Consider the following 57,671-nt stretch of genomic DNA (forward strand, 5'->3'; position numbering starts at 1 on the left):
CATCGAGCGGAATGAAACTCGCACCCGCGTCTTCAAACCACCGCGCGAGCGTTGGTTCAGTGAGTCGCTCGCGCGTACCCGATATCACACACTGAAGGTGATGATTGAGATTGGCGATCTCCACTTCCGGCGATGATGCATTGTCTTGAATTTCGGCGAGGTGATGGTCCAGTATTTCCCGGACACGTTGCTCATCGATGCCGAGCACCGCGACCATCGCGCCGTCCGGCGCGTCGCTCATCAGGGCCGCCCGCTTCTCGACGATCGCGAGGCCGGTCTCGAAGTCGAATGCGCCGGCCGCGAACAGCGCGGCGAATTCGCCGAGACTGTGCCCAACGGCGACGTCGGGCGAGCGCTCGCCGCTGTCGATTCGGTTCAGGTACGAGAGGCAACTGACGACGTACAGCGCCGGCTGCGTGAAACGTGTTTGACCAAGTTCGCGGCGTGGATCGTCGAGGCACAACTCGGCGATGTCATAGCCGAGCAGGGCACTTGCGCATGCCGTGAGCGCCGGATATGCACCGAATAATTCGCGCCCCATCCCGCGGCGCTGAGAACCTTGCCCTGGGAACAGAAAGACTTTTCTCATGATATGACTCACTCGATGCATGCGTCTTGTGGAAAGAGCGCGCCGACGCGCTCGGACGGTCAGACCGTCACTTCGAGATGCTGCCTCAACCGCTCGTTGAACCAGTCCGCATGCGTCATCGGCAAGTAGTGTCCGGCTTCGTCCAGCAACTCGAACGCGGCGCCGTCGAAGCGCTCCCACAGGCGCCTCGACGCCTCCGGCGGAATCACGCGATCGCGCCCCCCCGCGAGTACCAGCACCGGAAACCTCGGCGCGGCGAGATCCTTCTTCACCGTGGTAGCGCTGGCGCAACGCAGGTAGGCATCGAGGATGCTCGCGTCATAACAAGCCTTGATCGCGAAGTGGTCGCCCTCAAAATGGCGATATACCTCGGGCGCGACCTGCGTCGAGACCTCATGCACCAACTCGCGCATCGCGCGGTCGAGGCCGCCGTTGCCGGGCGCGTCGAGCCCATTCACCAGCGTCATCGACGCTACCCGCTCCGGATCGACGGCTGTCATGCATTCCGCAACGAGCCCCCCCATCGACCAGCCGACGAGATGAACGGGCAAGCCGATGCCGAGTCGATCAAGCGCCGTCCAGATCAACCGGGCGACGTCTGCCAGTGTCCCCGCCGCGGACAACAGCGCGGCGGTGCCGCTGCTCGCCGCGTGGCCTGGGTAATGGCACACGATGATCGAGTAGTCGGCTGCGAATTCGCGCACCTGATGCAGCCAGGCGGTACCCAGGCAGCCCATGGGCGCCAGCAGCAGGAGCGGCGGCTTGCCCGGCGAGACATTGTGCAGAACGTCGAGGATGACATCGTCGTCCAGTTCGAGTAGCGCACGCTCGAAGCCATCGATTTCACCAAACGCCATCCGGTAGTAGCGCGCGAACGGATCGCCGGAAGCCGCGGCCGCGACTCCATCCGCAGCCTCCGCGCGCCGTTCACGATCGCGCAAGGCGGTGCGCAGCGCGTCGACATTGGGGTACCGGTAAGCATCGCCGACACTCAACGTGGCGCCGAGCAACTCGCCCACGTGGCGAATGCGTTGCATGAGCGCCTCTGCATCGGCGGGCGAATTCCCGTCAATGGACGCGTGGCGTTCCGGTCCGCCGATGAGCAGGCGACGTATGCGTACGTCGACCGCGAGATCGCCCGCCGCACGAGCCGGCGTCTGAGCCGCGGCAACGGCGCAGTCCGTGCCGGCTTCGTGTAGCGCCACCGCGCTCGGGAACGGATACGGCGGCAGGTCGGTCAGTGCACCCGGGCGCGTACGGTAGGCTGCTCGCCAATCGATTGAGACGCCATCGAGCCAGAGACGCAGCACGTGCATCCGTTTCCCTTTCTCAAGCCATTGCCGTACCAGCGCCTGCATATCCTCGTCGTCGGAGAAGTCAGGGCGGAGCGGATCGACGTGCGCCACGCGGAATTCGGCGAGCGCCGCACACCCCTCCGTTGGATCATCGCTGAACAGCCGCAACTGTCGTTGCAACGCGTCGGATGTCGTCGCCACTACGCCAAAGCGCCACGGTAGCGCGTCGCGTCCCGCCTGCAAGGTGTACGCCATGTCGTGCAGCACCTGCCCTCGCGCATCGGCCATGATGTCGTCCGCCGACGCGCACCGCGCGAGATGGGACGCGAGCGCGCGAGCCTGCGCACGCAGCGCGGTTTCGCTGTGCGCGGACAGCAGGAACAGGCGGGCCGAATCCGGCGGCGACATCCCATCGGGGCGATGGGCCGGGACCGCCACATGTTCCAACAACACGGCATGCGCGTTCGCGCCAGTCGCGCCGAAACTGCTGACGCCCGCGCAGCGAGGCTGGGCATTGTGTGTCGCGGGCCATGGCCGCGCCGCCTCGCCGACCGCTTCCAAGCCGCTGCCTTCGAGATCGACGAGGCGCGTGTCCAGCCATGGCGGATGGCCAGCGATTGTTTGATGCCGCAGCATCAGCGCTGTCTTGATCACGCCGGCCATGCCACCCGCCGCGCCGAGTGCGCCAAGCCGTCCGCCGATCGCGCCGAGCATGCAACGCGGCGCCTCCCGTGGCACGGCTTGCCGTCCCCGCAGTTCGGTGAACGCGTCGCGCAGCGCTTCGCACTCGATCGTGTCGGCCACCGCCGTGCCGGCGCCATGCAATTCGATATGGCCTATCCCAGCCGCGCCGACGCCCGCCTGACGATACGCCGCGATCAGCAATTCGCGCTGTGCCTCGACGCTCGGCGCGGCCAAGGACAGCGTACGTCCGCCATGGTTCTCGGCGACCGCGGCGACCACGGCATGAATCCGGTCGCCATCGCGCAGCGCGTCGTCGAGACGCTTCAGCAGGACCATGCCGATCCCACCGTCCATGTTGTCCGATGCGCGAGCCTCCCCGCCGCACGTTGGCGCGATCACATTCACGCCGCCGACGACCACGAGCCCGCAGCGCCGCTGCCTCAGGCGTTCGGCACCGCGCGCAAGCGCGGCCAACGAGCTCGAGCAGCCCGTATCGATAGCTTGACTCGGGCCATGAAAATCAAATTCGAACGAGATTCGGTTCGAGAATGCATGCGATGCGGGCAACGCAACGGGCAGATCGCTCTCCGCCGTCGCGCGCGACGAGACGCCCAGGTAGACCTCGGTATCGCTACCGCGCAGCGTAGCCGGCGCCATTCCCGCGTCCTCGAACAGGTGCCAGACGGTTTCGAGCACCGACACGAGCCCCCGGCCGGACGCCCCCTCCTCGACGTCGGCGCCGAACCATGCTGGCGGGACCCGATCGGCCTGTGTCGCCGCATCCGCGCCGTTCTTATCCGTATCGGCCCGATTCGAAGCAGCCGCCTCGAGGCCACTCGCCTCCTCGTGCGGCGTGATCAGGCGCCGCCTGAATGCATCGAGCGTTTTCGCCCGTGGAAGACGAATCGCCATGCCGACGATCGCGATCGCGTCGGTTCCGGCCGGCCCTCGCGGCAATGAAGCGCTTACCGGCGAGATCGCGCCTGGCCCCGGCTCGTCCCGCCGTGTCACGCGACCGTCGTCTCGCAGACCGGCCGCGAGGTTCGGATAGGTGCGCAGCAAGCCATTCGCCAGTGCGCGGACTGTGCCATGCTCGAAAAATACGGTAGGCATCGTGTCGATCGCGAAACGATCGTTCAAACGGCTTGAAAGCGCCGTGAAGCTGAACGAGTCGAGACCGAACGTCGCAAGATCGTCATCGAGTCCGATCTCGTCCGGATCAATTTTCTGCAATTCGCCGACCCATTCGCGCAGACATTGTTGCAGTGCCAGCGTCGCGTCATCGGTCAAAGCGGTCGGGCTCGCGGCCGGACCCGCCGCTGCTTCGCGCGGCGCGACCATCGTGAGCCGGGTGATTTGCATCACGGGTCGATGCTCGAGATCGGCGATGCGGATGTCGTAGACACGCGTGCGCGCACTGGTGCCCGGTGAGGCTGCACGGATCTCGACCCGCACCTGGCGGGGAAAGGCCCGGTACAGCAAGCATTCGTCGATCCCGTAGGGGATGGCGAGTCCTGCCGCCTCACGGTCGCGTCCGCACAAGTCGACTATCGCGAACAGTAGGCCGAACGCGGTCGAGCGCGCGCCGCCGGCCGAGTCGTCGTTTCCATCTTCACAGGCTAGCGTCAGCCAAGTCGTGTCGGCGCTGCTCTCGCAACCGATGATCCGGATTCCACCCGGCAGGCCCAAGACGTTGCCCGATTCGCGGACGAGCGAGCCAGCGAAGCGCTGGGCGACGTCCGCCTTGCTGAGCGGCGCGCCGGCACGGCGTGCGCGATCGGGCAACGGGTCGGCGTCGGGAACGTCGGCGGTCCAGGTGAGATCGCATTGCGCATAGGGGGCCACGCCTCCTTGCATGCCGTTGCCGCTTTCCAGCGTAGCCGTCCAACAGCCATCGCGGTGGGCGACGCGTAGCGCTGCATCGCGCCCCGGCGTACCGACGAATACCGGCTTCTGCCAGGTGGCCCGGCTGATGCGCAGTGCCGCGGCAGCCTCGTCGCGAGGCAGCGTGTCGGCGATGACCCGCGCCAGATCGAGCAGCGCGACCGCCGGTAACAGGGCTTGCCCATCGATCCGATGATGGCGCAGATAAAGGTCATTCGGTTCGAAACGACAGGAGTAGACGCGCACACCGTCCTCGTCGCGCCAAACGGCAGGCTCGGGCAACGGCACCGGTATCGTGCCGGCCGCATCACGACGCGTCGCGGGGACGGCGCAAGCCGCGACTTCCGACTTCACGCGTCGCGCGCTGTACCCCTCCAGGCGCGCGCAGACATGACCGTCGGCGTCCAACAGATCGACATCGAGCTTCACGACCGGGTTGCCGGCCATGCCCGCGCGCCGTCGCAGCCTGACCCAGCGCACGTGTTCCGACAGACCGGACGTGCGATGGCAACGCAGTCGCTCCAGCGCAAACGGCAGCAACGGCGACAGCCGGCCGTCGAGGTAACCATCATGGTTCGCGTCGAGCGCTGCAGGATCAAAGCCGATCGAGGCCTGCAAAGCGCTGTCGAGCAGGCCGGGAGCGAGCAGGTAGCCCGTGCCGTGCGTGTCCGGTTCGTACGGACGCATGCGCGCCAGCACTTCGTCGCCGTCGTAGAACAGCGCGTCGATGCACCGGTGGCTCGGACCATATTCGAAGCCCAATTCGGCAAAGCGCCGATACAGCCGTGCCCCGTCGATCCGTGTACCGCGCGAGTACACGGCCAGTTGCTCAACTGCGACGACGGGTGGAACCGGCATCGTGTCGCGCTGCTCCGGCACGACGATGGCTTGGGCATAGGGTTGCGCGTCGTTGCTGCGGACATCGCCGACGGTCAAGCGAAACACATCGCGGCCGTCTATGCCGGCACGACGAGCCGGCGTCATAGCCGGCTCCATCGTCACCGCAATGTCGGCCGTACCGTCGGACGGGACAAGCGGACGGGTCCAAACGAGGTGTTCGAGCCGGAATCCGGCCGAACACCGTTCGGATTCCGGCATCGCGAGTGTCGCCGCCGCGATGAACATTTCGCAATACGCCGCACCCGGGAGCATCGCGGCGCTCCGCACACGATGGTCGCGAAAGAACGGCTCGTCGCCGGAAAAGGTGCTGAGAAAACGCAGCGCGCGATCGGCCGGGATCAGGCGATGCAACAACGGATGCAGGACGGCTGCAGGCCGGGCACGCGCAGCGGATGGCACGCCGGCGAGAGCCGGGGCTGCGCCTGGCGCCGTCGAGCCGCCCTGCGGAGCCGCTCCGTCGCCGTCTTTGCGGGACGCCACCCAGTACCGGGTCGCGGCGAATGGATAGACAGGCAGACTGATCCGGGCGGGCCGCGTGTCGCCATAGCAGGCGGTCCAATTGATCGGCGCGCCGCTGATCCAGCGCGCGGCGATGCGCAAGGGATCGTCTGCTGCCTCGTCGCTGGCCGGGCTGGGCTCGACGCGGCTCGCGGGCGTGACGACACCGGTCAGCAGATGCGCGTCGCCGTGTCCGTCCGCGAGCCACGCGTCGAGCCGTGCGAGCGCCGTGCGCAGCCCGTCGACCTTGAAAGTATCGCCGATCCACAAGGCGAGGCGATGATTGAGCGGCTGCCGGCCGGTCTGCAGCGTGAATGCGATCGACTCGACTCCGGGCTCACGCTGACCATGCAGCCGGTATCCGCCGTCGCGCAGGTAGGCGACGAGGCGCGCGACGCTCTGCCGCAATTGCGCGGCCGTGCGCGCTGACACCACCCAAAGCCGCGCGACGGCCGGCCACCTCGCCTCGACAGCCGGCGCTCGCAGATATTCACGTACCAGCAGATGCCCGTTCACGCCGCCGTAGCCGAAATTGTGTACCGCGGCAACGCGCGGCACTCGGCATCCATCGACCCACTTCGGACGCCATTCGGCATGCGCGGTCAGCAGCCGGCCCGCGAACGGCTCGTCGTGCGGCCAGTTGATCTGGCGATGATGGAGAATCGGCAGCAGCCGGTCGTGGCTCATGCAGAGCAGCACCTTGATCAGTGCGGTCACGCCCGACGCCGCGCCGAGGTGAGCGATATGCCCCTTCACGCTGCCGATGGGTAGCGGCTCGCCGCCCGCCCGGTCGCCGTACAGCGCGTGGTAGGTCTCCAGCTCCATGCGGTCGGTGGACGCGTCGCCGCTGCCCTGCGCCTCCAGATAGTCAACGTCGGCGGGCGACGCGCCGGCCTGGTGAAGGACGCCCCGGATCAACGCTTCGTGCGACGGCGCGTGGGGCGCGGTCAGAAATCGGCCATGGCCGCCGTGCGTCACGTCGACCGCGCGAATCACCCCATGCACGGGATCCCCATCGCGCAACGCAAGACGCAGCGGCTTCAGCAGCACCAGCCCGAGCCCCTCGCCGAACAGATGACCGGATGCATCGCGGTCGAACGGTTTGATGCGGTCGCAGGCGGTCAACATTCCCATTTTGCGGTTCAGCACGAACAGCCCCGGGCTCAACAAGATGTTCACGCCGCCCGCGAGCGCCATCTCGGATGCTCCGCTGCGCAGGCTCGCGACCGCCGCGTGGATCGCCGTCATCGAACTCGAGCACGCGGTATTCAAGGTCATACTGGGGCCGGTGAGGCCGAAGAAGTATGAGACGCGGTTGGTCAGCATCGCGTGGGCGTTGCCGGTGTTGATGTAGGGATCGATGTCGACGTCCGCGTCGGCGATCAACGACAGGTAGTCGTGCTTCTCCGCGCCGAAGAATAGTCCGATCCTTCGACCGCGGACCGAGTCGGGCGCGATTGCCGCATTTTCGAACGCCTCCCATGCGCATTCGAGCAACAGTCGTTGCTGCGGGTCCATCAACTCCGCCTCGCGCGGTGAAATGCTGAAGTGCGCGGCGTCGAAACGGTCGATCGCGGTCAGGAACGCCGCGTAATGACAATCGGTCTTGCCCGGCGCGCCGGCCGCATAGTCCTGCCACCGCCAGCGGTCCGCCGGAATCTCCGTCACAGCATGGCGATCCTCGACGAGGTTGCGCCAGAAATCGGGCAGATCGCTCGCGCCCGGAAAGCGCCCCGCCATGCCGATGATCGCGATTTCCTCGGTCGCGTCCGGTACGGGGCCGGGATTCGTCAGCGCCGACACCGCCACGCGGCGCGCCGGCGCCCGCTCGTGCGCCGGCTCGGTGGCGCGTACGCGCGCGGCGAGATGCGCAGCCAACTCCGCGAGCGTCGCGCAGGACAGAAATAGATCCGCCGCGAGCGGTCCGGTCCGGAAATCACGCGCAATCAATACCGCGAACTCGTTGAGGCTGATCGAATCGAAGCCGAATGTCGACCATGACGTCTCGGCGTCGATGTCAGTCGCCGGCAATTTCAGGATCGTCGAGGCCAGCGCGCGTAACCTGTCGAGCAATGGGTCGCCCTGGGACGGCGCCACTTCGTCCGGTCGCGCGGCTCGCGCGATGTCGGGATCCGAGGATGTGTCCGCCAGCCGAACGCGTAGCCAGTCGTTCAATTCGCGCAGCGTGGGATGATCGAGGAACACGCCGACTTCGAGTTCCAGCCCCGGATAGCGACGGCCGATGGTGCTTGCCAGCTCCGTCAACAGGATCGAGTCGAAGCCATACTCGCTGAACGGCGTGTCGGCATCGATCGCCTCCGGCGCCATCTTCAGCGTCCGCGCAACCAGTTCGCGCAATCCCGAGGCCGGATCGTCCGCCTCGGCGCGAGCGACGGGCCTTTCCGGCGGCTGCGTCGCCAGGAACGCGCGGTCGATCCTGGCACGCTCGCCCGGCAGCACGGCGACCTGCGGTGCCGGACGCGCGAGGAGGGCCAGCAGGCTGTCGACACCCTCGACCGTGCCGAGGGACGTGAGGCCGCTGTCGGCCGCGATCCGTTCGAGGCGGCCCGGATCGGCGCGCATGCCGCCCTCGCGCCAGTAGGGCCAGTTGATGCTGAGGTAGCAACAGCCGCCCGATGCATCGCTGGCCGCCTGCCGCAGCCGGCAGTATTCGTCCATGAAACCGTTGCCGCTGGCGTAGTCGGCCTGGCCCACGCTGCCGGCCAGCGACGCGACCGAGGAAAAGCAAACGAAGTAGCGCACACCGAGGCCGATCGCGTGGCGATCGAGCCACTGCGTGCCGAGCACCTTCGGCGCGAGCACCGCGCGGATCGCGCGCAACGACTTCGCACGCAGCGGCGCGTCGTCACTACCGCCCGCCGCGTGGAAGACCGCGGCGAGCGGCGTGGCCGCTCCGAGCTCCGCCATCAGCGTGCGCACCTGATCCGGGTCGCTCACGTCGGCGCTCACATAACGCACGGTCGGATGCCGCGCGAGCCAGTCGCGCTGTCGGTCATCCAGCGCGTGAGCCGCGCGGCGGCCGCACAGCACGACGCGCAGCGCGAAATCGGTCGTCAGCCGCTCCGCGATCGCGAGACCGAGTCCGCCCGCCCCTCCCGTGATCAAAACCGTCTCGCCGCACGCCAACGGTCCGACTGTCGGGGCGACGGCGCCATGCGCGTGGGCGACCAGCACGCGCTCACAGCGCCGGCCGTCGATCCATGCAATGTCTCGATGGCGCGCGGGCATCAGTTCGGACAGCTCGCGTGCGACCAACTCGGGTGTCACGCGGGCCGCGTCTGAGTCGGACAGCCAGACACCGCCGCTCGCAAAGCGGGGACTTTCGAGCACGACACTCTTGGCAAGCCCATGCCATGCGGCGGCGATCGGCAGCGCATGACGCAGTGGCGTCAGATGCAGCAGATGGCAGCGCTCGATACGCCGGGCGAGCAGGTTCCTCAGCAACGCGAATGCCCAGAGCAAGCGCGTCAGATAACGATGCGGCTCGTCAGCCTCCCCCACGGTGCCATCCTGCGCGAGATCGTCGATCAGCAGCACTGCCACGCGGGCGTTCTCGGCCACAGCATCGGGCACGGGATCCTCGTGCGCGGCCTCCGGCGGCTGCGCGCCGGTGTCGATCCATAAGATCCGCGCCGGCGAAAAGGCCGCGGTCAGTCCCTCTCGCCAGTCGGCCGCGAGACTGGCCTCGCCGACCACAAGTACCGCGTCAAACGTCGGCGCCACCTGCCGCTCCTCGCGATACGATCGCGCCTGCCAATCCGGCGTCGCGAAGCGCGGCAGACGCGCCCCGTCGAGACGGTCCCCTGGCACGGCCGCGGCACGGGCGCCACTTCCGCGCAACGCGTCGCGCAGACTCGCGAGCAACGCGATCCCATCCCGCTCGTCCAGCGTGTCGCTGCGCAGTCGATCGAACCAGTTCTCGAAGTTCTCGGTCATATCAGTCGTCCTGTTTCGTCAAGGCGTGCAACACGCCTTCCATGTCCAGTTCCCCGGCCCTCAGTCGAGCCAGCAGCGTCTGGTAGTCGTTCCACGCCGGGCTGCCCGGGTGCGGCGCGCGCTCCGATCGCGCCGCAGGTTCTCTCCGGGCCTGCGCCACATCGTCATCGCGCAGGATGTATTGCCGCCTCCAGTCGAGCGTGATCGCATCGGCCGCGTGCCGGCCGGCGTTGCGGTAATCGTTGTCATCGATCTCGCCGCGCGCGAGCAAGTCGCGCAACGTCGCATCGCCGAGCCCGGCGAGCAGACGGTAGCGGACCACGTCGAGCGCCGCGTCTGCTTTGCCACTCGTCAGGTTGCGGCGGTTCAGCGCCTGCAGGCGCGCGGGCGCGTCGGGATCCGAATGCTCGCCGCGCAGCCGGTAGATCGGCGGGAACGGAGGCAGATTCAAAAGCTGCCAGAACGCCCGGAATTCGCGCGCCGGATCGGGCAGCAAGCCGAGCCGCAGCCCAAACACCACGTTGGCGATCGGTCCGTTGATCGCGGCGTGGCGCGGGTCGAGGCGGTAGTCGAGTTCGCTGGCGGCCAGTTCCGAACGGCCCGACATCACGCGCGCATACCAACGCGCCACCATTTCTGGAAAGAAGAACGTGCCGGAATACGCGACCGGCAGCGGGCACGATGTCGAGACGAGACTCGGTCGTTCGCGGTGGAAGATCCCCATCGCGAAGTCGGCGCGCATTGATACACCCGGCAGGTAATCGAACCGTTCGTCGATCTGGTAGCCGGTGCAGAACACGACGGCGTCGACCTCGATGCGGCGCCCGCTCCGGAACCGGCAGCCGTGCGTGTCGAACGCCTCGATCTCGTCGATCACCGCCTCGACACGACCGCTCGCGACGAGCGCAACGATGCCGTCGTTGATCTGCACGACCGGCTGCCGACGGAAGTCGTCGGCGTCGGGCAGCAGGCCGCTTTCCTGGTACCGTCGGAAATACTCGGGCATCGAATGGCGCACGCGCTCCATGATCTGAGCCGGATCGACGTTGGCGAGCAGGTTCGCAGGCGACTGGAAATCGTTCGGCACGAAACCCGTCATGCGCGGCATGATGAATTTCGGCCGGCGCATGACCCAGAACACCTGGCTCGCGCTCTGCGTGGCCTCCTCGGCGATGTCCATGCCGCTGATCCCGTTGCCGACGACGAGCACGCGCTTACCCTTAAGGCAAGCCTCGTCGACATATTCGGCCGAATGCAGGATCGTGCCGCGGAATGTATCGAGGCCGGCGAACTCAGGGCGCCACGGCTTCCAGTAGAGCCCCTGGCACAGCGCAACGCCGTCGTAGACATCGGTCCGCGATGCGCCGTCGCACACCGTGGTGACGTGCCATTGATCTCCGTGCGGTTCGATCCGGCTGACCTCGGTGCGATAACGGATACGCGCCGTTACACCGAAGCGCTCGGCGTAATCGCGTAGATAGCGATGAATGTCGGCGACGCCGTGGAAGTGCGCGTCGATCGGCGCTCCATCGAAATCGGAGAACGCGCTCGTGTACTTCGACGTCTGAAAGCGCGTCTTGCGGTAGGCTCCCGCGCGCTTGTTCTCGGCACGCAACAGCCAGACGCCACCGAGATCGGCCTGCCTTTCGAATACGTCCGGCCGATGTCCCTCCTCGAGCAGCGATTTCGCCATCACCAGCCCCGCGGGACCAGCGCCGACCACGGCGATTCGCTTGCCCGAGCCGCGTGCGATCGATGTCGCCTGCGATTCTGATGCGGCCGGGCGCGGCGCGCCGGCCGCAAGCGGTGCGCCGCCGACCCAGTAACGCGACGTCACGAACACGTAGCCCGGCAACGCGATCCGGCGTGGCGACAGTCCATCGAATGCGCGCGTCTCGCCACCCGCCTCGCCACCCACGACCCAGAGCGCCGCCGCCGCGCGCGGATCGCCGTCGGCCAGCGCCTGAGCGACGCGCGCCGAGTGTTCGGCCGAGTGAGATGTCGGCGCCGTGCCGTCGTGGACGCCTGCCTGATCATCGGGGCCGCTCGCGAGCCAGCCATCCAGCCGCTCGATCAGGCCGTCAAGCGACGACGCGACAATCGCGAGACGATGCCGGAATGTGGCGCGCCCGGTATGAAGCGTGTAGGCAACGTCGATCAGGCGGGGAGCCGAACCGGCGGCGTCTTGCGCCGCAAGCGCGTCGCGCAGTCGCTTCGCGGCGGCCCGTAGCGACTCGGGCCGCCGGGCCGACAAGACGACGAGATGCTCGCGTGCGGATTGGTCGCCGATCGCAGGCGGCGCAACCGCATGCGCTTCTTCGACGACCAGGTGGGCGTTGGTCCCGCTGAAGCCGAACGAGCTGACGCAAGCCATCCGGGGTTCCCCGTCGGCTGCGGACCAGGCCTGCGCGACGCGCGGCACATGGAACGGCGAACGCGCGAAGTCGATATGCTCGTTGACCGTGTCGCAATGGAGCGTCGGCGGGATCGTTCTGTGCCGCAGACTCAGAACCACCTTGAGGAGTCCCGCGATTCCCGCCGCGAGCGCCAGGTGTCCGACGTTGCTCTTGACCGAACCGATCGCGCAGTAGGCGTTGCCGACGTCGAACTCGTGAAACGCGTCGGTCAACGCGCGCACCTCGATCGGGTCGCCGAGCCGAGTGCCCGTGCCGTGCGCCTCGGCCAACGTGATCCGCTTCGGATCGATGCCGAAGCGTCGGTAGATCCCGGTCGCGAGCCGCCGTTGCGCATCCGGATTCGGCGCGGTGATGCCGTTCGTGCGGCCGTCCTGGTTGATGCCCCAGCCTCGAATCACGCCGTGGATCGTATCGCCGGCGGCGAGCGCGTCGTCGAGCCGGCGCAACAGTACGGTCCCGACGCCCTCGCCCGGGACGAAGCCGTCAGCTGCCTCGTCGAAGGTGCGGCAGCGGCCGGTCGGCGATAGCATGCCGGCCTTGCTCGACAGGATGTGCAGGGTCGGACCGGCCATCACGCACACGCCGCCGGCGATCGCGAAGTCGCAGTTGCCGAGCAACAGGCTGTTGCAGGCCTCGTTGACCGCGACGAGCGCCGACGAACACGCGGTGTCGATGGCGAGGCATGGACCGTCGAGATTGAGGAAATACGGCATGCGCGCCGACAGGATCGAACTCGCCCCTCCCATGAACGATTGTGCGTTGGCCTCATCGCGTTGGCCGAGATCGGCGTAGTCGCCGGTCGCGCAACCGACGAACAGACCCGTGCGCCGTGTCGCGAGATTGAACGGGTTGTAGCCCGCGTGTTCAATCGCGTGCCAGCAGTTCTCCATGAACACGCGCTGCTGCGGATCCATATGCTCCGCCTCGCGCGGCGAAATACCGAAGAACTCGGCATCGAACGCGTCGGCATCGTCGAGCAGGCCGATCCAGCGGCTATAGGTCTTGCCCTTTGACTGTGGATTGGGATCGTAATAGCGATCGAGCGACCAGCGGTGCGGCGGCACCTCGACGATGCTGTCGCGTCCCTCTACGAGGTTGCGCCAGAATGCGTCGAGATCAGCCGCGCCCGGGAAGCGGCCGGCCATCCCGATGATCGCGATGTCGACACGTTCGCGCGATGCGTCGCGAAGCGGCGCGGCCGGCATGGGGGGCGGCGCCGCCGCAGGACCGCGCTGGCCGCGCGTGACAGGCGACCCGGCCGGACCCTCGGTCATCGAGGCGGACGTTGCCGCCCGCACGGGCGCGATTCGGGGCGCGCGCGACAGATGAACCACGAGCGCGTCGAGGGTGGGATACCGGTACAGGTCAGTCGGGCGGACCTCGACGCCATGCGCCACCGTCAGTGCTTTCGACCAGGTGATTGCCGTCACCGAATCGAGCCCCATGTCGACGAAGCTCGTCCGAGGATCGATCTCCGTCACGTCGAGCTGAAGTTCGTGTGCGAGGCTATGCGCGACGCTGTCCCGATCGACCGGTGCCGTCGGCCGTTCCTCGTCAACGCGCGGCAGTCGAACCGGTGCGCGACCGTCCGCCATCGCGCGCACCGATACGCTCAAGCCGGTGTGCGTCGGCGCGACGCCCTCGCCCGTCTTTTCCGCGGCGTTTGCGGTATTTTCGCCGCCGAGATACGCGCATAGCGCGGCCAGGTTGGGATACTGGTATAGCTGCGTCGGCGACAGTGCGACGGACAGCTGCTCATGCAGCTTGCGCGCCCAGATCACCGCGGTCACGGAGTCGAGTCCGAGATCGACGAAGCTCGCCTGTGCGTCGATCGCCTGTTCGTCGAGCTGAAGTTCGGCCGCGAGCGTGCACCTGACGACTTCGGCAATCGCGCCGACCGTCGCGGGTTGGGGCTGCACCTGCGCCGTGACCGGCGCGACCTCCGACGCGGAGCCGGCCGTGGCCTCGCGCAAATACGCGAGCAGCTTCGCGATGCTCGGATACTGATATACGTGCGCGGGCGTCAGTTCAACCCGCAATGCGCGGCCGAGCGTGCGGGTCCAGGTCACGGCAGTGACCGAATCGAGGCCGAGATCGACAAAACTCGCTTGATCGTCGAGCTCGTCGGAAGACATCTGAATTTCCGTGGCCAGCGTCGATTTCAACAGGGTTATCAGATCCTGCCCGGGAGCACACCGCGAGCCGGCATCGGTATCCGCATCCGCGGTGGAAGCGAAGCCGTACGCACGGTCGATCAACCGCGCTACGTCGGGATTGTGACGAAACGTCAGTTCGTGCATGTCGAGTTCCTTGCGAATCATCGCGGGCAATGCCTGGGCGAGTGCCGCGAGACGACGCCCCTTGTCGCGTATCAGCGCGTCGCGTGTCCGTCGCATGGCCCACTGCGCGGCCAACCGGCGCGCTTGAGCGAGCACCTCGCCGCGCGGCACGACCGACAGGCCGGGCAACCGTTCACGCAACGCCCGTCCCTTGTAGGGTTGTGCCCCGAACAGGATTTCTCGGCCCAAATCGAGACCGAGCCGCATTGGAAACACGAGCGTGGAGCCCGCGCCGGGCGTGAAGCCATATGACAAGTACGGGCTGTGATAGACGCTCTCCTCGGCAAACAGCACCGCATCGCACACCATCCCCATCGACCAACCGGCGCCAATCGCATGTCCCTGCATCGCCGCGATCACCGGCACAGGGCAGGCCAGCGGCAGCTCGTACAGGCGCGCATCGGTGAATGTCGCGTTGCCCTGCTGAATCGCCTGCATGCCTTGCCGGGTGCCGCCCGTCGCAAAGTAGTGACCGTAGCCGGTCAGAATCAGCACCTTGCATGCGGGTGTCTCGCCGGCCCAGGTCATCACGGCTTCCATCGCGGCGACGAACGCCGGCGTGAAGGCATTCTTGGTGTCCGGGTCACACATGCGCGCGACCGCGACGCCGAGATCGTCGAGCGTCAGCTCGATACAGGTGTGCGGCAGCGGCACCGGCCGCTCGGAACCGGCCGCCGCCGCGGCCGCCGCGCGCGCCGGCTCGCGTTCGGGTTCCGCGAGCACCGGCCATGACGACGGCGCGCCGAGCGTGTTCGCCTCGGCGAAGAACGTGCCGCGCCAGTGCGCCTTCAGCAAACCGGCCGCGCGGCCGCCTTCGGTGACGATCGTCTCCATCGCCGCGCGTGCCCGCTCGCCGACGGCGAGCGCGGGCACCGCATGCAGACCGAGGTTCGTAGCCCGCCACGCCGCGCCGGTGCGCGCTTCGCCCGACAACATCGCGGCGGAGCCAGGCCGCGCACCGAAGCGGGCGCGCAACAGGTCACGGGCCACGACGGACGATGTCGAGGGGCAACCGTAGCGGCTCTCCGCGTTAACGATCATCAGATCGCAGGCGGCGCCGATCACCCAACCAAGATCGATCGCGTCGCCATGGAGCGCGGCCAGCACCACGGACGGCGCTTGCCCGATCGCGTCGACCAGCCGCGCAAGCGCGTCATCCGGGACACCGACGAGAGAGAGACGCAATCCGTCCCGGGGGCTGTGCAGCAACACCGCATCGCACGGCTCGCCCCACGTCGGACGCTCGAACAGCGCGGTCAGCCGCGCCACGAGATCCGCCGCATCGAGCCCGACCGGCAGATCCACGTGGTGCAGCGAGGGATGCACGTCATCGCACCGCGCGACAAGCGCCTCGTCAACGGCCCCCGTGTCGAACGGGACAGGCATCGTCGCCGACCGCGCTCGCACGACTTCGGACGGTGATGCGAGCGTGATCGGCATGGTCGACGCCGCCTCGCTCGACGCAACGAAGCGGCTCGGCGCGGGCAGCCGGATCGTGCCGGCGCTGGTCCCTTCTGACGGCGTGGGCGCGTGCGATGCGCGCGGAAGCACGGAAGTGGCATCGCCTGCCTCGCTGGCCACCTCGACCCGGTGGGCCGGCGCTTTGCCCATGATGGCGTCGGTGGGCCCCCCGCCGTTCATGATCGGCACGCCCGCGCCGCCCGGCGTGCCTTCCGAATCAACCTCAAGCGCCAGCGCAGGCGCGAGCGTATCGAGCCAGAATCGCCGTGGCTGGAATGGGTAAGTCGGCAACGCAATCGCGCGTGCCTGCCGCGCTCGGCGCGCGGCCCGTCGCGAGCGCCAGTCGATGTCGACGCCGGACACCCAGGCGCGCGCGCAGGCGTCCAGATCGTCCAATGCGGGCGCCTCGGCGGCAACGCCTGTGCCGTCGATACGGGCGCGATGGAAGCCCTCGACCCGCTCGCCGCGCCGGTGCATGCGCAGGATATCGAGCAGTTCCGCCGTTGACCGGCATACGACGGCGCACCGCTCCGCCATGGCGCTGCGCCCTGTTTGCATCATCCGGCACAGATCCGCGAGCGGACCGCCGCCGTTCGCAAGGAAGGCGATCACCCGATCCAGATAGGCATCGAGCCGCCCGGTGTTGCGGGCAGACAGCACGAACACGGCGGGCTCCTCGACTGTGGCTGTATCCAGTCGTGTAGCGCCGCGATCGGGGCCTTCGTCGCCATCGCGATACTGCTCGACGATCAAATGCGCGTTCACGCCGCCCGCGCCGAACGACGAGATACCCGCCCGCAGCTGTGCATCCGAGCCCGGCTGCGGCATCCAGTTTCGCAATGTATCCGACAAATAAAAGCCGCTGCCGTCGAGCGCGATTTCCGGATTGAGCGAATCTGCGTGCAGCGTCGGCACGAGCTTACGGTGACGCAACTGCAGGACGACCTTCGTCAACGCCGCCATGCCGGCCGCCGCCTCGAGATGCCCGATGTTCGACTTCACGGATCCGAGCGCGCAGTGCACGCCGGCGGCGCGTGCGCCGCCGAATGCCTGCACGAGACCACGAAATTCTATCGGGTCGCCCAGTGTGGTCCCGGTGCCATGCGCTTCCAGATAGCCGATCGATGCGGCATCGCAGCGCGCCCGCGCCAGCGTGTCGCGAATCAGTGCTTGCTGCGACGCGGGGCTCGGCACCATGTAGCCATGCGTCTTGCCCGAATGGTTGATGCCGCTCGCCCGGATGACTGCATGGATCGCATCGCCGTCGCGCCGCGCCTGACCAAGCGGCTTGAGGATCACGGCGCCCACGCCCTCGCCGGGTACGAAGCCGTCCGCGCCCGCGCCGAAACTGCGGCAACGTCCTTCGGCCGACAACATGTGGCCCGAACAAAGCGCCACATAGTTGGCCGGATGCAAGTACAGGTTGACGCCGCCCGCGATCGCGATGTCGCAGTCGCCGCGACGCAGCCGTTCGCAAGCCTCGTGGATTGCGACGAGCGAACTCGAGCACATCGTGTCGATCGCGAGGCTCGGCCCCATCAGATCGAGGCAGTACGAGACGCGGTTCGCGATCGAGCCGAACGAGGTGCGCGGCAGGAACACCTTATCCTGACGCCAGAACTCCGGTCCGTACAGCTCATAGCCTGTTTTGGTCGCGCCAACGAACACGCCCGCGCGCGCGCGATGACGCTCGACGAGCATCTCGCGACTGTAGCCGGCATCCTCGAGCGCCTCCCAGGCGCATTCCAGGAACAGGCGTTCCTGCGGGTCCATCAGATACGCGTCGCGCGGCGCGATCGAAAAGAACTGCGGATCGAAGTTCGCGAAACCGTCGAGGAATCCCCCCCATTTGCTATAGCTGCATCCGGTGCGGGACGCCTCGTCCTTGTCAGCGACGTAGAAACCTTCGAGCGACCAGCGTTCGGGCGGAATCTCGCCGATACAATCGACGCCGCCCGCGAGATTGCGCCAGTATTCGGCAAGGTTCGCAGCCTTCGGATAGCGGCCCGCGATGCCAATGATCGCGATGTGATCCTCGTCGTCCGGGCCCGCTGCGTCGTCGCCGATCGTGCTCGCGTTGACGTTGGGCGCCAATGCCTGCGCTGCGTCGCTGCCGTATCCATCGAGCGCCGTCTCGACCGGCGACGCGGCCGGGTCTTCGGGCTCGCCAGCCCACGCGCGGCTTTGGGACGGATACGCCGCGACCAGATGCGCAGCCAAGCTCGCGATTGTCGTGTGCTCGTAGAGCATCGCGCTGCTGATGCCCGGATAGGGCTCGCCGAGCGCCTGCTGAAAATGGACGATGCGAACCGAATCGATACCGTATTGCTCGAGTCGGACATGGGGATCGATGCGCTGCGGCGACAGCTTGCAGAGCCGGCCAAGCAGTTCGCGCAGCCGGTCGGTCACGCGCTCGTCGAGGCCGACGCGGTCGCGCGCCGTACTCCGCGAACCACGCCCGGCAGACGCGGAGGCCGTCGGACCATCGGCGGCCTCCGCTTGCTCGGCGGCCGCGCGCATGCGTGCGGCGTCGCCATGGACGACGAGCACGTGTTCGCCTCCATGCACGAGTACGCGTTTCAACGCGCGCATGCCATCGTCGGCGCCGAGCGGCAGCATGCCCGTCTCACGCAGCACGCGCGCCGCATGCGCGTCCGGAGCCATGCCCTCGCCTTCCCACCAGGGCCAGCCGATCGATACGGTGCGGCCGTGACACGCGCCCGTCGCGGCAAGTACCGCGCGGTGAGCGGCGTAGCGGTCCAGGAAAGCGTTGGCCGTTGCATAGTCGCACTGCCCCGCGTTGCCCATCGCTCCCGAAAGCGACGAGTACAGCACAAGGAAATCGAGTGGCAGATGGCGCGTCGCGCAGTCGAGATTCACGGTGCCCGCCACCTTTGGCGCAAGCACTTCGCGGAAGGTCTGCGCCGTCTTGCGCAACGCGGCGCCATCTCGGCTCACCCCGGCGGCATGGAACACGCCGTTCAATGCCCCGTGCTCGCGCACGATGTCGGCCACGAGCTGCTCACAGGCCGCGAGATCGGCGATGTCGGCCGCACGATATTCGATCGCAATGCCTTGCGCGCGCAGCGTGTCGAGCAAACTGCCGACCGGCGCGCCTGTCAGCTCGGAGGCTGCGCGACGGCCTGTCAGGATCAGGGTCGCGGACGACAGTTCGCCCGCGAGTTGCCGCGCCAGGAGGGTGCCCAGCGCGCCACCGCCGCCCGTGATCAGGTAGACGCCCCCTTCGCGCCACGGCGACTCGCCGGGCTCGTCGCCGTCCGCCTCGCGCCACACGCGCTGCGAAAGCGCCCCCTCGTGGTAGCGGACCAGCGTCGCGCGCGGGTGGTGCGCGGCCAATCCGGCCGCCTCGCGCAATGCTGCGTCCGAAGACACATCGTCGCATTGCACGAGTTGGCCGGCGAAAGTCGGATGTTCGAGCATCAGGCTGCGCAGCATCGCCTCCAGCGCGCTCGGAAGCCGGCCGCGGTCGCCGGGCGGCACCAGCAGTTGCGCGCGTACGTTGGCGCCGGCCGCGGTCGCGAGCCGCGCCTGCAGGTCCGAGAAGACCGCCAGCGCGAGCTGCGTGAACGCGCCGTCGATGGCATCGGTATCCGCAGCGGATCCGACGATCCGGCAGCGATGCGCCGGCCAGTGGGCCGCGAACCGCTGCGCCTCGGCCGCATCCCAACCGCACAGCAAGACGTCGGTCACGGCGTGGGACGCCTCCGCGCCCATCGGCAGGCGCTCCCACACTGCCACACGGTAGCCGACTCGCGGTGTCGTCGTCAGGTTCGTCATGGCCTTGCGGTTCGGCTCGGCACGCGGCGCCTCGACGTCCGGCGTCGGCAGCCAGTAGCGTTCGCGCGCGAACGGATAGGTCGGCAGATTGACACGTCGCGGTCGGCGCCCGCCTGCACCGTCGCTGGCATACAAGCGCTCCCAGTCGAAATCGACGCCCTCGACCCACACGGTCAGAAGTTCCGCATACTTGCGCTTCGCGAACCAGGTATCGATGAGCGCATGGCTGTCCTGATCCATGCCCAACAGCGGCAGCAGCCGGTTACCGTTCGCGCGCGTGCCCGAAAACACGCTGTGCGCATCGGGCCGGCCGTCGAGATAGCCGTTCAGCAGCGCGAGGAGTTCGTCGCGCGATGTTGCAATGAATGCGACGCGCGCCTCCCACGGCTCGCGCCCCGTCTGCAACGTATAGGCGATGTTCGCGAGCCCGGCGGGCGGATGCCGCCAGTGGCGCCCGCCCGCCCCCGGCCGCGCGCAGTCGGACAGATAGGCGGCCAGCGCGCGTGCCTGCTCCGCCAATCGCTCCTGCGTGCGGGCCGAGAGCGGCACGAGGCAAATACCTCCGTCCTCGCCATCGATCGCGTCATCGGCCGGCCGCGCGTAATCGCCCAGCACGAAATGCGCGTTCGAGCCGCCTGCGCCGAACGATGAAACGGCTGCGATCCGGGAGCCCGTCGCCCCCTTCCATGGCTGCCGATCGCGTACCACCACGAACGGGCTCGCCGCGAAATCGATATTCGGATTCAACCGTTGCGCGTGCAGTGACGGGAACAGTTCGCCGGCGCGCATCTGGCCGATCACCTTGGTTAGCGCAGCCATGCCGGCAGCCGCCTCGCAATGGCCCACGCTCGACTTGACGGAGCCGATCGCGCAGAACTGCGTATCGGCCGTATCGCGTGAGAACGCGCCGGCGATGCCGGCGATCTCGATCGGATCCCCGAGCGCGGTGCCCGTCCCATGCGCCTCGACGTAGCTGACCGAGCGCGCGTTGACTTGTGCTTGCGTCAGCGCCTGGCGAATCACGTCCTGCTGACGTCGCGGCTGCGGCACGCTATAACCTTGGCTCTTGCCGCCATGATTGATCGCGCTGCCGCGGATCACTGCGTAGATCGGATCGCCATCGCGCTCCGCGTCGGCGAGCCGCTTCACACACACCACGCCGACGCCCTCCGACGGCACGTAACCGTCGCCATCCGCGCCGAAGCTGTGACAGCGGCCTCGCGGCGACACGAAGCGACCCTGGCTCAGCAGATGATATTTGTTCGGATGCAGGTTAAGGTTGACACCGCCGACGAGCGCCATGCCGATGCCGCCCGAGGCCAGCTCGCGGCAAGCCAGATGCAGGCAGGTCAGCGAGCTGGAGCACATCGTGTCGATCGCGAGACTCGGGCCGCGCAGATCGAGCGCATAGGACACGCGATTGGCGATACTCGCGTAGCTGCTGCCCACAAGCCGTTCCGGATCGTTGTCGGCACACTGGAGGTATTCGCTGTACATCACGCCGACGTAGACCCCGATCTCGTCCATGCGGGCCTCGTCGCCCGCCGCCTCGCGCTCGCGTCGCGCACGCGCGAGGCGGCCACGCGAATAACCGGCATCTTCCAGCGCGGCCCACGCATGCTGCAAGAACAGGCGTTCTTGCGGGTCCATGATTTCCGCCTCGCTCGGCGAAATGCTGAAGAAAAGCGGATCAAATTCGTCGACGCCGTCGATGAAGCCGCCCCACCGGCTCGCGTGCGTGCCCGGGCGACGGCTGCCGTCTTCGCGATAAAACGAGCGCCAGTCCCAGCGTTCCGGTGGAATCTCGCGAATCGCGTCGACGCCTTCCGCGAGATTGTCCCAGAACTCGACGACATCGGCCGCTTGCGGATAGCGGCCGGACAGCCCGATGATCGCGATATCCGCGCGCGCGGCATCGCCCGACACGCAGGACGCGTCGACGACGCCTGGCGTCGGGCGCGGCATCTCCGCCGGATGGGAGATCGGCTGCGTCATGGGGACCTGCGTCGCGCGCGGGCCCGATGCAGGCGCGACGGGCGTCCCTGTCGCGGCCAGCGCCTCGGCGTGGTGCTCGGCGAAATGCCCGGCCAGCTCGTTAATGGATGGATACTGGAAGAACAGGGTCTTCGGCAACGTTCCGAACGTCTCTTCGAGTTCGCGCGTCGCCTTCATCATGTCGACCGAGTCGATGCCATATTGATCGAGCGGCTGGTCGGCCCGCATCTGCTCGACCTGGAGTTTCAACACGCCACCGACAACCCGCCGCAGCAGACGCACGGCCGCGCCGTGCAACGCCTCCGAATCGACTTGCGACAGATCCGGCGCGGGTGGGGCTGCGGCTTCGTCGGCCCCGGCGGCATCCGTATCGGCGACGCCGGTCAGGTACCGCTTGAGCCGGTCGAGATCGCCCGCCGCCACGAGCAATTCGGTGCATGGCGTGGCGAGCGCGCGGCGAAACGCCTCGATGCCGAGCACGGCGTCCATGGGGCGCATGCCCGTGGCGTGATACAGGCGTTGCGGATCGGCGATCCCGGCAGCCATGCCCCCATCCCAGAGCGGCCAGTGGAGACAGAGCGAGCGACCATGCGCGGCGCCGATCCCGACCTCGGCTTGCCGCCATCGCGCGTAGCCGGCCAGATAGGCATTCGCCGCCGCGTAGTCACTCTGTCCGACGTTGCCGAACACCGCGCTGCCGGACGAAAACAGCACGAAACAGTCGAGCGGCATGTGCCGCGTCGCGCGATCGAGGTTCGCGGCGCCGAGCACTTTCGGTCGCATCACGCGTCGCCACGTATCGTCGGTCTTGTTCACGAGCAAGCCGTCGTCGGCCACGCCCGCCGCGTGCAATACGCCGTGCAACGGCCCATGCTCACGCTCGATTCGCGCGATGGTCTCGGCCACCGCCTCGGCGTCGGCGACGTCGGCGCGGCAGTGCATCACCCGAGCACCGGCGGCGGCGATTTCGCGCAGGCGCGTCTGCTGCCGCGCATCGAGCGCGTCGGGCCCGTGTCGGCCGAGCAGGAAAATACACGCCCCGGTAACCGACGCGGCGATGTCCTGCGCGAATGCAAGGCCAAGATGGCCCGTGCCGCCGCTGATCAAATAGCGGCCGCCATCACGCCACCCATGCATTGGTGCGTTTGCCTCGGCGGCGACTGAAACCCAGCGCTTCACCTCACGGACGCCCGCGTAGCGCACGCAGTCGACATCGTCGTCCGCACGCGCCTCGTCGACGAGCGCGCCCGCGATCTCATTCACGTCGGCGCGTGCGGTACACGACACGAGCCGCGTGGCACGGCGAGGATCCTCGGCTGCGATGCATTTCAGCATCGCATGCATGCTGCGTGCGAGTGGCGAGGCGTCGTCCATTGCCACCAGCCACAGTTCGGATTCTCGACAGGGGATGGCGGACCAGTCCTGCAAGCAGTGCTTCAGGCGCAAGCTGCTTTCGATCGGGTCGTCTTGCGCCGAGACCGGATCAAACGCGATGCGGACGATCTCCGGACCCGCCAGCTCGGCGGGCCAGCGTGTCCGTAGCGACGCGGCGAGCGCATCGACCTCGCCGACCTTGCCAAGATCACCGACCAGCAAAATCCGGCACGGCGCCGGTTGCCGTGCGGCTCGCGCTCCGACCACGAATGGCTCGGCACGCCACTCGGGACGCGCAAGCAGCAACCCGCTGCCGTGCCGGGCTCGAATGCGCCCGACGCGAGAAGTCAGCCCCTTCAAGGCCGCGCAGAGCCGCCCGTCCGCATCGTATAACTCAATGTCGAGGCGCGTGACCGCACCGACCTCTGTCGTGCGGCGCGTCACGCGCGCCCGCATGCTCGGCTCGCCAACCCTCCATACGGCGATCTCGTCGATGGCGAACGGCAGCCCCGGCTCGATATCGGCCGCATCGGCCAGATAGAAGCCGGCGGCGGCCTGTAACGCGCCGTCGAGCAGACTCGGATGCAACATCATGGTCGGCAGACTCGACACAAGCGGAACCGGCAGCGCGAGATCCGCGTACAGGCATTCCGGCGAATGCAGCGTGGCGCGTTGCAGCGCGCGCTGCCGCGGACCGTATTCGAAACCGCGCGCCGCCAGGAAGCGATAGACTTGTTCGGCGTCGAAGACGGTCGTGCTGGACGCAATCTCGTGCGTCACGTCGCCGACGGCGACCGGCTCGGACTCCGGCGCGGACAGGTAGACGCCGCGACAGTGGACGACCAATTTCTCATCGGCGGCCAGCGCCGCGTGCGGGGTCGCGTCGAGGCGCGGCGTGATTTCGGCGAGCGTGCACGCCGTCGATGCCAGCGTGAAATCGATCCGGCCGCGCGCATCCGCCAGCAGTTCCACGACGAGCAGACGGCAATCGTCGGCGTCGCCGTCACGGTCGAGCATGAGCGGCCGTTCGAGACTGACTTGCTTCATCACGAAACGGTCGGAATGGGCCAAGCCCGCCTGTCGGACCGCCGCGCGCACGAACTCGAAATAGGCGGCGGCGGGCAGCACATGCACCCCGTCGACGCAATGATCCGCGAGAAAAAACTCGCGCCCGGTCAACCCGCAATACAGCACCGCGCGTACGCCGCCGTTCTCGCGGCCTGCCGCGTCCGGTGGTTGCGAGTGCAACCAGTGAACCTCTCCCGTTCCGCCGATGCAACCCGAACGCCGGTACTGGCGCAGAAGGTTCAACGCTGCGTCGCGCCGCAGACGGTTGCGTGCGACCTGCCCAAAGATGTCGAGATGATAATTAGCCATGAGATTTCCGTGGCGCTGCGCGGACTGGCGCCGAAGCGCCGTCGCGCAAGCAGGTTCAGCGTCCAGACTGGACCACCCGCAGTGCAGCCTGCGGGTCCAGCTCCTGGTTGATCAGATGGTCGATGACCGATGCATACAATGCTTCGTTGAAGGCATCGGTGTGCTCCTCGTCCGCGCGGCCAGTGCCGTCGCCGGCGTGCGCGACGCGCTCCTTGTCGCGTGCCGTCGGGGCGCGCCAATACGAACCGCCGGCGAACGGATAGGTCGGCAGATGGAGTCGGCGCGGGCGAGCGACCTCACCATCACACAGACGCGCCCAGTCGACCCGTGCGCCGTCGGTCCAGATACGCGCGAGCGACGCCAGATCGCGATCGTCGAGCATGCGTCGCGCCACCGCATCGGCCTGTCTAGCCGCCGCGCCGAACACGCTCGCATCGGTGCCGGTCGCGTCTTCTCGGGCGAGCCAGTCCCTCAGCTGGTCGAGCGCCCCCTCGACGCTATCGGCGAGCCACGCGACGCGCCAAGGCATCGGCTCTCGGCCGGTTTGCAGCGTGAACGCCAGATCGGCGAGCGCTACGCCGGCCCCGTCCGTCTCGAGATGACGCACGAGGTCAGCCACTTTCCGGCGTAGCCGATCCGCGCTCCGAGCGGAGAGCACAAGGATCACGGGGCCTTGCGCGATGGGCGTCCGCTCGTCGCGGCGCATGGGCGGCTCGGCGACGATCACGTGCGCATTCGCCCCTCCCGCGCCAAACGACGACACGCCCGCGATGCGCGCCGGGGAACCTCCGCGCGTCACCCGGGGCGTCCAGTCGGCCAGGTTCTGCTGGACTCGGAACGGCGTGCGGCTGAAATCGATCTCCGGATTACCCTCGGCCGCATGCAAGGATGCGACCAACTGGCGGTGCCGGAGCTGTAGCAATACCTTCGCGACACCTGCGACGCCGGCCGCGCTTTCCAAATGGCCGATGTTCGACTTCACCGAGCCGATCGGACAGGCGGCGCCCGTGCCGTCCTCGATGTCCGTCGATCCTTCGAACACATCGGTGAGCGCCGCGATCTCGATCGGATCGCCGAGCGCCGTGCCGGTGCCGTGCGCCTCGATGTAGCCGATCTCGGCCGGCGCCACGCGAGCGCGCTCCAGCGCACGGCGCAGGGTTTCCGACTGCCGTGCGGGATTGGGCACGGTGTAGCCGTGAGTCTTGCCGCCGGCATTGATCGCGCTGCCCTTCAGCACGCCGTGGATCGCATCGCCGTCGGCGAGCGCCTTGCGCAGCGGCTTGAGCACGAACACCCCGACGCCCTCGCCGTCGACGAAACCGTCCGCATCGGCGCCGAATGCCTTGCAGCGATTGCCCGGCGACAGCATCGTCATTGCGCACAGCCCTTGATACTGGACCGGATCGACAATCAGACTGACCCCGCCGACAATCGCGGCGTCGCACGAGCCGCAATGCAGACTTTCGAGCGCTGTGTGCAGCGCCGTCAGAGACGAGGAACAGGCGGTATCGATGGCCATGCTCGGCCCGGACAAATCGAAGCAATATGAAACCCGGTTGGCGATCGACCAGAAGTTCGGCTGCGCGTTGTAGGTCCCGTTCATCGCGCCAACGAACACGCCGACGCTGCCGGCTTCGCTGAGCCCGCACGGCGTATAACCGGCATCCTCGATCGCGCGATAGGCTTCCTCAAGGAACAGGCGTTCCTGCGGATCCATTTTTTCCGCGTCCTTCGGCGAGATCTGGAAGAACAGTGGATCGAAACGGTCGATGTCCTCGATGAAGCCGCCCCAGCGGGTGTAGATCCGGTCCGTTTCGCTGAGTTCGGGGTCGTCGTAGTCCTGCCAGCGCCAGCGCGCCGGCGGCACTTCGCTGATGCAGTTCACGCCATCTCGCAGAATCCGCCAGAACGCCGCGAGATCGGGCGCGCCCGGAAACCGTCCGCTCATGCCGATGATCGCGACGTCGGAATCCGCGATGCCATCGTCCGGAACAGCCGGACGTATGCCATGCACGGCGCCGGTACCGCGATCGCCGACAGCGGCGACGGCCGAGGCTTCATCCGCTCCCGGCACGGCACCATGCGCGTGCTCGAGCAGCCGCTCCCGTTCGGCGAGCCACAGATGTTCGGTCAGCGCGCGTACCGTCGAGACCTTGAACAGCAGCGGACTTGTGATGCCGTCGAAATAGCGGCGCAGCTGGTTCGTCAGCTGGACGACGAGGATCGAGTCGAGGCCGATCGACTGGAAGTGCTCGTCGGGAGGCAATTCATCCAGATCGATCTTCAGCGTATCGGCGACGAGCCGCTGTACAAACGCAAGCGCGCCGTTGAAGCGCATCTCCTCCGACACGGTCGCCGTTGTACCGTGCGAATCGCCCGTGCGGGTGGACCGCGCCCGCACATCGGGCCTGGTGAGCGCGCTTCCCGTCGCCGGCGACGCGTCGGCCGTCAGCGCCCGGCGCACCACGCCGTCGCTTTCGAACACGATGATCTGCTGCCCGAGCGCATGCTGTTCGCGCGCCGGGAAACCCAGTGGACGCAGCCCTTCAGCCGCGCCGAGCGTGGCCCATGCGCTGGGCGACAGCGCGGGGCCACCCGGGATGCGCAGTTCGGGATCGACGCTCCGCCACCAGCCGGGCAGCAGGCCGAACGTGACGTGTCCAAGCACGTTCACCTCGCTGACTTCGTTGACGACCGCAATGCCCGACGGGCGCAGGATCGCCTTCAGATGCCGCATCGTGTCGCGCATCGACGCGGTCGCGTGCAGCACGTTGGTTGCCAGCACCACGTCGTAATGGTTCTCGGCGATCCCCTGCCCGGCCGGCGCCTTCTCGACGTCGAACCGTTTCGTCGACAGGAATGGGTAGCGCTCGCCGTAGCGCGTCTCGCCGTGAATCAGGAAGGCCTTCGACACATCGGTGTAGCAGTACTCGGCGATATGCGCGCGCCACGGCTCGAGTCGGCGCAGCAGGCCGTCGGTCGTGCCGCCCGTGCCGGCGCCGATTTCCAGCAGGCGCAGCTGCGCGTCCGGCTGCATCCGCACCCGCGCCTCGACATACGCGGCGATCGCCTCGCTCTGCACGTGATTGAAGTGGTCCGATACCGCGTTATTCCGGTAAATGCCTTCGACACGCGAGATGCCGCCGCCCGGGAACATCACGTCGGTCGCCGCGACGTCGCCGCGCAGGATCTCGCCGAGTGCGCGCAAACACGACTCGAGCAATTCCAACTGCGCGACATAGCCGGGCTGTTGCGCGTACTCCTCGGCAAGCCCGCGCCAGTCCTGCCACAGCGCATCGAGCGAACAGGCCGGCGCGCGACACGACAAGAACTCGCCGTCGACGGACAGATGACCCGCCGCGACGAGCAGGCGATGACTCTGTGCGAGCCACGCCGCGTAGGCGTCGACATGCGGCGGCGCATCGGCGCGCAGCCGCTCGTCGAACGTGCCGGCGGGGGCGTTTGCGCCGCTCGCTGGCGCGAGCGCGACCTGCTGCAGCGTCGCCAGCATCAGCCGCTCGGCCAACGCTCCCACGCGCTGCCTGAAACCGAGTGTCTCGCGGCTCACCGCGTCGAGATCGGCGGCCGGGCGTGCCGCGAACCGCGCCGCCTCGACCGCCGGGATCGTGCGCGGATAGCGGCATACCAACGTGGTCGAGTCGTAGTGCCGCGCTGCGATGGGCCGGGCCGTCCTGACGTATGCGACCTGCGAACCGGGGCGCGCGAGCAATGCGTCGATCGCGCGCAGACCGTCCTCGGCGCTGATCGAATCGAGCCCCGCGGCAAGTGCCCGTTCGCGGTGACGCGCGCCGGCCACGATGCCGACGTCGCCCCAATAGCCCCAGTTGATTACCTTGACGTCGCATGCCAGCCGGGTGTCCAGCTTGCGCGCGTAAGCGTCGGTGAACGTGCAGCCGGCCACGTAGTTGCCCTGCCCGGCCGAGCGCGAGAACGCGTTCAGCGACGAGAAGAACAGCACGAAGTCGAGCGGCTCCCGGGCGAACAGCGGATACAGGTTCGCGCAGGTCTTCAGCTTGGCGTCGTAGCTCAGACGGAATGCTGTCTCGTCCATCCTCGCCAGCGAGCGATCCGCCAGGACGATCGGCGCATGCACGATGCCGTGGAGCGCGCCGAATTGCTCCATGATCGCCGCGCGGGCGCGTTTCAGCGCGACGGCGTCGGTCGCGTCGGCTTGCAGATAGGTGATGCCGCCGCGCCCGAGCGCGGAGAGCGCGGCGAGATGCGCGCGGATCTCGTCATCCGGTGCGCGTCGCCCGAGCCAGACGATCTGCGCGCCGAATCGCTCGATCATGTGGCGCGACCACGTCCTGCCCAACCCGCCCGCGCCGCCGATCACGAGATAGACGCCGCCTTCGCGATATACCGGATCGGCACGCCCCTCATCGACGACGCGCGCGAGACGCTGGCGGTGCCAGCGGCCGCCGCGATGCACGCGCACGTCGCCGTCGGCGCCGGCCGTCGTGATGAGATGCGTGTCCAGGCGACGGAAGAAGCGGCCGTCGTCGACCGGCGCGTCGACGTCCCAGTGCCGTACCGTCCAATGCGGATATTCGTGCGCCACCGTGCCAACGAGGCCGACGACGCCGGCATCGGAGATGTCGTTGTCGGTTTCATCGCCGAGCGCGTGCAGCCTGCGCGTAACCACCGTCAGCGCAAGCGGCACGCTATCGAGACCGGCCTCGATCAGCGCATTGATCAATCGGAACAAGGGCAGGATGCCGCGTGACTGGCGCGCAATCAGTGCGTCGGGGTCGAGGTCTGGGTTCTCACCGCCGCCGCTGATCCAGAGCAGATGCGGAGCCTCGGCCCTTGCCGTCTCGGCATACGCCTTCAAGGTTCGGCGGAAGGCGTCGTCCGTGCCATCGAGGCTGTCGAAACAGATGACCGTGCGCGTCCCCTCCAATGCGGCGCGCACGGCCTCGTTCGAGCCGAACACCCAGAGCTCGCGGGGCCCGCTCGGCACCGCCCCGTCCTGCGCAGGCAGTGATTCCCAGACGGGGCTCAGCGTGACCTCGCCGGCGGGCAGCAGGCCGCCATCCCCGGTAACGGCGCCCTCATCCCGAGGCGCTGAAGCGGCCGGCGCGACCTGCTGGCGCGTGTGGAGCCCGCGAAGCTCGATCGCGATGCGGCCATCGGGCAGCGCTATATCCATGTCGACGCTCGCCGCGCCATCGTCGCCCGGGCGGATCCAGGCCCACAGCCGCGACGCTCGCGGCGGCTGCACGATGCGTATCTCGTCGAGCGCGAACGGCAGGCTCGCCTCGTGCTGACCGCGATCGATCGTGAGACCGATGACCGCCTGCCAGGCGGCATCGAGCAATCCGGGATGGAGCCGGAATGCCCCGGCGGCGTCCACGCTGCCGGCTGGCAGCGCGATTTCGGCGAGCACGTCGCCACTGCCGAGATAAAGCCGTTCGAGCCCGCGATGGCTGGGCCCGTATTCGATGCCGACCTCCCGATAGCGACGGTAGCACGCCTCGGCCGACACCCGCGAGCCGTCCCGCTCGGCACGCATCCGTTCGAGGTCGAGCGTGCGCACGGGGGGCATGGCCGTCAGCGCGACCTCGCCCTCGCCGTACGTATCGTCACCGCCGACACCGAGCCGGTAGCGCCACGCGCGCGGCACGGCCCCCGCGGACAGGCTCAGCGCGACATCCGAATGCGCCGCGCCCCAGATGACAGGCCGCGACCAGACAACGTTGCGTAGCGTGGCACCGCTGTCGCCTGTTTCTCCGGCTGCAAGGCAGGCGGCCGCCAGTGCCATCTCGAGGCTCGCGACGCCGGGCAGCAGCCGCTGCCCCTGGACCCGATGATCCGCGAGGAAACACTCCTCGCCGCTGAATATCGAGGCAAAGCGGCGGATGCCCGCCTCGGCGGACACCTCGCGATGGAGCAGCGGATGCAGTACCGATGACGCCGCGCTGACTGACCGAGGCGCTTCGGGTAACCAATACGACTTGCCTCCGAACGGATAGGTCGGCAGGCTGACCCGCCGACCGCGCGCGGCCAGCGGTCCGCGCCAGGTGTCAATCTCGCCGCGCACCCACGCCCCAAGATCGCGCAGCACTTCCGGCGCGCGCTCGGCGAGGTCGTGATACGCCCCGGCGAGCAGGTGCGCGTGACGCGTGGCGCTATCGTCCCCGGCGCGGCTGACGACGACGCCATGCGCGGCCAGCGTCGCCGCATCGTCGCCCGCGTTGACGCGCGCCAACTTTCGTCGCACGTCGTCGATATCGGTGGCGAGGAACGCGAGCCGGTGCGGATGGGTCTCGCGCCCGCGATCAAGCGTGAACGCGAGATCCCGCAGCGACGGCATGGCGGCAGTCGGCGCGGACAGAAAGTCCAGCAACGCGACGGCGATCGCGTCGAGTTCCGCCGGCCGCCGGGCGGACAACCCGATCGCGACTGGACCCGACGCGGGCTCCGGCACGTTGCCTGGAGCGGCGGCCGGATACGCATCGGCGGCGTCCAGCACGATATGCGCGTTGGAGCCGCCGAGTCCGAAGCTGCTGACGCCGGCACGTCGATGCGACGCGGGCCAGTCGCACGTTTCGCTCGCCAAAGTGAACGGGCTGTCATCCAGCTCGAGATAGGGGTTCGGCTGCTTCAAGTGCGGATTACCGGGAATCTTGCCGTGCTTGAGCATCAACACCGTTTTGATGAACGCGGAAATCCCGGCGGCGGCCTCGAGATGGCCGATGTTTGCCTTGACCGAACCAATCGCGCAATGTGGCGCCTCGGCGGGCCGGCCGTCGGCAAGCTCGGCGAATGCGCGCACCAGCGCCTTGATCTCGATCGGGTCGCCGAGCGCGGTGCCGGTACCATGGGCCTCGACGTAGCCGACGCTGGCGGGATCGATGCCTGAACGTCGATAAATATCGACGATGAGTTGGCGCTGCGCATCGGGATTCGGAGCGGATGGCGAGCTGGAACGTCCGCCGTGATTCTCGCCGCTCGCGACGACGACGGCGTCCAGATGGTCGCCGTCCGCGAGCGCGTCGGCCATGCGCTTCAGTACGACGACCCCCACGCCTTCGCCTCGGCCGAAGCCATTGGCGCTGCTGTCGAAAGTCTTGCAGCGTCCGTCCGGGCTCAGCATGCCGGCGGCCACCGCCGCCTCGGTGACGGCGGGATTCGCAATCACGTTGACACCGCCGACGATCGCGATCTCGCAATTGCCGCAGGCCAGGCTCTCGCAGGCACGATGAATCGCAACGAGCGAACTCGAGCAGGCAGTGTCAATCACCTCGCTCGGGCCGCGCAGGTCGAATTGGTACGACGCGCGGTTCGCGATCATGAAGTGCGCGAGGCCGAGGTGAGTCGCCGACTCGGCGCCGATCCGGCTCAGCCATAGATCGCGGTAGTCGCTCGTCGTCACACCGACGAAGACGCCGACTCGCCGCTTCGCCAGATCGCCGATCCGGTAGCCGGCGTCCTCGACGGCGCGCCACGCGCATTGCAGGAACAGACGGAACTGCGGATCCATGAACTCCGCCTCCATCGGCGTCAAGCCGAAGAATTGCGGATCGAAGCGCTCGATGTCATCGACGAAACCGCCTTCGGACGGCGTCGTCACGCTGCTGAGCAACGATGCGCGCGGGCCGGTCGCTCGACCGACGAGGTCGAGGTTCTCCGTCAGGTTGCGCCAGAATGCGTCGGGGCTGTCCGAGCCGGGGAAGCGACAGCTCATGCCGATCACGGCGACGCGGTCGCGTGTCGTGACCGGATCCGCTTGCCGCGCGGATTCGCCGGATGCCACGCCGGCAGCCTGCGCGCGACGCGATTCATCGGCCGAATCGCTTACCGACGCAGGCTCGTTCGAACCCACAGCGGCACGTGCGGAAGCCGGCCGGCCCCCGAGATGCGCAGCCAGCCTGTCGCGGTGAGACGCGACAAGATGATCCGCGACATCGACGAGCACCGGATACTCGAAAAACAGCGTTGGCTGCAAGGTCAACCCGACCCGCGCGCCGAGATCACGCGCGAGACCGATCAGGCTGATCGAGTCGTAACCGAGATCGAGGAACAGTGCGCCGTCGTCAATCTTGGCCGCGGCGATGGTCTGCTGGGCCGCAACCGTCGCCTTCAGCAGGTCGAGCACAGCCGCGCGCAGCCGCGTGGATTCCGGCAAGTCGATATCCGCCGCGTGCCCTGCCGCGACGCCGGCATCAGGTTCCGTCTCGACGAAACGGGCATCCAGGGCTCGCACGATGCGCTCGCGGTCAGGACCCGGCGCGACCAGCAACACACCGTCTTCCGGCGTCGCGATCCGGCACGCGTTCAGCACCGCATCGAGTATCGCGAGACCCTGGTCCGTCGTCAGCGAATCGAGTCCGGTCCGCTCGCGCATCAGTGCGCGGCGTTCCGGCGCCATCGCCATGCCGCCGTCGAGCCAGAGCGGCCAGCCGATCGCGAAGCTGCGTCCGCGACGCCGCCCCCCGAGTGCGGCGCGATTGCGCTGCAGGGCCAACTGATTCAAGTAGGCGTTGGCGACCGCATAGGCAGCCTGCCCCGGGCTACCCAACGCGGACAGCGAGGAGAACAGCACGAAACACTTCAGGTCCAGGTCGCGCGTCGCATCATCGAGATTCGCGCCGCCACGCAGCTTCGAGGCAAACACGGGCTCCGCATCGACCGCGCGGCCGTGACGCAGGTACGCGTCGCCGATCACGCCCGCGGAGTGGATCACGGCGTCGATACGGCCGTGTTTCGCCACGATGCTCGCCACCGCGCGCTTCACGTCGTCCGCATCGGCGATATCGACCGCAAGCGCGTCGAGACGCTCGCCCGCCGTGCTCGCTGTCTCACGAAACGCCCGCCATGCGGCCGGATCCACGCTGCGCCCGCTGATCGTGACGCGCAGCCCGCGCGCCGCGAGATCGCGCGCCACGTGCTGCCCGATCCCGCCCATCCCGCCGACCAGCCAGACGACATCGCCGGGCTCGAGAGGATGCGCCGCGAGCACGCCGTCGCGGCGCTCATCGGCCGCCGCGCGGGCGGGGAGCTCGGCCGCCGCGACGCGACGCGTCTGTCGTTCGCCCGAGAGCGCGAGGCGCACTTCCGGTTCATCGGCTTCGGGACTCAGCAGTTCGCGCCTCAAGCGCTCGCGATAGGCTGCGGCTGACGGATCAGCGACGCCTGCCGGTGCATAGAACACGGTTTTCGCGGCGATGCGCTCGTACTCCAGCGCCGCCGTCGCGATCAGCGCTTGCAGGCTCGGCATCGCTTCGTCGCGGCACGCGTCGTGAACGAGCATCAGCAGATGCACGGCGCGGGTCCCGGCGCCATCCGCGACGGCTCGTATCGCCTCGAAAGCCTGACGGTACGCTGCCTCGACGCGACCGACGCGCGCCATGCCATCGTCGTCTACGATCGCCCCGCACGGCAGCGGACACAGGCGCGCCGCCGGGTCGAGATCGCGCAGCCACGCGTGCAGCGCCGTGTCGTGATCTGGTACGAAAAATAGACGATCGACGGCGTCGTCCGCGCGCGCCGTTGCCGGGGCCGGCGTTGGCGCGTCACGCCAACGGGGCGTGCCAGTCATCACGGAAATCGCGGCACGGCTCGAGCCGGCGTCGGCCGCATCCGGATGGTCACTGGACAGCCAGGGCCGCACGGAGTAGCCGCGCAGTGACGCCGTGATGCGCCCGTCGGCGTCGAGCAGGTCGATATCGTAGCGATCCAGCATTGCCCGTTCGCCCGACACGCGGCGCACGTGGATATACCCGGCATCCGTGGGCCGCGCGTGATCGATCATGCTACCGATCCCATACGGCAGGCGATGCGCGCCGGTCTCGCCGCGTGCCGCAATCCATATCTCGACGGCACCCAGCGCCGCACTCAGTATTCCAGGGTGCCAGTGATAGGGCCCGCTCTGCCCGGCCGGCAGCCTGTACGCGGCCAGCGCCTCATCGGCCCCGTGCTGCAACCATGTCATCACCTGGAACGGTGCGCCAAACGACGAGGTCGCCTCGACGAGCGCGTTCATCGCATCACGCGCGAGACGCGTCGAGGTACGGCGCAGGATCGCGTCGACGTCGACCGCGCCGATCGCATCGGGCACGGCCTCTTGCGCCCAGCGGCCCACGAAGTGCGTGGTCTCGCGACCGTCCGCGCCGGTGCTGACGACGCGGCAATGCCGCTCGCCGCTCGCTTCCATCTGTACGGTGATGGGAGCCGGCCGCGCGCCGCCCGGGAGGTCGGGCGCCTGGTAGGGCGCGAGCCAGAAGATGTCGCGCAGCACACCGCCGCGCGCGCCCACGCGCTGGCTCACTTCACGTGCCATCTCGAGATAACAGGCAGCCGGCAAGATCTTCACGCCCGCGATCCGATGACCGTCCAGAAAAAATTCATCGCCGATGAATTCGCTGCGATAGCGCAAGTCAGGTCCGTCGACCCGCTCATGCACGAGCGGGTGTATCGGCGCCGCGATGCGGCGGCGCCGTGCCGGCGCGGAGCGGCAGCCCCGCATCGCGAGCAGTAGACGGCCCTCCTCGTCGAACACGTCGATATCGTGGAGCATGCTGGACGGGCTATGTTCGCGCGCGCCTTCGCGACCCTGGCGGATCCAGACCCAGCTCGGATCGGACGGTGCGTCCACGATCGTCAGGCTGTCCATCGCATACGGCAACGGGAGCACATCGGTGCCGGTGCCGAGCACGTTGCCGATGTGGACCTGCAACGCGGCGTCCGTGATGGTCGGCGACAGCAGGTAGCCGTCGTCGATCCCGGCGGCGCCCGAGCGGCCGACCTGCGCGAGCAGTTGATCGCGGTAGCGATAGAGTTTTTTCAGGCCGCGATGGCTCGGCCCGAATTCGATGCCGAGCGCGGCAAACGCGCGGTAGCACTCGGCCACGTCGAGTTCCTCCGCCTGGCGCCGGAACGCGCTCAGATCGAGCAGACATGACGCGCCGGCGTCGTCGGTGCGCATGATCTCGACGCTTCCGCTGCAATGAGTCAGACGCGCTGCAGCGTCGTCCGGCTCGGCAAGCCGACTCTCGATCACGAAGCGAAAGCGCGGCGACAATGCCACGGCGGCGTCGCGCTCGAGTCGCACCTCAACGACACGCGGCCCGGCGGCAAGCGACAACGGGTGTTGCCAGATCACGTCGCGCAGTACGACCGGATCCGTCGCGGGCGCCTCGGGCGCGGCCTGCCGGGCCGACCAGCGCGTCATCTCCCAGTAGACGACGGCCGGCAGCCAGGATTCGCCGAGCACGCGATGATCTCGCAGGAACGGCTCGCTGCCTTCGAGACGACGCGAGAAGCGCCACACCGGGCCGATCCCGGCCTCCGCCACTTCGAGCGGCGGCCAAGGATTGCGTTCCTCGCCGGGCGTCTCCACCCAGTAGGATTCGCGTGCGAACGGATAGACGGGCAGACGCACGCGACGGCAACCGCGGCCCGTCCATCGCGCGGAATCGAGCCGGCCGCCGGCCACGAAGCGCCGCGCCTGCGAGATCAGGTCGGCGTCGCCGACGCGATCGGCGACATGCGGCGACAGCGCCTCGTTGGCGTCGCCCTGGAACACCGCCGTGGACGTCGATGGCGACGACGGGACGCCGGCGCCGCAGTAGGCGGCGAATTCCTCGACGCTGCTTGCGACGCAGGCCCAGCGGTAGCGCATATGCCGTCGACCGTCGGCCAGCGTGAAGGCGATGTCGGCGAGCGACAGATCGCGTGCGGCGCCTCCGGACGCGAACGCAGCCATCCTCTCCAGTTGCGCGTTCAGTTGCGCGTGCGTCTGCGCCGACACCACGAGCAACTCCGGCTGGCCCGGCGCGGACCTCGGGTTCCCGAGCGCGATGGGTGGCGCCTCGGCGATCACCACATGCGCATTGGTGCCGCTGAAGCCGAACGAGCTGACCGCCGCCATCCGGCGGCGGCCGGTCTCGACGCGCCAAGGACGTAGGCGTGTATTGACGTAGAACGGGCTGTCGTCAAGCTCGATCTCGGGATTGGGGCGTTCGAAATTGCATGACGGCGGCAGTTGGCGATGACGGAGCGCGAGCAAGATCTTCAGCACGCCAGCGATACCCGCCGTCGTCGTCGTGTGCCCGATATTGGTCTTCACCGAGCCGAGCGCGCAGAAGCCGCGATCCCGCGTGTAGCGGCCAAACGCGTTGGCGAGCGCGGTGAACTCTATCGGGTCGCCGAGTGGGGTGCCCGTCCCGTGCGCCTCGACCATCTGCAGCTCGCGCGGGTCGATACCGAAGCGATCGTAGACGTCGGTTTCGAGTTCCTCCTGCGAGCGCGCGCTAGGCGCCGTGATGCCGTTGGTGCTGCCGTCCTGATTGATGCCCGACGCGAGGATCACGCCATCGATGTGATCCCCGTCCGCGATCGCGTCGCCAAGCCGCTTCAACACGATCGCGCCCACCCCCTCGCCCGGCACAAAGCCGTCGGCACGCGCGTCGAACGCATAGCAGTTGCCGGTCGTCGACAGCATGCCGGCGCGCTGCGCCTGCTGGTAGAAGCCGGCCGTGCATTGCACGAACACGCCGCCGCACAGCGCCATGGAGACCTCGCCGCTGCGCAGCGCGGCGCACGCCATGTGCAGCGCGACGAGCGAACTCGAGCAGGCCGTGTCGATCGCGACGGCCGGGCCGTGCAGGTCGAGGAAGTAGGAGATGCGAGCCGGAATGACCGACACCGCATTGCCCCAGTACGATTGAATGGGCGGACGGGCGCGCGTGTCGCCGTCGGATGCGCCGGGCCCGGGGAACAATAGATGATAGTCGCCGCCCGAGCAGCCGACGTAGACGCCGCAGCGTCGCTGCTTATCCAACTCGCCGGCGTGGCCGGCATCCTCGAGCGCCTTCCACGCTTCTTCCAGGAACAGGCGCTGCTGCGGGTCCATGTAGCGCGCCTCGGTCCCCGAGATCTTGAAGAAGAACGGATCGAATGTGGACAGATCGTCCAGGAAGCTGCCGGTCTCGCAACGCGCGTCGCCGTCGCCGAGATCCCAGCGCGTCACGGGCGCGATCAGGCTGGTGCCGGACGCGAGGTGGGACCAGAATGCGTCGAGGTCGGGCGAGCGCGCGAAGCGGCCGCTCATCCCGATGATCGCGATGTCGTCGTCGCGTACCACGCGCGCGCCCGCGCCTGCCGGTTCGGTCGCACCGTCCGGCGCGCCGGACGCCGCAGCGTCCCGCGCCGGCAGGTTCGCTCCACGCTCGCGTTCGCGCGGCCGGGGCGCGCTCGACTGGTCGACGCGCACGACGATCTTGCCGATATTCCCGCGATCGGCAAGACGACGATAGGCATCATGGACGTCACGGAACGCGACGACCTCCGAAATCGTCGGCCGGACGACGCCCTGCTCTGTCAGCGACACAAGCTCATCCCAATACCGCGCGATCTTCCGCGGATCCCGTGCCCCCATGCGCGCGAGATCGACGCTGTAGAAAGTCTGGTTGTCGGATAGCGACGACAGGTCTATGCTGCGTGCGCTCCGCAGCGAGGTCATCGCGATCTCGATGTAGCGGCCACCCGGTCCGAGAGAGTCGATCCCCTTCTGGAGTGCATCGCCACCGAGCGTGTTGATCACGACGTCGACTCCACCCGGCGCCAGCCGCGCGAGTTCCTGGGCGAAATCCTCCGTTCGATAGTTGATCGTATGCGCGATACCGAGATCACGCAGATAGCGCAGCTTGGCCTCACTACCGGCCGTCGCGAAGATTTCCGCGCCGCGGTGCATCGCGAGTTGCACCGCGATCAGCCCGGTGCCGCCTGTCGCGGTCTGAATCAGTATCCGCTCGCCGCGGGCGAGCGCGGCCTTGCTGAATGCGTCGATCATCGTGATGCCGACGATCGGCAACGCGCAGGCTTCCTCGAAGCTCCAGCTCGCGGGCTTGGCGAATACCTGGCTTGTCGTGCAGATGACCTGCTCCGCATGGCAGCCCTGGCACAGGCAGACGACCTCATCGCCGGGTCGGAACGTGCTGACGCCCGCCCCGACCTCGATCACGACACCGGCTGCCTCATTGCCCGGCACGAATGGATACGGCGGCATGTTCGGATAGAGCCCGCGCGCGCACAGCAGATCCGAGAAGTTCAGCGAGAACGCGCGCACCGCCACGCGTACTTCATCGTGATCGAGCCCACGCGATGCGACAGCGGCGATCGACAGATCTTCGATCTCGCCGGGTCCATCGATCAGGACTGCGCATATCGACCCTGGGCCGGCGGCCGGCGGCGCGCTCGCCGTTCGGCTCGGTTCGGATTCGCGCGCCGACAGCGCCGTCGCGGCGGCGCGTGCGGGCGCGACATCGGGCGCGGCCGCATCCGGTGGCGTGCTCGCTTCGGTCTGCACGGCTTTCGCAAGCGCCGCGCCGTGTCGCTCGCACAGGTGGGCCGCAAGCCGGCCGACGGTGTTGTGATCAAACATCACCGTCGTCGCGATGCGCAGGCCGAACAACTTGTTGATCCGGTTCACGATCTGCACGCTGATGATCGAATCAACGCCCTGATCGGCGAAGCTGCGATGCAAATCGATCTCGTCCTCGCGGACACGCACCGCGCGCGCAACGTGCTCCCGCAGCATCACCGTCACACGTTCGAGTACATCGCCCGTGGCAGCCCGCGAGGACGGTCCAGCCGCCGCATTGGTCGCCGTTTCGCACGGCGCGGGAGCTGGCGCCGAGCCGCCCGCCGCCTCGGTCACGCGATGTCGGTTCGTCAGATGCGCGGCGAGCTGCGCGACGGTGTTGTGATCGAACAGCTCGATCGTGCCCAGCTGGATTCCCAAGCGCGCATTGAGCCTATTGGTCAGTTGAATCGCGAGAATCGAGTCAAGTCCGATGTCGGAGAAGCTGCGTTCGTGATCGACATCGGCCGGGTCGATCCGCAGGACTTCCGCGAGCAGCGTCGCGAGTATCGGTTCGAGCGCGGCGCCGGAGCCAGGCGCGGTGGCGCCCGTCCGCGCGGCGCGGCCGCCGCGCACCGCGTCCGCGCCGCGGGCTTCATCGCGCTCGGCGCGCAACCATGCGCGTTGCCGGCATTGCGCGACAATCACCTGCTGGCCGAGCGGCTGTGCGTCGCCGAGGGGGAACTGCACATCGACAAAGCCCGCGCGCTCGAGTTGGCGCCGCCATTCGAGCGGAGACAAGCCCGGGCATCCCGGGATGCGCACCGGCTCGTCGTCGTAGCGCCACCAGCCCTCCAACAACCCAAAGGTCAGATGAGAGAACGCACAGTTCTCGCTCATCTCGTTCAGCACAAGCACGCCACCGTCGCGCATGAACGCCTTTGCATGGCGCAACGTGCGGCCGATATCGCGCGTCGCGTGCAGGACATTGGCGGCGATCACCATGTCGTAGCTTCCGAACTTGTCCGCATGCGGATGGTCATCCGTGGTCGGCGCTTCGATGTCGAGAATCGCTGTTTTCAGAAACGGCGCATCTGCTCCGTATGTATCCTCGGCATAGAACAGGAACGACTTCGACAGATCGGTATAGCGGTATTCTTCGATCTGCTCGCGCCACGGCAGCAGGTTCGGCAATACCTTGCTGCTGGTCCCGCCCGTGCCGGCCCCGATCTCGAGAATCCGCAAGCGCACGCCGCGCTCGCGCGCCACGCGATGACGAACGTGGTCGATCACCGCTTCGGCGACACCCTCGTTGAAATAGTCTGCGATCGGATGATTGCGATGCACGTTTTCGACGAGCCGCATCGACGAGTCGGGGAACATCACCGTGGTCGCGGCAAGCTCACCCCGCAGAATCGCCGGCAGATTGCGCAGGCAGGCGTCCATCAGCTCGATACCGGCCCGAACGCTTAGATGCGCACGATAATGGTCGCGCACCCTCGCCCAAGCCGCATGGGCGTCTTCCGTCGCACGCGTTGCGTGGCCTGTCGCTCCGCCCGACACGTCGATCAACGCGTGGAGCTGGAGCTGCCGGCAGCTTTCCTGATACCAGCGCTCATAAATCGCGGCGAGGCGACTTCGCGGTCCGGCCCGGTACGCGCCGTCGTGCGTTCGATCGACCGGCAGCGCGTCAAGCGCGCCGAGTACCTGGCGCACCATCAGCAACGCCGCGTGCTCGACCACTGGATCGCGCAGGCCGTTGTGCTCGCGCAGCGCGTCGACACGCTGCAATAGCCGGCTCCAACCCTGCGCGTCCGGATGCGAACGATGAGCGTCCGTGGGCGTGCCGGCGGGCCGCGCATCCGTCGCCTGCGGCGTGTCGATAGCCGCGCCGCGAGCACGCAAACGAGATTCGATGGCGATTTGCCGCATATGATTGTCCTGCATGAATTGAGCCAGTCGTTGCATTGCGGCTTCGGGTTCGACCGATCCGACGCCGGCCGCCGCCATCCGGCGGCGGTATTCCGGCGTCGCGACGGCCCCGACATGCCCCCAGTACCCCCAGTGGACGAGCTTGACAGCACATCGCCGCTGGTCGGCCAACGCCATCGCATAGGCATCCTGGAAGCTGCAGCCGGCCGCATAATTCGATTGGCCGGCAGGGTTCACGAACGAGATCGTGCCGGAGTAAAACAGCATGAAGTCGAGATCGCCGTCGCCGAACACGCGTGCGAGATTCACGGATGTCGCGACCTTGGCGTCGAGCGCGCGCGCGAATTGCGCGTCGCTCATGGCCGCGATGCCCCGATCGTCGAGCACCAGTGCCGAATGGACAACACCGTGCAGCGTGTCCAGACCCAGCTCGGTGAGGCGATGCCGCGCGCGGCGCAGCGAGGCCGGGTCGGTCGCATCGGCTTGCAGGTAGATCGGCGCGGGACCGAGCTTGCCGAGGCGCGCGATCTCATCGTCGATCTCGCGATTGCGCGGCTTTCGGCCCAGCCAGACCACGCGCGCGCGATAGTCTCGGATCATCGTCTCGGTCCACGTGCGGCCAATGCCGCCCGCACCGCCCAGCACCACATAGTGACCGCCTTGCCGGTATAGCGTTGGACACGACGTGGGCATGGCCGTCTCGACGAGGCTCCGCGTGAACCAGCGGCCGTCGCGCCAGGCGAATACGACCTTGCCCTCCGCGTTTGGCCAGCCCGCTGGCGTCGGCAGGTCGGCAAACCCGCCCACATCGAGCAGACGCACGCGCCAATGCCCATACTCACCCGCGAGGCTCTGCGCCAAGCCGATCAGACCGGCATGCACCGGTGCAATCGAATCACCCGCGCGCACCCGTTGCGTGCGCTCGACGACGAAGGTGCAGTCGAGGTCGACCTGCTCGAAGCCGTGGCCGATCAGCGCCCGCAACCAGCGAAATACCGCGACCACGCCGTCGCGCTGTGCGTCGATCAGCGCCGCGTCGTCGATGCGCGCAGCGCCTGCCGGCAGCGCAAACACCAGCGCGGCGTCGGCGGGCAGCGCGGCCAGCGCCGGACCATCCGGCTCCGAGCGCAACGGCACATAGCGCACGACACGGCCCGCGAAACACGCGACAAGCTCGGCGGGCGGAACCTCGCCGATGCCGAACAGCACGATGGGCGCCGTCGAGACGCCGGCCTCGCGCCTCTCATCGAGCGGGGTCCAGGCAATCGTCAGCGTGTGCAGAGGGGCAGTATCGGCGTCATTTTTCTGCTGCGCGGCCATCTCGATGGGGTTTGGCGCGGGTAGCGCTCGGTCTTCGTTCCCCCCGGGCAGCGCCCGTGTGACGAATTCGCGTATCGCGACCAGCAATGCGCCAGAGGCGCCATGAACGAAGATGTCGTACCGCGCCTCGCGCGCCGTCGCAACCGGTTCGTGGCCCTGTACCCGCACCCACACTTCCGCTTCGAGCGGCGCGAGCACGTCGACGCGCTCGACGAAGAACGGCAGCTTCTGCCTCGCCGGCATCATCCCGGACCACTGCCCGGGGTCACCACCATGACGCCGGACCCTGTCCAGGAGAACGCTCGCCTGCAACGCGCAGTCGAGCAGCGCCGGATGCAGCGGGAACGTGGCGAGCGAGCTGGACACCGACTCGGGCAGTCGCACGCGCGCGGTCAGTCCCATGTCGTTCCAGCCCGCTTCGACGAGGCCGAGGTAGGTCGGCCCGTACTGGACTCGCCCGGCCGCGATACCGCGATACCAGTCGGCCCCGTCGATCCGGTTTTCGGTTAGCGCTTGCCGCAACGCCTCGGGCGCGATCCACCCGTCCGTGCCGTCCACTTTGCCGCTTGCCTCAAACGCGAGCGCACCCTCGGCGAACATGACCCGCTCATTCGTCGCGTCATCGACGCCCGTCAACCGGAACGCGACAGGGGCACGCCAGTCTTGTCCGACACCGCGCGCGGCCAGCTCGACGCACAGCGACAGCGCCTCACCATCGCAGATCACCGGCCGCAACCAGACGACGTGCTCGATCTGCAACCTTGCCTCGTCGGGAACGGCCGCATCGGTCATCGCGGCCGCGCGGAGCAGTTCGAAGGTCATCACGGCGGGCAGCACGCGGCGGCCGTCGACGCGATGGTCGTCGAGGTAGTCGTCGTCGCGGCGCAGCCGGATGTGGACCTGCCTCGAGCCGTCCGTCGCGAGCTGAACGGCGAGGCGCGGCCCCGCCGTCCCGGCGGCCGTGGACCGGGCCGCGACCTCATAGCGCCGGCGTGCGAACGGATAGGTCGGCAAATGCACGCGGCGCATCGCCGCGCCGGCATGCAGGAGCGACCAGTCGACATCGTGCCCCTCGACCCACAGCGCGGCCAGCGCCGACAGATCGCGGCGCGCGAGGCCCTCGGCGATCGCGTCGGCCGCGGCGCCCGGCGCGGATGGCGCGGCGTCGGGCCGCGAGCACACGATCGCGGCAGGCCACGGCGCCGCCGTCGCGCCCTCTATCGCTTCGGCTGCATAGCGCTCGAGCAGCTCGGCGGCCTCCTGCGCGCCGGTTGCGATGATCGCGAGCCGGTGCCGCATCGGCTGGCGGCCACGTTGCAGCGTGGCGGCCACTGCGTCGAACGGCAAGTCCGGATGCACGACGAGGAACACCGACAGCGTGCGCGCCATCGTCGGCAGCAGCCGTGGTTCGGCGGCCGACAACAGCACCAATCGAGGCTCGCCCGTCGGCGCGTCCCTATCGGGCGACGCGGCCCGGACGTCGGGGCAGGCCTCGAGAATCGCATGCGCGTTGGTGCCGCCGAGTCCGAATGAACTGAGGGCTGCGCGTGGCGGACATGCGCCCTCGGGCCACGGCGACGCCTCATGCGGCACGCGAAAGCACGACGACGCCCAGTCGATCGCCGGGTTCGGCGTGGTGACGTTGATGGTCGGTGGAATCATCCGATGCCGCAACGCCAGTGCGACCTTGATGCAGCCGGCCAGCCCCGCCGCCGTGTCCAGATGGCCGATGTTCGGCTTCACCGAGCCGATCGCGCAGAATTGCCGAGCCCCGGTCCGCTGCCGATAGACCTCGTCGATCGCCATCACCTCGACAGGATCACCGAGCCGCGTGCCGGTGCCATGCGCCTCGACGTAAGCAATCGACTCGACGTCGATGTCAGCCGCGCGTTCGAGGGCCGTCCGAATCACACGGCCCTGCCCCTGCGCGCTCGGCGCGTAGAAGCCGCTCTTCTGGCGGCCGTCATTGTTGACGGCGATGCTGCGCAGGACCGCGTAGATCGCGTCGCCATCCTCGACGGCCTGCCGCGCGTTCTTCAACACGATCACCGCGACGCCCTCGCCCGCCATCATGCCATCGGCATCGACATCAAAGGTCCGGCAATGCCCCGTACTCGAGAAGTTGAGACCCGGCTGGTAGAGAAATCCAGCATTGGCGTGCGGGAACAGTGTCGACGCGCCGACGATCGCCTGCCGGCATTCGCCCGCCCGCAGACTCTTGAACGCCGCGTCGATCGCAACCAGCGACGATGAGCAATTGGTGCCGATTTGCATGCTCGGGCCGGTCAGGCCGAGCTGATAGGAAATCAGCGCCGCCGTCGAGCCGCCCTGCGACATCACGTAGGCGAGGTAGCGGTCTTGTTGCTCGATATCGGGGGCGTTGTCGAGCAACGTCTGATAGCCGCTGTTGCCGGTCGAGACGAATACGCCGGTGGCGTCGAATTGCCCCGGCACATAGCCGGCATCCTCGACGGCCTTCCATGCATGCATCAGCAACTGGCGCGACTGCGGATCGGCGAATTCGGCGAGCTTCGCCGACAGCTTGAAGAAATCGGCGTCGAAGCGGGTCTTGCCGGGAATCGTGAAACGCGCCGACACATAATCGGGATGGCTCGCGAGATCGGGCGCGACACCCGCTTCGTCGAGCGCGGCGCGCGTCAGCCACTCCACGCTCTCCCGACCGGCCAACAGGTTCGCCCAAAATTCGAGATGGTCCGCGGCGCCCGGAAATTCGCACGAGATACCGATGATCGCGAGGCTCTCGTCGTAATAGTCGGGCACGACGGGCGAGGCGCGCGACAACTCGTCAGCCGCCGTCGCGCGCGGTCCGACGGACACCGCCGCGTCGCTCGAGTCAGGGCGCGTCGCGTGTGTCTCCAGATAGGCCGCGATATCACGCACCGTTGCATATCGGAACAGCTTCGCGGGCGTAAACGCGTGACCGAATGCCTGTTCGATGGCGCGCGCGAGCAGCACCACGGACAGCGAATCGCCGCCCGCCTCGAAGAAGCCCTGATCGAAGTGCGCCGGCGCCACGCCAAGCACCTGCTGCCAGAGTTCGCGGATCCGCTGCTGGGTCGCGCTGGCGCCGGCTACGTCGCTATCGGTCGAGGCAAGCACGATCGGCCGCCGGCTCAGCGATTGCCTGTCGAACTTCCCGTTGCCCGTCAACGGGAGTTCCGCGAGCGCGACAAAGAAGGCCGGCACCATGTATTCGGGTAATCTGGCGGCGACGAAGGCGCGCAGATCATGCGATCGCGCCTCATCGTCCGTCGCCGTGTCCCGCGCACGGTAATAGGCGACGAGATGTTTCGTGCCGTTGGCGTGTTCGTGCGCAATGACGACGCCCTGCTCGACGACCGGGTGCTGATTCATGCACGCTTCGATTTCGCCCAGTTCGATGCGGTAGCCGCGAATCTTCACCTGTGCGTCGTTTCGGCCGATGTACTCGAGTTCGCCGCGCGCATTGCGGCGGGCCAGGTCGCCTGTCTTGTAGCAGCGCACGCCGGATATCGTGACAAAGCGCTCCTGTGTGAGTTCGGGCCGGTTTAGATAGCCGCGCGCGACGCCCGCCCCGCCGACGTACATTTCGCCGATCTCGCCATCCGGCACCGGCGCACGGTGCTCGTCGAGCAATTGCACGTCGAGGTCGGGAATCGGATGACCGATCACCGAGGCGCACGCGCCCGTCACATCGGCGGCTGTCACCGGCGCATGGGTGACGTGGACGGTGGTCTCGGTGATCCCGTACATGTTTATCAACGCCGGCCGGCTATCTCCGTAGCGCTCGATCCATGGCGCGAGTCGCCCGAAGTCGAGCCTCTCGCCGCCGAACACGACAAGGCGCAACGCCAATGGGCGCCGCGGCGGGCCCGCCGTCGCCGCGCGCACGACTGCGTAGAATGCGGCCGGTGTCTGATTGAACACAGTCACTTGCTCATCGGCCAGCGTCTCGAGCAGCCGCACCGGATCCTTGCGCTGCGTCGTGTCCAGGATCACGAGACGGCCGCCGTAAAGCAGCGCGCCCCAGATCTCCCAGACCGAGAAATCGAAGGCAGCGGAATGAAACAGCGTCCAGACATCGTCCGGGCCAAAGTCGAACCAATGGTTTGTGCGGTCAAACAAACGCAGCACGTTGCCATGCTCGATCATCACGCCCTTCGGTTTGCCCGTGGTGCCCGAGGTGTAGATCACGTAGGCGAGATCGCCGCGTCGGACATCGGGCAGCACGAGGGTCGGCTCGCGCTCGACCGCCGCAGCGATCGCCGCGCCGTCCCGATCGAGCACGACACGGTGCGCGACGCTTTCGACCGCCGCCTCCGAGATCGAGGTCGTGACGACGAAGCGTGCGCCGCTGTCCTCGCGGATCATTTCAATACGCTGCGCCGGCGAGCCCGGATCGATGGGTACGTAGGCGGCGCCGGCCTTGAGGATCGCGAGGATCGCGGTGATCAGATCAGGCGATGGCGTGACGCACAGCAACACCAGGTCGCCCGGCCGCACGCCGAGCGACACGAGATGCCGGGCCAGCGCGTCGCTGCCGCGGTCGAGGTCGCCGTAGGTCATGTGGCGGCCATCGAAGCTCAGCGCGCGTCGCGCGGGATCCCGGCGACTGAGCGCCGTGAAGCGCGCGCAAAGGCTCTTTGCATCCGCGGCAGGACCATGCGATGCCGGCTGCATCGGGCCGGCGCCGTGACGCCGATCATCGCGCGCCGTCAGCGCGCCGATCGTACGGTCAGGGTCCGTGAGCGCATCGTCGAGCACGGCGACGAATGCGTGTCGCAGCGCCTCCGCGTCGTCATGTTCGATCACCGCGGTCTTGTATTTCAGGTTGACGGTCCATCCATCGCCGGCCTCGACGACTTCACAGGTAACCGGATATTCGTCGCGCTGAAAAATATCAGCGCCGAAGGCAAGTTCGACCGAATCGCCGACCCGATCCGGCAGTGTGCCGATGTCGATCTCATCGCCGAATTTCTGGTAAGTGAACACGGTCTGGATCGACAGCGGCGCATCCGCATGGCGCGGCAGCGCCTGCAGCAGTCCGGCGAACGGATATCCGTGATCGAGCGCGCGGTAGACGTAACGCTGGCAGCCGTCGAGCCATTGCGAAAACGTCTGCGCCGGATTGAGATCACAGACCACGGGCACGAGATTCGTGAAATTGCCGATCGTCGACGCGAACTCTGCGCCTGGGGGGCGGCCGAGCGTCGGCAGACCGAGTGTGAAGCGCCGCGTACCGCGCCACGCCGACAGTGCGAGCGTAAAAGCCCCCATCAGCAGGGTGGATGGACTGAACGAACCGGTCTTGCGCAGCGTGCGCATCCGCATGGCGCGATCGCCGTCGATCGAAAAGGACAGCCGGCTGGTCGCGAATACCGATGCGTCATCGGCGGCGGGCGGGAGGTTGAGCGCCGCGTCGAGCGGCGGCAAGCCATCAGCGCACTGCGTGCGCCAGTAGGCCAGACTCTTCTGTCCCGCTGCCGAGTCGAGATGCGCGGCCTCGCGCTGCACGAAATCGAGGAAGCTCGCGCCGCCCAGCGCCTGCGGCAGCGTGCGCTGCTGCTTCAGCGCGCGGTAGTCCTGCCAGATCGTTGACAGCCAGCGGCTGACGGAGCTGCCATCGCAGATGATGTGATGCACCACGAGCAGCACGACCGTTTCACACGACGACGCTTCATAGATATGGATTCGGTAGAGCGGTCCGTCGTGGAGCACGAACGGCACGGCGGCGTCACGCTTCGCGTGCGCGCGGCAAGCGTCGAGCGACTCGCCGGTCGCGGATTCGTACCATGCCAGTTCCCGCATGGAATCGATGCGCTGTATCAGCGCGTCGCCCTCGGCGACGATGCGCGCGTTGAGCAGTTGGTGATGATTCAGGAACCGCTGACAGACGCGCCGGAACAGCCCCCTGTCGAACCCGGCGCCGACCGTGCAGGCAACGGCTACGTTATAGAGCGGGTCCATCGGGTACAACATTTGCCGCGACCAGATACCTCTCTGGTTACGCGACAGCGGCGCTTGGGCATCGGCCATGAAGTGCCGCTTCAGCCATGCATCAACCTCCTCCGTCGGCACGATCTCCCGCTTGCCATCCTCGACGTTCCCGGGTGCCGCCAGTCTCTTTGCGTCGCTCATTGAACCGCTCCCATCATGCCCTCGCCTCATGAAACTCCCCCTCCCGCGGTCGTTGCGCGCGTCCCGCACACCAACCCGCACGCTGCTTCGTTTCGCCCCGCCTCATTCGGCGACGACTCTCCCCCTGTCCCGCGTTCCGGCCGGATGCAATGAGCCGCGCAGTTGGGCGATCGACAGATCGCCGCCGAGGAACCGTTCGAGCAGCGCCGCCGAATCGCCCGTCACGGCGGCGGCGGGTGCGTCGCGCATCGTCGGCGCCCGTCCGCCACGGCCCAGCTCATCGAAGCGCCGGCCGAACGCGGCAATGAGATCCGCGACCGGAACATCAGGCGTTCGCAGCATCGCGTCGGCCAGCTCCACGATCAATTGCGGGAGCTTTTGCATCGTTTCCTGTTCAAACAGGGCGCGGCGGTACGCATGAAAGATGTAGAGACGTCCATCGATTCTCAGAAATTGGAAGAACAGCGACGCAAGCGCCTGATCGAGGAAATGGATGCTGCGCTGTTCGAGCACTGCGTTCATGTAGGTCGAAACGCCGTGTTCACCGGCGATGTTGACGTTGGCCGTATCCATGTCGGCGCTGTCGAGCACCACGTCGCCAACCATCGCGCCGTAACCGGTGTGGCCGTCCACCCCGGCGATCCGGAACAGATCGGCCATGGGCACACGTGTGTGCTGCAGCGCGGTCAATAGAACCCGGCGCACCGCGTACAGCGTGTCGATCACGCTGCGGCCCGGGTCGAGCTCGAACGGCACGAAGGCGACATTGGAGAAATCGCCGAGGCAGGCGGCCAGTGCCGCGCTATCGCGCTGGTTGTGGATCACCTGCAGCACCGGACGATCGTTGCCGAAACACTCACGCAGCACAATCGCCAGCACGGCCGCGAATAGCTGCGGATAGGAGATGCCGTGCACGCGGCTCAGGTCCTTGATCCGCTCACCAAGCTCCGCCGATACAGGCACGATCTGATTCGTGGCGAGCGCGCGCAACGACGGCGAGGACGTCACCTCCTTGCGGTATGGCAGACGCATCTCGACCTCGACGCCCGCGAGCGTATCGCGCCACCAGGCGCGATGCGCATCGGCGCTGGCGCCGCGCGCGTCGTGCTGGCGCAGTGCATAGAACCAGTACTGATCGGCCCACCGCCGGGTGTCGTCACGCGCGCCCGCCTCGCTCCCCAGGCTGCCGTACAACGCCATGAGCTGCGAGAAAAGCAGTCCCGGCGTGAACGCATCGGCATGCGCGTGATGAGCGACCATGCCGAGATGGAACGCGCCGTCCACCTCCGTGAGCCACATCCGGATTGCCGGACCGCCGTGCTCCTCGAGAAGGGGATGACTGCGGCGACTTTGGATGAATTGATGGAACGCCTCGCTGCTGTCGATCGAGATCGAGTCGAGCGAGACACAGACGAGTTCCGATACGCACTGCGCATGGCCGTCGCCGACCGTTATATAGCGCGTGCGCAGCAGGTCCTGCTCCTGAGCAAGCAAGGTCAATGCATGGCGTAGACGTTCGAGGTCGACTTCGTGGGCATACAGACGGAACACGTGGAACACGTTCCATGCGGTGCTACCCATCCGCTCCGTCCAATGCAGATCCCGCGCCTGTTCCTGCGACAACGGTGCCCAGAGCTGCCCCGGCTCGAGCATGCCGAGGCACGCGGCGAGTGTGTCCTGGTCGAGACGACGCAACCGCGCATCGATCCCAACCGACCGCGCGGCAAGCAGCACTGCTTTGTCCGTGTCGCGGAACACCGCGATGCCGGCATCGAGCAGCTCCGCGAGCATGCGATCGCGATGCGATCGCGATGCGGGCGTCGGCGCTTGCGGGCGCAGCGCGACCGTAGCAACTTCGGCCGTCGCGCGCAGGGCCGCGAGGCGATCGCCGAACCACGCATACTGCACCGGCGGCAAGGGTGACGTGTCCGGTCCCGGCGCCTCGCCGCACTGCCCATGCGCGAACGCGCCGAGGGCGTCGAGGTGCGCAAGCAATGCCGCCGGTGTGGACTGGTCGAGCAAATCGACGAGTGGAATTTCGATGCCGGTCTGTTCCTGGATCGTCGACAGCAGGCGGATGCTCATCAGCGAGTCGAAACCCATCGCACTCCAACTCGCCTCGGCCTGCGCCGCGTCCGGAACTTCGCCTGTGATCACCGCAATCTGCCGCAGTAGCCAGTGCCTTGGATCTTCCGTGACCGGCTGCGCGGCAACATCCTGCGCGACCGGCGACGCCTCGAGCCAGTGCCGGCTGCGTGCGAACGGATAGCCGGGCAGCGACAGCGGCACGCGATCGACCGAGGCGAAGCCGCCTCGCGCATCGAACGCGATGTCATGCACGTACCACTGCGCAGCCCGATCAAGCGGCAGCGCCGCGCGCGTTGCTCCGAATGCCGCGGCTTCACGTCGCAGGGCCTCGCGCGTGGGATCGTCATCCGTCGTCGCGCCGACCGTGTTCGTCAGCACCTCGGCATCCGCCTCGTTCGCGACAAAGCGCGCCAGCAAGCGCCCGGCATCGGCGCGATCACGGGCAAGCAACGCACAGCGATGACGGAAGTGAAGACGCCGCGAAAGCAAGTGCGCCGACAGCCGCGCCGGTGCCCAGGATTGATCGTCCATCGCCGCCACATAATCGAGCAGATCGCGGCCACGCTGTCGTAGTGCCTCGGGCGTCGCCGCGGAGAACGCAAGCAGCGTCGGCCCCGTGACGGATGTCGCGGCTGCGGCCGGCGGTGCCTCGGACACGACCAGATGCACGTTGATGCCGGTCGCGCTATACGAACTGACGCCCGCGCGGCGTGCGGCGCCCGTCCCGGACGGCCAGGGCCGAGCACGCGCCGGGATCTCGAACAGCCCATCGTCGCCGCCCGCAACGGCCGTCGCGGCATCGACGTTCGCGGTCGGCGGCAGCATCTCGCGATGTAGTGCGAGGATCACCTTCAGCAGATGCGCCATGCCTGATGCGGCAAACGAATGGCCGACCGTATTCTCGACGGTGCCGAGCGCAAGCGGATGCGCGCGGGGGCGCCCGCCGAACACCATGCGAAGTCCCTGCAACTCGACTTTGTCGCCAAGCGGTGCGCCGCTCGCGTTGGCTTCGAAGAAGTCGACCGTGTTGGGATCGATGCCGAAGCGGCGGTGGATCGAGGTCAGCAGCGCGGCTTGCGAGGCGGCGCTCGGCGCCGCGATGCCCTGGGTACGGCCATTGTGGTTGCTGCCCCACGCATCGAGTACGGCGTAGATACGGTCACCATCGCGCAGTGCCGCGTCGAGAGGCTTCAGCACCACCGCGCCGACCGCCTCGCCCGGCAGCATGCCGGTCGCGCCGGCATCGAGCGCGGCGCCACGCGCCGTCTTGCTGAGCAGACGGTAGTAGTGACCGGTTGCGATCAGATTGCGCGTCGAATACACCATCGCGCCCCCCGCGATCGCGACCTCGCACTGGCCAAGCCGCAGACTGTCGCATGCCTGCCCCACCGCCAACAGCGACGACGCGCAGCCGGCGTCAATCGTCATCGTGGGCCCATGCAGATTCAGCTGATAAGCGACCCGTCCCGGCACGGTCGACGTCGAAACCTGCGGCGCGATGCCGAGTACCGACTGCACATGCAGGTTGTAGTCGCCCCCGCTGCCGGCAAACACGCCCCAATTCTCGCCGGCGCCCCGATCGGGCACGAGGCCCGCATCCTCGACGGCATGCCAGGCCTCCTGCAAGAACATGCGTTCGGCCGGCTCCATCATCCGCGCCTCGTTCGGACTCAGATTGAAAAAGGCATGGTCGAACTCGTCGATGCGCTCGAACAGGCAGCCGTGGTCCGGTGCATCATCCTGGAGCCCGAAGCGTTCGGCCGGCACCGCGCGAATCAGGCTCTCGCCCGAGGCCAGCACATTCCAGAATGCGTCGACATGATCGGCACCCGGAAAGCGCGCCGAGATGCCGATCACGGCCACCCGAAATGCGCTCGACCTGGTGTCGCCCTGATCCTCAGGTTCCGGTTCCGGCTCCGCCCGCCGCATCGATGCCAGCATCGGCCCTATCACCGCTTCGTCGCCGAGGGTCCGATTGCAGAGATCGAAATGATCCTCGCCCCCGACCACCACGGTCCGGACCTGCGACATCCGCTCGACCCAGGCGTCGAGCATCGGCATCATCGAGCCGTGTACGCGCTGAAGGTTCTCGAGGTAGTTCGGGTTATAGACCTGATCCGACGTCGCTCGCGCGGTCATTGTGCGGAACATCAGGATCTCGACCTCGTCAGGTCGAACAAGCGGACGCCAACGATATTCGCGCATGCAGCGCAGGTTGTTGCGATGCGTGTCCGCCATCGAACGCAAGCGCGAGCGCAAAATTCCCGGCGTTTGCCGCACCCCGCGCCCGACGATCAGATCGACAAGCCGCGACTCAACTTGCGAATCGTCTCGGAGCGCGCTTTCGTCCAGCCCCAGTTCGATCGCCGTGATCACGAGGTCATCCCATTTGACGAGCCCGGCCTCTTTTCTCTGACGGAATGCGGGGTCGAGGTGCAGCATCGCGATCATCAGGAAATTCGCGTTCGCCAACCAGTTCTGCAACGCGTCGAGCGTGAAGATATCCGAGTCGCGCTCGCATGTGACAAGAGGTGCCTCGAGCATGAATACCGTCCGCACTTGTCGGCCGGCATCTTGCAGCGCGCGCGCGACCTCGTAGGCAACCACCCCGCCCATCGATGCGCCCATCACGTGATACGGCCCGACCGGATCGATCGCCTGGATGATCTCCGCGTGGTAGCGCGCCATCTCCTCCGCGTCGGCGCAGTGCGGCTGATTGGTCAGGAAGCCCCGCGCCTTGAGACCAATCACGCGGAAGCGGTCGCCGGCGGCCATGGCGAGCTTGCCGAACATGGCGACGTCGCCCGACGCCGGATGCAGGCAGAACACCAACGGACCATCGCCCTCGGTTTGGAGCGGCACGACCCCTTCGTAGGTACGACCGTGACGACGCAGGTTGTTCAGCAAAGCCTCATGCCCCAACGGCGCCGCGTCCGGTCCGCCGGCCGCTTCCCGACGCGTCTCGGCCGGTACCTCGCGCGAGGCAGGGGCTGCTGTCGCCGCCGTGTTTCGGACCTGCATTCGCGTGGCGACGTGACGCGCCATGGCGGCAAGCGTCGGATAATCGAACAGCACCGTCTCCTCGAGGTCGAGCGCGAGTCGTGCGGACAAATCCTCGACGAACCCGACCATCCGAATGGAGTCCACACCGAGTTCGAAGAACGTCACGTCATCATCAAGCACGGCGGGATCGGGATAGTCCAGGATCACCGCGACGACGGTCTTCAGCTGCCGCAGGATCACGCCTTCATCCGGCCCGCCAATCGCGACGCGCGTACGATCGTCCCGCGCGGTCGGCACCAGGGGGCTGGCGGCGGTGTCAAGCGCATCCGGCGCGTCCCGCGCCCCGCGCAAGCGCGCGAGATGCGCGCTGAATCGCGCGACGGTCGGAACATCGAACAGCGCGGTTTCATCGAGTGCGATCGACAATCGACTGGCCATGCCCCTCACGAACGACACCATCCGGATCGAATCGACACCTAGCTCGAAGAACGTCGCTTCATCGTCGATCTCCTCGGCCGGTTCAACATGCAGCAATGCGCGAATCGCATTCTTCACTTCGGCGAGGATCGCACTCGGCGCCGCCTGGATCTGCGCGCGGGAGGGCACGGCCGACAGCGGAACCGAAGCCGTGGCGACGGCGGGCGGCAGCGCCGGCAAGACGCGCCGGGCAGGCACGAGGCCGCCCGCGCGGCGCGCGTGCGACGGCTCGCGCCAATACTCACGCGTGTCGAACGGGTAGCCGGGCAACGCGCGCGGCGCGACATGCGCACTCGCCCATGCATCGCCGTAAGCTGCCGGCCAGTCGACATCGTGCCCCGCCAGCCACACCCTCAGCGCCGCTTCGAGCCGGACGCGCAGCGGCACCGTCGCGACGGTGTCCCGAGATGCGTCCGCCTCGCCCGCCGGCTCGCCCGAGGTCATCGCGCGCAGCCGGCTCATCAACGCCCGGCGACTCTCGACAACGCAGCCCGTGCGCACCTTCATTGCCTCACGGCCCATGTGCAGCGTTCGAGCCACGTCCTCGATCCGCAGATCGGGATAGGCCGCGAGCTGGTCGTGCAGTTCCGCTGCAACGCGGCGCAAGGCCTCGCTGGAGCGCGCGGACAAGGCAATCGCCACGGCATCCGCACGTTCGACCGGCGCGTCGCCGGTTACGGGCGCAGGCTCGACCACCATGGCCGCGTAGGTCCCGCCAGCACCGGCGGACGTGATCAGGCAGGCGGACGGGCCGCTCTCCGGCCACGGCTCATAGCGCGTGACGAGCCGCAATCCGCTGTCGGCAAGCAAATCGTGGTCCAGCCGCGACGAGTCGGCAAGCGTCGGCGCAAGCGCCCGATGCCGCAACTGCGCGATGACCTTGCTCAGCTGCACGATGCCGGCCGCCGCCTCCGGATGACCGATGTTCGGCTTGACCGAACCGATCGGGCACGGTTGCGTACGCGAATGAAACACCTTTTTCAGCGCGCCCCATTCGACCGCATCGCCCAGGCTCGATCCATTCGCAGCCGACTCGATGTAGGCAATCTCCTCGATGTGCCTGCCGGCGCGTTCGATGACGCGGCCGATCAGGGTTTCCTGCTGCGTGACGCTCGGCGCGGTATAGCCATGCGTGCGCCCGCTGTGACTGATGCCTGTCGCAGTGATGACCCCGTCGATCCGGTCGCCGTCCGCGAGCGCCCTATCCAGACGCTTGAGCACGACGGCGCCGACCGCCTCGCCCGGAATGAATCCGTTCCCGCCGAGTGAGAAGCAGTTCACACGCGCTTCGTCGCTGAGCATGCCGAGACGATCCAGTGCGAGATAATCGTTCGGATGAAGGTACAGGTTCACGCCGGCCGCGATCGCGAGTTCGACCTCGCCTTGCCGTAGATACTGGCAAGCATGATGGATCGCCGTCAGCGAGGAGGTGCACATCGTATCGAAGGCGATGCTCGGCCCGTGCAAGTCGAGGAAATACGACACGCGATTCGCCATGTTCGCGAACGAGGTCGATGTGACGGGTTCGCGCGCGCCTGCGTCCATGTCGTCCGCACGCGGAACCGTTCCCGACGAAGACTGATTGAAGCCGCTCTTGGTCGCGCCGACGCAGACTGCGACATTGCGGCCATGCTGCGACGCGATACGTTCGCGCGTGTAGCCGCTGCTTTCAAGCGCGGTCCAGCACGACATCAGCACCAAACGCTCCTGCGGATCGATCGAGTAAGCGTCGATCGGCGCGATCTGAAAGAACGTCGGATCGAACTGAGCGAAGTCGTCGAGGAACGCCCCTTTCCGGTTACGCAGCGTCGGGTGGAGATCGCGCTCCGCATCCGCGCCCGGGCCGTGCCAGCGGTGAACCGGCAGTTCACCGATCTCGCTCGACTCGGTCTTCAGGCGCTGCCAGAACGCGTCGAAGGATGGTGCATTGGGATAACGTCCGTCGATGCCAATGATCGCAATGGGATCGTCGACGCCTCTCGCTCCGCTCGCGCCGGATTTCAGGGGGCGACGGGTCGGCTCGCCGCCGGCAGGGCTCGTCGCGATAGCCGGCGCGGGCTGCTCCACCGTCGCGCGCGCTGCCGCGAAGCGCTCGGCCGGTATCCCCTGATAGCGGATCTGCTCGGCCAGGTATGCGGCAAGCGCCGCCAGCGTTGGATACTCGTAGAACAGCGTCCTCGGCAGTTGACGGAAGTTGACGGCCAGTACCTTGTTCAGCTTCGCGAGCAGGATCGAGTCGAGACCGAGGTCCGCGAGTGGACGATGTTCATCGATCGTCACGGGATCGAGCTTCGTCGCATCAGCGAGCATGCGCTTCAGATACGGATACAGGTCGGCGGCGTTCGGCGCGCTCGTCGCTGATTCCGCCTCGAGCGGCGCCGCCGTACCGGCGGCATCGTCGGGTTGGCGACGATCGGAGGCGGCCAGCGTGTGTGCAACCGCATCGGCTGCCCCGGTTCCGACGAATACCTGTTGGATATCGGAGGCCAGCGCGCGGTCGAGCGCGCGCATCCCGGCTTCGCCGGTGATCGCGTCGAGCCTGTGCTGTTCGCGCAGCAGCGTCGCCAGTTCGGCATCGAGCATCATTCCGCCGCCGCGCCAAAGCGGCCAGTTGATCGAGACGCTGCGCCCGGTCCGTTCGCCCGCGCGCTGGCGAGCCGCACGACGATGCGCGAACGCATCCATGAAAGCATTGGCGGCCGCATAGTCGGCCTGACCTGCATTGCCAAGCACACCGGAGATCGACGAGAACAGTGCGAAGAACGCCAACGGCTGGTCGAGGGTCGCCCGATCCAAATTCAACACGCCGCCCACCTTCGGCGCCAGCACGGCCTGGAAGTCATCCTCGGACTTGTGGATGAGGAAGCCGTCGCGGATTACGCCCGCGCAATGCAGCACGCCCCGGATCGGACCGTGCGTCGCAACGACCTCTGCAACGCACGCATCGAGTGCTTGTCCGTCGCATACGTCGACGCTGCGGTAGGCGATCCGCCGCCCGGCGGCGCGCAATGCGTCGAAGCGCGGCCCCTGCGCCGAGCGCATCAGCTCGGCCTCGTCGCGACGCGCCAGCAGGACGATCGTCGTGTCGCGATCCCGCTCGCAGAGCCATTCGGCGCATTGCAGCGCAAGCGCGCCCGATCCGCCGGTGATCAGATAGGCGCCTGCGCCATCGGCCACCCCCGCCAAGCCCTCGAAGAACGGCCGAGCCGGCGGGGCCAGCGGATACCAGGTCCGCACGTGACGCTCGGGGCGATAGCTGATCGATACATCGTGGCCGATCCGCATTTCGTCACGCAGTCGAGCGAACCATGCCGTCGCATCAGGTGCCTCATCGAATGCGACAAGTTGCGCGGACAGCAGCGGATTTTCCTGCATGGCCGACTTCAGAAGCGCTGCGAGCCCCGTCCATGCCTCATCTCCCGCCCCGACAACCGTAACCTGCAGATGCAGTCTCTCGCGCAACCCCTCCCGCAGCCACTCGCGCAACCAACCCATCAGCGCGGTCGCTTGCCCGGCGTAGTCCGTCTCCGACGGTCGCGCCGTCTGCGGCACGAAATGCACCCTCGTGTCGTGCGTTCGGCTCGCGGTCCGCAACGCGTCCTGCGCATCGGCTTCAATGCCGCAAAACACGATGTGATGCGCGACGAGGTCCGACATCGAAACGCTCGCAGTCGGCAGATCCGCCCGAGTCCACGTCGGCGCGAACAGCGCCGGGTCGGCGGCGGATGCGGATGCGGATGAGGATGCGGACGATTCGGCGCCAAACTTGACGGCCGCGTGCGTGTGCTCCAGCCAGTGCGGGCTGCCATCGAATGG

Annotated in this window: 5 protein-coding genes (2 of these 5 cut by a window edge); all 5 read right to left on the reverse strand. The window is 67.6% G+C overall.

Features of this window, described 5'->3' with window-relative positions:
• Window positions 1-589, reverse strand: the 5' portion of a protein-coding gene (fabD, locus tag Bsp3421_RS01735; protein ID WP_273995512.1) for an ACP S-malonyltransferase. Its footprint begins 302 nt before the window's first position; the window shows 589 of its 891 coding nt (coding positions 1-589); it begins with the start codon at window positions 587-589; the stop codon falls past the left edge of the window.
• 59 nt (window positions 590-648) lie between these two features.
• The gene (locus Bsp3421_RS01740) at window positions 649-9,807 is read right to left on the reverse strand and encodes an alpha/beta fold hydrolase (protein WP_273995513.1); all 9,159 of its coding nucleotides are present in this window, start codon (window positions 9,805-9,807) and stop codon (window positions 649-651) included.
• Between the two features lies 1 nt (window position 9,808).
• Complete coding sequence (locus Bsp3421_RS01745) at window positions 9,809-24,568, reverse strand: SDR family NAD(P)-dependent oxidoreductase (protein ID WP_273995516.1); 14,760 nt, start codon at window positions 24,566-24,568, stop codon at window positions 9,809-9,811.
• Between the two features lie 55 nt (window positions 24,569-24,623).
• The gene (locus Bsp3421_RS01750; protein ID WP_273995517.1) at window positions 24,624-48,287 is read right to left on the reverse strand and encodes a non-ribosomal peptide synthetase; all 23,664 of its coding nucleotides are present in this window, start codon (window positions 48,285-48,287) and stop codon (window positions 24,624-24,626) included.
• 102 nt (window positions 48,288-48,389) lie between these two features.
• Window positions 48,390-57,671: the 3' portion of an SDR family NAD(P)-dependent oxidoreductase gene (locus Bsp3421_RS01755; RefSeq protein WP_273995518.1), read on the reverse strand. It continues 5,505 nt past the right edge of the window; the window shows 9,282 of its 14,787 coding nt (coding positions 5,506-14,787); its start codon lies off the right edge, out of view — the gene reads right to left on this strand; its stop codon occupies window positions 48,390-48,392.

It is taken from the genome of Burkholderia sp. FERM BP-3421 (assembly GCF_028657905.1).
In the GTDB taxonomy this organism is placed as follows: domain Bacteria; phylum Pseudomonadota; class Gammaproteobacteria; order Burkholderiales; family Burkholderiaceae; genus Burkholderia.

Excerpts from the sequence above, each read along its gene's own strand:
- Bsp3421_RS01740 (WP_273995513.1), bottom strand. The coding sequence starts at position 9,807 with ATGACCGAGAACTTCGAGAACTGGTTCGATCGACTGCGCAGCGACACG.
- Bsp3421_RS01750 (WP_273995517.1), bottom strand. The coding sequence starts at position 48,287 with ATGAGCGACGCAAAGAGACTGGCGGCACCCGGGAACGTCGAGGATGGC.
- Bsp3421_RS01745 (WP_273995516.1), bottom strand. The coding sequence starts at position 24,568 with ATGGCTAATTATCATCTCGACATCTTTGGGCAGGTCGCACGCAACCGT.